Below are 54,488 nucleotides of genomic sequence, written 5' to 3'. Positions count from 1 at the left end.
GACCCTCCTGCCGGCCGGGCCGGCAGAGCCACGGGCACCCGTGCGTACGACGTGACCGACGAGAGGCCGGGGACACCCCGGCGAAGGTGTGGTGGCACCGCGACCTTGCCCCCGCCCACACCTCCAGGGCTGCCATGCCGAACTGGAGGTGACCATGACATCGAACGACCCAGGACTCGAGACGCTCGCTGACGCTCGCTCCTCGACCACCGGGCTGCCACGCACCCTGTGCGCCGCGCTCCCCGAGACCCCGCCCGGCCGGCAGGTCCGGATCCAGGGCTGGGTGCACCGCCGCCGCGAGCTCGCGGCGCTGACCTTCCTGGTGGTCCGCGACCGCAGCGGGCTGGCGCAGGTGGTGGTCAAGGACCCGGCCGTGCAGGTGCCGTCGGAGGAGACCACCGTCGACGTGGTCGGCACGCTGACCGCCGACCCGTCCGCGCCCGGCGGGGTCGAGGTGACCGCACCGACGATCCGGTCGCTGACCGAGCCGGCGGCGACCCCGCCGGTCGAGCTGTGGCGGCCGGCGCTCAACACCTCGCTGCCCACGCTGCTCGACCACGCCCCGGTGGCCTGGCGGCACCCGGCCCAGCGGGCCCGCTGGGAGCTGGCGGCGGCGACGCTGCGCGGCTTCCGCGCGACCCTCGACGGGCTCGGGTTCACCGAGGTGCAGACCCCGAAGTTCGTGGCCTCCGCGACCGAGTCCGGCGCGAACGTGTTCGAGGTCGACTACTTCGGCCGGCCGGCCTACCTCGCCCAGAGCCCGCAGTTCTACAAGCAGCAGCTGGTCGGCGTCTTCGAGCGGGTCTACGAGGTCGGGCCGGTCTTCCGGGCCGAGCCCCACGACACGGTGCGGCACCTCGCGGAGTACGTCTCGCTCGACGTCGAGCTCGGCTTCGTCGAGGACCACCGCGACGTGCTGGCGGTGCTGCGCGAGGTGGTGGCCGGCATGGTCGCCGGGATCCACACGTACGCCGGCCCGGCGGTCGAGCGGCTCGGGGCCACGGTCCCGGAGGTCTCCGAGGAGATCCCGGTGCTGCACTTCTCCGAGGCGCTGCGGCTGGTCGGGGCGCCCGAGGACGAGCCCGACCTGGCCCCCGAGCACGAGCGGGCGCTGGGCGCCTGGGCGCGCGAGGAGCACGGCAGCGACTTCCTCGCGGTCGAGGGGTACCCGATGCGCAAGCGACCCTTCTACACGCACCCGGAGCCCGGCGACGAGCGCTGGTCCAACAGCTTCGACCTGCTCTTCCGCGGGCTGGAGCTGGTCACCGGCGGCCAGCGGCTGCACCGGATCTCCGACTACGAGGCGGCGATCCGCGCCCGCGGCGAGGACCCGGCGGCGTACGCGGCGTACCTGCAGAGCTTCCGGCACGGCATGCCCCCGCACGGCGGGTTCGCGATCGGCCTGGAGCGCTGGGTGGCCCGGCTGGTCGAGGCGGCCAACATCCGGGAGGTGACCCTGTTCCCCCGGGACCTCAACCGCCTGACCCCCTAGCCCGATCGGTGACCCGGCACATCATGTGCCGGGTCACCACCGTCGGGACACGCTGAGTCGGCACAAGATGTGCCGGGTCACCACCGTCGGGACACGCTGAGTCGGCACAAGATGTGCCGGGTCGGGGTCAGTCGCCGGCGTCCTGGGAGGGCGGCGTGGTCCGTTTCTCGGAGTCGCAGATCACCGTGTCCGACGGGATGTACGTCGTGTGGAGCTTCTCGGTGCGCTCCAGCGCGGACGAGCCGTGCTTGCGGAAGTAGCGCCACACGTTGATGTCGAAGCCGCCGTACCCGTCGTTCGGCTCGCACTCGGGCCCGGACAGGTGGCGGGTCTTCTCCTGGGTGAAGTTGTAGCGGTTGCCGGTCCTGGTGGTGATGTCCCAGTACTTCGTGGAGTACATCGACACGGTCACCACGCCCTGCGACGACGGGGTGGACGGGGTGACCTTTGCGGTGATCAGCACGCCGTACGGCGTGTCGTTGGTGAACCGCAGGTCCACGGCTCCCCAGGCCACGGTCGCCTCCCGACCGACCGGGTAGCGGTCGATGTAGAACGAGTGCGGCTTGTGCTCGACGTCCTTCAGGCCGGCGAAGAACATCGCGTTGAACGTCGTCGTCGCCATCTGCGAGACGCCGCCGCCGAAGTCCTCCTTGAAGACCCCGTTGCTGATGATGAAGCCCTTGGTGAAGCCGTTCTCGGCGGTCCTCTCGCCGACGGCGTCGTTGAGCGAGAAGGTGTCGCCCGGCTTCAGCACGGTGCCGTTGACCAGCTCGGCGGCGCGGCCGATGTTGGTGTTGCGGTATTCCGCGTAGGGGTAGTACGTCGTGAACGTCGACACCTGCTCCGTGATCTTCAGGGCGCGCGCGTCCCTGGTGGTGAACCCGGCGTCCTTCACGGTCGCCTTGACGTTCATCTGCCGCTCCCCCGGTGCCTTGACCACCAGCGCCAGGAACGCCGAGCTGATGTCCTTCGGGTCGTAGTCGACGCCGGGCTTGGACGGCACCACCGCGGGCTTGCCGTTCACCAGCCGGACGGTCGCGTCGACCGGCGCGCCCTCGGTCCTCGCGAACCGGGAGCGGACCAGCGCGGTGAGCTTCGTCTCGTCGAGGTCCGGCGCGAGCGCGCCGTCCTCGGCCTTCATCCCGAGCGCCGCGCTGTAGTCGGCCGGGCGGAGCTTCACCCGGGTCCTGTCGAAGACCAGCGTCACCGGCCCGGAGACCGCCGGGTTCGCGAACTCGTTGAGTGCGTCCTGCACGTCGTCGCGGCTGATCTCGGGCTCCGCGGTCACCAGCTCCAGCTCGGCGGTCCCGTCGTCGACGTACGCCGACTGCAGGGCACGCTCGGCGAGGTCGCGGTCGACCTCCTCGCCGTCCTGCCCGAACACCGGCCGCGCAGCGCCGTCGACGAACCGGACGTCGCCCTCCTTCGCGGGGGTGCCGTGCTCCTCGTCGATCCGGTCGAGGGTCGCGGACAGGGTGTCCTCGTCGACGGACACGACCGGGTCCAGCTCGCCGCCACCGGTGTAGTAGTCCCACAGCCGGCCCGGCGACCAGCTGCGCTCCGCACCCGCCTCGTCGACGGTCGCCCGGTAGTCCACCGACAGCCCGGCCGCCTCGGCGGTCATCGGCACGTTCTCCCCGTCGACGGTGACGTCGATCGCGTCCCGGTCGGCGAACCCGTCCTGCAGCGCCTGCACGGCGTCGTCCTGGCTCTTGCCGCCGATGTCGATCCCGGCGACGCTCGTGCCGCGCGGCACCTTCTCGCCGGCGAAGGCGTACGCCGCGACCCACAGCAGCCCGACCAGGAAGGCCAGGCCGAGCACGGTCAGCAGGACGACGCGGCCGCCGCTGCTCTCGTCGCGGTCGCGCGGCGGCTTCGTCTTCGGCTGGGTCTGGGACGACACGCGGGCCATCCTAGGAAACCTGCGGGGACGATCCCGATTCGTCGGCGGCGCGGCGACCCACCGGAAGGGTCACGATCGCGAACACCGCGAGCACCAGGGCGGCCAGCAGCAGGGCGTACCCGCGGGCCGTCGCGGTGACGACGTAGTCGCCCTCCGGCCGGCCGAGCAGCGCGACCAGGACCGCGCCGGACCAGCCCAGCCCGAACCCGGCCCGGACCCACCCGGGCGGCGCGGCCACGGCGGCGGCGTACGGCGCGCCGACGGCCAGCAGAAACCACCCCCAGGACTTGTCGTGGACGCCGATCGAGGCGACCCCGGTGACCACGCCCACACCCGCGGCGACCAGGAGGAGCAGCCAGCCCAGCCCTCGCGGCAGCCGGCTCACAGCCCCGCGAACAGGTCGGTCTCGAGGCCCTCGGCTCCCAACGGACCCTGCCGACCCTTGACCAGCCGGAAGAACTCGGTGCCCCAGACGCTGTTGCCCTGGTTGTTGGACAGCGCGAAGAACGGGCCGTCGAGGGTGATCTGGGTGCGGTGCGCGGCCAGCGCGGCCATCTTGCGCCCGACGTAGTCGTCGCCGACGACCAGGGCGGAGAGCTGGTCGTCGGGGGTGGTGAACGGCAGCGGGCCGTCGGGGTCCATGCCCTCGAACGTGGTCTCGTCACCGGCATCGCGGATCGCCCGCAGGCTGGCTCGCATCCGCGACTCCGACATGGCGCCCCAGTAGATCTTGGCGATCTCCCACGCCTCCCCCAGCTCGCGCTTGTAGGACTCCGCGCCGGCCAGCAGGGAGGCGTACATCGCGACGCGGTGGGCCTGGATGTGGTCGGGGTGGCCGTAGTTGCCGAACTCGTCGTAGGTGACCAGCACCTGCGGCCGGACCTCCCGGATGACCCGGACCAGGTGGTCGGCGGCCTCGGTGAGGTCGGCGCGCCAGAAGGCGTTCTCGTGGATGTCGTCGGCGGCGATCGCGTGGCCGTCGTCGTGCCACTGCATCCCGGAGTCGCGGTAGGTGCCGAAGCCGCCGAGGAACCGGAAGTCGGTCACCCCGAGCGCCGCCATCGCGTCGTCGAGCTCACCGCGCCGCTGCTCGCCGAGCAGGTCGTCCTTGTCGGCGGCGAGGTGCTCGAGCTCGGGCACCAGGATCTCGCCCATCTCGCCCGCCGTGCAGGTCACGAGCGTCACGCCACGCCCCTCGGCGGCGTACTTCGCCATGGTCGCGCCCTGCATGATCGACTCGTCGTCGGGGTGGGCGTGCACGAGGAGGAGGCGCTGCTCCGGTCCCTGTTCGGTCATGCGCCCCAGCCTAGTGAGCGGTCCCGAGCCCCGGTCCAGCGCTTATCCGAGGGTCGCGACCAGCACGGCCTTGATCGTGTGCACCCGGTTCTCGGCCTGGTCGAACACGATGCTCGCCGGCGACGAGAAGACCTCGTCGGTCACCTCCAGGCCGGAGGTCATGCCGGTGTGCTCCATGATCTCCCGGCCGACCGTGGTCCGTAGGTCGTGGAAGGCCGGCAGGCAGTGCATGAACCGGACTGCGTGGTTGCCCGACCGCGCCAGCAGCGCGGCGTTGACCTGGTACGGCGCGAGCATCCGGACCCGGTCCTCCCACACGTCCTTGGCCTCACCCATCGAGACCCAGACGTCGGTGTGCACGAAGTCCACGCCGTCGACGGCCGCCGCCGGGTCGTCGGTGACCGTGATCCGGGCTCCGGTTCCCCGCGCGATCTCCTCGGCCAGGTCCACCACATCCTTCGGCGGGTGCAGCTCGGCCGGGCCGGCCAGGCGCACGTCGCTGCCCAGGAGCGCCCCCGTGACCAGCAGCGAGCGCCCCATGTTGAAGCTGCAGTCCCCGACGTAGGCGTAGGCGATCTGCTCGTAGGCCTTGCCGCACGCCTCGTGCATGGTGAGGAAATCGGCCAGCATCTGGGTGGGGTGCCACTCGGCGGTCAGACCGTTGTAGACCGGGACGCCGGCGTGCGCCGCGAGCGTCTCCACGTCCGCCTGGAGGTTGCCGCGGTACTCGATCGCGTCGTACATCCGGCCCAGCACGGCGGCGGTGTCCTCGATGGACTCCTTGTGCCCGAGCTGGGAGCCCGACGGGTCGAGGTAGGTCACGTGGGCGCCCTGGTCGTAGGCCGCGACCTCGAACGCCGAGCGGGTACGGGTCGAGGTCTTGCCGAAGATCAGCGCGATCTCCTTGCCGGTGAGGCGCGGCGCCTCCGTGCCGGCGTACTTCGCGAGCTTGAGGGCCTCCGCCAGGCGCAGCAGGAAGCGCATCTCGCCGGGCTCGAAGTCGATCTCCTTGAGGAAGTGACGGTTCTTCAGGTTGTAGGACATGTCGTCTCCCGTGCTGGTCCGGTAGCCCGTCAGAACGCCGGGTCGCGCTCGATCGGGCAGGTCATGCAGTGCGAGCCGCCGCGGCCGCGGCCGAGCTCGAAGCCCTCGATCGTGATGACCTCGATGCCGGCCTTCCGCAGTGCTGTGTTGGTGCCGGTGTTCCGCTCGTACGCCACGACCACACCGGGCTCCAGAGCCACCACGTTGTTGCCGTCGTCCCACTGCTCGCGCTCGGCGCCGAACGCGTCGCCGCCGGTCTCGACGATCCGCATCCGGTCCACCCCCAGCGCGGTGGCCATCAGGTCGGGCAGGGTTCCCTGCTGCTCCTCGACCACGAGGTCGTCCGGTGTCTCTCCGGGACGGATCGCCCAGGTCCGCGCGCCGTAGACGACCTGCGGGAACAGGGTGACGAGGTCGCGGTCGCACATGGTGATCACGGTGTCGAGGTGCATGTAGCTGCGCGACTTCGGCAGGTGCACGGCCAGCACGAGGTTCGCAGCCCCGGCGCGGAAGAGCGAGCGCGCGATCCACAGCACCGCCTGGGCGCTGGTGCGCTCCCCCATGCCGATCATCACCGCACCGTTACCGATCGGCTGGACGTCGCCGCCCTCGACGTGCGCCCGTCCCCAGTCCTCGCCGGTGCCACCGAGCCAGATCGGGAACTCCTCGGCGGCGAACATGGGGTGGAATCGGTAGATCGCCTCCATGATCAGGGTCTCCGGCTTGCGCGCCGGCTTGGTCATCGGGTTGAGGGTGACGCCGCCGTAGATCCAGCACGAGGGGTCGCGCTGGAAGAGGAAGTTCGGCAGCGGCGGGAGCAGCATGTGCGTGGGATCGGCGGACTGCCACACGAGACCCACGTCCTTGACCACGTCGGTCCGCGTGATGCCGCCGATCAGGAAGTCGGCGACCTCGGCGGCTCCGGCGGTCTGGACCCACTCGTTGGCGCGCTGCGCGGCCGTGATCCCGACCTCGCGCTCGTTGAGGATGCGCTCGCCCACCCAGTCCCGGACCTTGGGCTGCTCGAGCGCCTCGGCGAGCAGCGACTCGGCGAGGAACACGTCGATGCCGCGCTCCCGCATCACCTCGCAGAACATGTCGTGCTCGGCCTTGGCACGACTCACCCAGAGCACGTCGTCGAAGAGCAGCTCCTCGACGTTCGACGGCGTCAGCCTGGTGTGTTCGAGCCCGGGACGGTGCACCAGCACCTTCCGCAGCCTGCCCACCTCCGAGTGCACTCCGAACGACATCGCGGTCACCTCGCTCTCGACGCAGCAGGTACGCCGTGCGGCACCTGCCGTGCCGTCCAGTCTCGACCGCGGCCCTGAAGCCTCACGAGGGTCGTCGGACCGGGCCGAAGGGGCCGAACGACCCGGGATCAGGGAGCTGCGCGCTCACTAGCATCCGAGCCAGCCCGTGAGCTCCGCCGCGGCGGAGGGAGAGGAGGCGTGGTGCGCATCGTCATCGCACTCGGAGGCAACGCCCTCCTGCGGCGCAACGAGCCGCTCACCATCGAGGTCCAGCGCCGCAACGTGCGCGTCGCCGCCGAGGCGATCGCGCCGCTCGCCGCCGAGCACAGCATCGTGATCGTGCACGGGAACGGTCCCCAGGTGGGGCTGCTCGCCCTCCAGGCCGACGCCTACGACCCCGACGAGGGCTACCCGCTCGACGTGCTGGATGCGGGCACCCAGGGGATCATCGGCTACCTGGTCCAGCAGGAGCTCCGCAACGTGCTGCCGCCCACGCGCCAGGTCGCGACCCTGCTCACGATGATCGTGGTGGACCCGCACGACCCGGGATTCGCCCACCCCACCAAGTACGTCGGTCCCGTGTACGACGAGGAGACGGCCCGGCGGCTGGCCCGGGAGAAGGGCTGGACGTTCCGCCAGGACGGCCCGGCCTGGCGCCGGGTGGTCCCGTCGCCGGAGCCACAGCAGATCCTGGAGATCGACCCGATCAGCTGGCTGCTGGAGAAGGACGCGGTCGTGATCTGCGCGGGTGGCGGGGGCATCCCCAGCGTGCGTCCCGACGTGGGGCCGGAGCAGCTGGCCGGAGTGGAAGCGGTCATCGACAAGGACCTCGCGGGCGAGCTGGTTGCCGAGCAGGTGGGTGCGGACCTCTTCGTGATGGCCACCGACGTCGACGGCGTCTACCTCGACTGGGGCGGGCCCGACCAGGCCAAGCTGGGGCAGGTCACCCCCGAGGAGCTGGCCGGGCACGACTTCGCGGCCGGATCGATGGGCCCGAAGGTCGAGGCGGCCGGTCGGTTCGCCACCCGGACCGGTGGCCGGGCCGCGATCGGCTCGCTGGCCGACATCGCGCTGATCGTGGCGGGCGACGCCGGCACCAGCGTCGTACGGCGAGCGGCGGTCGCCGTCTGAGGGTCCATCGGCCCGCAGCCCGGGGTCCTGAGACTCGGGTCGCCGGCGCTCCGCGTTCCTAGCGTGAGGAGTGAAACGCGACCAGCCGTGGCCGCCGGCGTCAGGAGGCGTCATGTCCCACCGCATCTCCGATCCCGTCTCGGGTTCCACACCGTCCGAGCCCCCTCCCGGAGCGGAGCCGAGGAAGTTCGGGCTGCCCACGGCGATGGCGCTGATCGTCGGGAGCATCGTCGGCGTCGGCATCTTCAACCTGCCGACGTCGCTGGCGGGCTACGGCCCCATAACGCTGGCGTCGATGGCCCTGACCACGGTCGGTGCCGTCGCTCTTGCCCTGCTCTTCGCCGCGCTGTCGCGGCGCCTGCCGGCCGACGGCGGTCCCTATGCCTACGCGCGTGTGGGCTTCGGCAACGGGCTCGGCTTCGCAAACGCCTGGTCGTACTGGATCACCGCGTGGGCCGGCAACGCCGCCATCGCGGTCGGCTGGGTGCTCTACGTCGAGCACTTCGTCAACACCGGCCACGAGAAGCTGTGGTCGGTCGTGCTGGTCCTCGTCGGGCTGTGGCTGCCGGCCCTGGTCAACCTGTCCGGTGTGAAGAACATGGGAGCGGTCCAGGTGGTGACCACCATCATCAAGTTCGTCGCGCTCGCGTTCATGTCGACCGTCGGGCTGTTCTTCATCTCGACGGCGAACTTCACCCCATGGAACGTCAGCGGCGAGAGCGCGTGGGCCGCGATCGGCGGCGGCATGGCCATCGCCCTGTTCAGCTACCTGGGTGTCGAGACCGCTGCGGTCGCGGCCGGCAAGGTCAGCGACCCGGAGCGGAACATCCCGCGCGCCACGGTGCTCGGCACCCTGGCCACCGCGGTGGTCTACATGCTCTCCCTGGTCGCGGTGTTCGGGATCCTGCCCACGTCGACGCTCGCGAACGCGAACGCCCCGTTCTCCGACGCCGCCAACGAGATCTTCGGCGGCACCTGGGCCGGCGACGCGATGGCGATCGCGGTGATCATCTCCGGCCTCGGGGCGCTCAACGGCTGGACCATGATCTGCGCCGAGATGCCGCTCGCGGCCGCCGAGGACGGCCTGTTCCCCGAGCAGTTCAAGCGGATCTCGTCGCGCGGCGTTCCCGCCTGGGGCCTGGTGGCGTCCACGGTGCTCGCGTCCGTGGCCACGGTCGTCAACTACCTGGGGGCCAACGGCGCGCAGGTGTTCACGGTCCTGGTGCTGATGACCGGCATCACCGCCGCGATCCCCTACGCCTTCTCCGCGCTCGCACAGCTCAAGTGGCGCTGGGCGGACCACCGGGCGATGCAGACCCCGCGGTTCGTCCGCGACATGACGGTCGCCGGGCTGTCGCTGGTGTTCTCGGTGCTGTTCATCTGGTACTCGCGGTACACCGGTGAGGGGTTCTGGCTCTACTGGAGTCCGTTCATCCTGGCGGGTGGGTCGCTGCTGCTCGGCATCCCGGTCTACCTGGCCCAGCGTCGGCACATGACCGAGCCGCCTGAGGTCCCGGCCTACACCGAGCCGACGGGCTAGCACGCCTGCTGCGCGACAGAGGTGTCCCGTCGTCCGCGGCGGGACACCTCCATGCGGTCAGGGTCTCTTCAGCCGCTTCGGTCCGGTGGGCAGGTCCGGCGGCGCGAGGGACGACCCCGCCGGACCTGGCACGCCGGCGTCATCGGCGTCGGTGTCCAGCCACCCGTCGTACTCGTCGACCAGCAGCTCGAAGACCAGCGCGGGCGCGTCGCTGAGCACCGCCCAGGGCTGGTCCTCGTCGTCGTCCTCCCCCGCCAGGCGCTCGCGGGCAACCGACGCCTCCCAGCCCTCGCGGAGCAGGCGCTCCTCGACGGCCCGGGCGTCGTCCTCCTCGAAGAAGATCCCTCGCACGGGACCATCCTGCCCCGTCCGGACGGCCGGTGCCCGCGCGCCCCGGCAGCGGATAGCGTGCTGACGGTGCCCACCCACGCCCCGACTCCCGTCCGCGGCCTGCCGCTGCTCCCGGCGGCCGGCTTCGTGCTGGTGTGGTCGTCGGGCTACATCGCCGGTCCGTACGGCGTGCAGGGGATGTCCCCGCTGATGCTGGTGGCCCTGCGCTTCGCGCTGGCGACGGTGCTGGTCGCGATCCTGGCGCGGGTGCTGCGGGGCCCGCTGCGGGTCAGCCGGCCCGACGCGGTGCGGATCGCGCTCACCGGCCTCGTCATGAACGGCGTGCAGTTCGGCGCGATGTACCTCGCGTTCGACGCCGGGCTCGGCGCCACCCTCGGCGCCCTGCTGCACTCCCTGTCCCCCGTTCTCACCGCGATCCTGGCCTGGCTGCTGCTGCACGAGCGGCTGTCGCTGCGCCAGGCGGTCGGATTCCTGGTGGGGGTGGCCGGCGTGCTGCTGGTGCTCGGACCGGACGTCGACGAGGCCGGCGGCGCGCTCGGCCTCACCTTCGCCGTCATCGGCGTGCTGGGGCTCAGCTTCGGGACGCTCGGACAGCGCTGGATCGGCCACGCCCCCGACCCGCTCTGGTCGGCGACCATCCAGTTCGGGGTCTCCGCCCCGCCGGTCTTCGTGCTGGCCCTGGTCGTCGAGGGCACCGACGTGGTCCGCGACCCGCAGATCGCAGTGGTCTCGGTGTTCTACCTGGCGGTCGTGAACTCGATCATCGGCCTGCTCCTGCTCGGGATCCTGGCCCGCGAGGGCGGTGCCAGCGCGGCGTCGAGCGTCTTCTTCCTGATGCCGCCGGTGACCGCGCTGCTGGCCTGGCTGGTGCTCGGCGACACCCTGTCCGCGCGGGAGCTGGTCGGCCTCGCCGTGGCGGTGGTCGGAGTCGCCGTGGCCACCGCGATCGGCCGCCCGTCCGCGGTCGCGCCGACGGAGGCACCGGTGCCGGCCGACCGGGCCCGCGGGCGCTGAGCCGGTCGGACGTCGGCCGGTCAGGGCAGGTCGGGCCGCCGGACGCCGCCCCCTGCGAGCGCCCGCTCGACCGCCGCCTCCACGTGCAGCCGGGTGGTGGGGAACGTCGGCACCGGGCTGTCCTCGGGCCCGACCAGCAGCTCGATCTCGGTGCAGCCGTAGATCACGCCCTCGGAGCCGTCGTCGACCAGTCGACGGATCACGTCGCGGTAGGCATCCCGCGACTCGTCCTTCACCACGCCGAGGCAGAGCTCGTCGTAGATGATCCGGTGCACGGTCTCCTGGTCCTCCGCCGAGGGCAGCACCACCTCGAGGCCGCTGTTGCGCAGCCGGTCCGCGTAGAACGGCTGCGCCATCGTGAACCCGGTGCCGAGCAGCCCCACCCGCCGTACGCCGGCGCCCGCGACCGCGGTCGCGGTGGTGTCGCCGATGTGCAGCAGCGGCAGGTCGACGCCGTTCTCGAGGGCGTCCGCGACCTTGTGCATGGTGTTCGTGCACAGCACGAGGAGGTCCGCGCCTGCGGCCTCGAGGGAGCGTCCGGCCGCGACCAGGGCGGTGGCGGCATCCTCCCAGCGGCCCTCGACCTGCATCCGCTCGATCGCGGCGAAGTCGACCGAGTAGGTCACGCACCGTGCGGAGTGCAGGCCGCCGCGACGGTCCCGCACCAGCTCGTTGGCGATCCGGTAGTACTCCGCCGTCGACTCCCAGCTCATCCCGCCCAGGAACCCGATCAGCTGCATCTCACGCCTCCGTCCGCTCCTCACTCAAGGTACGCCGCGAGCTCGGCGAGGAACGGCCGGTCCGGCTCCAGCCAGTCCACGTCGTCCAGCTCGCCGACCCCGAGCCAGCGGGTGGCGTCGTGCTCGACCGGGTCGGGTTCGGCACCGTCGACAACAGTCGCCAGGGCCACCCGCAGCTGGTGGGTCTCCCCGATCGCGGCCACCCCGTCCAGCCAGCCGGTGACCGTGACCGGCACCCGGAGCTCCTCGGCGAGCTCGCGCACGAGCGCCTGCTCGGGCGACTCGCCCGCCTCCACCTTGCCTCCCGGGAACTCCCAGCGCCCCGCGGCCTCCGGGGGCGACGTACGCCGGCACGCCAGCACGCGTCCGTCCCGTACCACCGCCGCGCCGACCACGAGCCTCACGCCAGCCGAGGCTAGCGGCCTTCGGTGGTCGAGGAGGGCCGCACCTCCCGGTGGTTGAGGAGGGCCGAGGGAACGAGCCCGTCTCGAAGCCACCCACAGGACCTCGGTTTCGAGACGCTCGCTGGCGCTCGCTCCTCAACCAGCGGTGGCTGGCGCTCGCTCCTCAACCAGCGGTGGCTGGCGCTCGCTCCTCGACCAGCGGTGGACCTGGCGCGACCCCGGTGGTTGAGGAGGTCGCTCTGCGACCGTCTCGAAACCACCACCCCGCAACCCACCTCGGCTTCGAGACGCTCGCCGGCGCTCGCTCCTCGACCAGCGGTGGCCGTCGCTCGCTCCTCGATCGGCAGTGCGCAGGGCGTCGCTACGGTGGCGGCATGGCGTTCCAGTTCGTGCAGGGCGTCCACCTGCGGCGCACCGGCGAGGCGGTGTCGGAGATCGACGCGCTCGCGGAGCGGCTCGGCGGCCGGGTCGGCCTCGACGGGCTGCTCGCGGACCTGCCGCACCGGATGCGGCGGTGGCCGGTGCCGGCGCTCGAGGCACGCACCGGCCTGCGCTGGCGGAGCCGGGACGGCTGGGACCGGCGCTGGTGGCCGCAGGGCATCACCACCTCGGCCGACGCCTCCGACACCGAGGACATCGCTGGGCGGAAGGTGCTCGCGGTCAGCTGGTACGCCAAGGAGAAGGACGGGGTCGGCAAGGGCAGCCGGATCTCCTTCATCGATCTCGAGCGGCGCCGCTACCGGCACGTGCTCCTGGTGGTGCCGACGTACGGCGCGGACGGCTCGCTGCGGCTGGAGCGGCTCGACGTGCACGCCGGGGGCATCGCGTGGGCGGGGCCGTACCTCCACGTCGCGGCCACCCGGAAGGGGTTGTTCACCGCCCGGCTCGACGACATCCTGCGGGTCCCCGACCAGCTCCGCGACCCCGACCGCGAGCGGATCGGGTGCCAGGAGTCGCTGGTGTCGACGTACGGCTACCGCTACGTCCTGCCGGTCCGGTTCGCCTATCGGTCAGCCTCCGACGACGGGTTCGAGCAGGTCCGCTACTCGTTCCTGTCGCTCAACCGCTCCGGGGACCACCCCGAGCTGGTGGCCGGCGAGTACGGCCGCGGCGGCGCCACCACCCGGCTGCTCTCCTATCCGCTCGACCCGGAGACCATGCACCTCGTCCCGGGCGAGGACGGCCTGGCCCGGCCGGTGCTGCTCGAGCAGGGCGGGGTCGGCAACATGCAGGGGGCGGCGGTGGTGGGGGGCACGTGGTACGTCACCCGCTCGCGCGGCCCCTGGGGCCTCGGCAGCCTGTACGTCGGGCGGCCCGGGCAGTGGCGCCGGCACCGCTGGGCGCTGCCGATGGGGCCGGAGGACATCAGCTTCTGGCCGTCGACCGACCTGTTGTGGTCGGTCTCGGAGTGGCCGGGACGGCGGTGGGTCTTCGGAGTGCGCCGGTCACGCCTCTCCGGTGGTTGAGGAGGGCGCTCGCTCCTCAACCACCCTCGACCGACCGCGGCTGGCGGGCCAGCTGCCGGCTCTGCGCGACCAGGCGGCCCGTGGAGTCCCAGACCTCGCAGTCCTCCTCGAACATCCCGCCGGCCAGGTTGCGGGTGGCGTGCCGCACCTTGAGCCAGCCCGGCGCGGGCACGGCGCGGACGTGCGCGGTCAGCTCCAGGGTCGGCGCCCAGCCGGGCATGCCGAGGTCGAAGGTGACCGGGGGCAGCGCGTCGAGCGTCATCAGCAGCGAGATCGGGTCGGGCTCGCGGCCGTCGGCCAGCCGGAACCAGGCCTGGATGACGCCGCTGCCGCTGGGCTTCCCGACCGCCCACCCGGCGTACGCGGGGTCCATCCGGAAGTCGAAGCGCTGCATCAGCGGCGCGATCCGCAGCACCTCCTCGGGTGCCATCGACGAGGGCAGGCACTCCTCCAGCGGTGGCAGGTCCGGCTCGGTCGCGGTGGTGCGGACGTCGTCGGGCAGCCCGTCGAGGGCGCCGTACGTCGCGAGCGCGGTGATCCGCTGCTGCCCGTCCTGGGCGAGGTCGGCGGCGAGCGTCGTGACCGAACCGCCCTCCCGGAGCGTGCGGGTGGCGACGGTGGCCGGCCCGGGCGTGGTCGCGCTCAGGTAGTAGGCGCTGACCGCGATCGGGTCGGGCCTGGAGCCGGCCGTGGACCGCAGCGCGTTGCCGATGACCGCCAGCGCGTACCCGCCGTTGATGCCGCCGCCGACCACCCATCCGGGCGCCAGGTCGGCGGCGTAGGTGCCGTCAGCGGCATGGTCGATCTCGATGTCACGGTCGAACTCGTGGCCCATGCAACCAAGCGTAGGCGGGGCCGGTCAGCCGCCGTCCAGGTGGGCGAGCACGGCACGGAACTGCGCGGCGGCCCCGGCGGAGTTCGGGTGCGCGGGGACGCCGAGCGCCGGACCGTTGACCGAGGGGCCGTACACCTCGGCGTACCGCACGGTCGGGTCCCGGCACACGTCGTGCCCGAGCGTCGGGGTGAAGGTGTCCACGAGCTCGACTCCCCCGGCGGCAGCGGCCCGCTCCACCATCGCGTTCAGCTTCAGGAACGTCGCGTGCAGGTAGACCATGTCCTCCTCGGTGACCGGCACCAGCGGGTAGCAGGCGTGCTCCGGCACCGCGGCCAGGTAGTCGACGACCAGCACCCGGGCCTCGGGGCTGCGCCGGTGGATCTCCTCCAGCAGTCCATCGCCGCGCCGGCGATGCCCGCGTCGTTGCCGCCGACGCCGACCGTGACCAGGTCGGTGCTCGCCGTGAGCGGTCGAGCTGCGCGGGGTGGGTGCCGCCGAGCGGCAGGTCCTCCTGCGGGGCGTAGAACTCGTCGGTCGTGGCCGAGCCACAGGTGGCGTCCCGGAACGTCGTCACCCCAGCTCCTTCGCGAGCAGCTTCGGGTAGTTGGTGTGCGACTGCGCGCAGTCGATCGGCGCGTACGTCGCGTCCGGCCCGCCGGGTCACGACGGGTCGTCCGACTCACGGGGGTCCATCCACCCTCCTGAGGCGGACGACTGACAGGATGTCGCCATGACAGAGGCCAAGGCCCTTGTCGTTGTGGTGGGGGGAGCCAATGTCGACGTCAAGGCACGCAGCAGCGTGCGCGCGGTGGCGCGCACCAGCAACCCGGGCAGTGCCCGCCTGAGCTCGGGAGGCGTGGGCCGCAACATCGCGGAGAACCTCGCCCGCCTGGGCATCGCCACCCACCTGGTCTCGGCGGTGGGGAACGACCCGCTGGGCGACCAGCTGGTCCGCAGCACGGCCGAGGCCGGCGTGGGCGTCGAGCACGTCGCGCGGCTGGACCGGCCGACCGGCTCCTACACCGCGGTGCTCGACGCGGACGGCGAGCTGCTGGTCGCGGTCGCCGACATGGCCGCGGTCGACGCCATCGACGAGAGCCACGTGCAGGCCGCCGGCGACCTGCTGTCGCGGGCCGACCTGGTCGTGCTCGACGGCAACCTGGCCCCCGAGACGATGGCCGCTGCGGCGCGCGCCGCCGGGGACCGGCCGCTGGTCCTGGACCCGGTGAGCGTGCCCAAGGCCGAACGGTGCCGAGCCCTCCTCGGCGGCCGGCAGCCCTGGCACCTGGTCACCCCCGACCACCTCGAGCTCGCCGCGTTGACCGGGCTGCCCACGACGTACGAGCGGCAGGTCGCGACCGCCTGCGCCCGCCTGCACGAGCAGGGCGTGACCTGGGTGTGGGTGCGCGAGGGCGAGCGCGGCTCCCTGCTGTCCGGCCCGGACGGCGCCACCCACCTGCCCGCGATCCCGACCCGGGTGGTCGACGTGACCGGCGCCGGCGATGCGATGCTGGCTGCCTGGTGCCACGGCGTCCTGACCGGCAGGTCCCCCCTCGAGGCGGCCCGGCTCGGCCACGCGGCCGCCGCGCTCACCATCGCCAGCGACGACACGGTGCGCACCGACCTGACGCCGGCGCTGCTCGAGAAGACCTCCGGAGGCTTCGCATGACGACCCCCCATCCATCGCTCCGGCTCACCGACGACGTCGCCGAGGCGCTGCGGGCCGGGGCGCCGGTGGTCGCGCTGGAGTCGACGATCATCAGTCACGGCATGCCGTACCCGCGCAACGTCGAGATGGCGCGCGAGGTCGAGGGCATCATCCGGACGGCCGGCGCCGTCCCGGCGACCATCGCCGTGCTCGACGGCACCCCCCGGGTCGGCCTGGGCGACGACGACCTCGAGCTCCTGGCCAGCAGCGGCGAGGTCGACAAGGTGAGCATCCGGGACCTGCCGTACGTCGTGGCGCGCGGCGGCCACGGCGCCACCACGGTCGCCTCGACGATGCGGCTGGCCGCGCTGGCCGGCATCAAGGTGTTCGTGACCGGCGGGCTCGGGGGCGTGCACCGCGGCGCCCAGCAGTCCTTCGACGTCAGCGCCGACCTGACCGAGCTGTCGACCACCGACGTCGCGGTGGTCTCTGCCGGCGTGAAGAGCATCCTGGACATCGGCCTGACCCTCGAGACGCTCGAGACGCTCGGGGTCCCGGTGCTGGCGGTCGGGACCGACGAGTTCCCGTCGTTCTACTCGCGCAGCAGCGGCTTCCGCGCCCCGATGCGGGTGGAGACGGCCGACGAGGTGGCCGCGATCATGCGCGCGAAGTGGGACCTCGGCCTCGCGGGCGGCCTGGTGGTGGCGAACCCTATCCCCGCCAAGGAGGAGATCCCCGCGGAGCGGATCGGCAGCATCATCGACCAGGCGCTCGCGGACATGGACGCGCGCGGGATCCACGGCAAGGAGGCCACGCCGTACCTCCTCGGGCGGATCGTCGAGATCACCGGCGGCGAGAGCCTCGAGGCGAACATCGCGCTGGTCCGCAACAACGCGACGTTCGGCGCCGCCGTCGCACGCGCGTACGCCGGGTAGGCCGGGACGGCGCGACCGGTCAGGCGGTCGGCCACTCCGCGCGGAGCACCGCGTAGGAGTGGCCGTCCCGGAACGCGCCGTTGCGCCACTGGGCGCCCCGGGTCGTGCCCTCGCGGGTCATCCCGACCTTCTCCAGCGCCCGCTGCTCGGCGATGTTCTCGACGTCGGTGTGCGCCTCGACCCGGTTGACCGGGGTGTGCCGGAAGAACAGGTCGACGAGCTGTCGCTGCGCCTCGGTGCCGTGGCCGCGGCCCCGGTGCCCGGCCTGCACCCACACGCCGATCATCGGGTTCCGCGATCCGGCGTTCGGTCCCCAGCGCTGCCACACCCAGCTGACCACGCCCACCAGCTCCCCGTCGGCCTCGATGCCGAGCACGCCCTGCTCGTCGAGCGAGCACGGCGGTGGCGTGAGGTAGCCGCCGCGCGGTCCGAAGTCGTCGTGCTCGGCGTCGTGGTCCCAGGGCTCGCCGAGCTCCCCCTGCTCCAGCGGCCGCAGCCGCACCCGTTGGCTCATGCGCGTCACCGTAGACCGACCGGACCCCGCACGTGGTCACCTCCGGCTACCGGCCGGTCCGATCGCCGCGGTCTAGTCATGTCGGCCAACCGATCGGTCGGGAGTGGTTGGCGCCATTGCACTAGCGCAAGATCAGCCTTCGGCGTCTGTCGGGATGCCCGGTCGGAAGGAAACCATGCGCCCATGAACGAGGACACGAGCGACGCGACCGTCGCCCACGCCCTCCCGATGCACGCGTTTGTCGCCGACTCGGGCATGGCGCCGATCACCGTCGAGCTCCAGTACGACCCTGCCGACCCCTATGCGGTCGCCGCCGTCTTCCACGGCGACGACGACCCGGTGCGCTGGCTGCTCGGCCGGGACCTGCTGCACGACGGCACCCGGGTGGCCGTCGGCCACGGCGACGTCCACGTGTGGCCGTCGGTCGGCCCGGGCGGCTCGTGGGTCGTGGTCGTCGAGCTCATCTCGCCCGACGGCAGGGTGATGGTGCAGGCCGAGCGGGACGACGTCGACGCGTTCCTCGAGGCGTCCGCCCGGCTCGTGCCGTACGGCGCGGAGTCGGCGTACTGCGACGTCGACACGCTCATCGCCGACCTGCTGACGAGCTCTCCGGGCGACCCGACGACGCGTCGGGGTCGCTGACCTCCTCCGACCCGGCCAGGTCGTCCCGGTCGGCCCGGTCCTCCCTGCCGTCGGCGCTCCGGCCGGCGAGCAGGCTGGCGGCCACGGTCACGGCCAGGATGCCGACGACGACGCCGAGCGAGGCGAGGGTCGGGATCTCCGGCACCGACGGCCAGGTCAGGTGCGCCCAGTGCAGCACGAGCTTGGTGCCGATGAAGGCCAGGATCGCGGCCAGCCCGTGGCCGAGGTAGGTCAGCGTGCTGAGCGCACCCTCGAGCACGAAGTAGAGCGCGCGCAGGCCCAGCAGCGCGAACGCGTTGGTCACGAACACCAGGAACGGGTCGGCGGTGATGCCGTAGACCGCCGGCACCGAGTCCACCGCGAACACGATGTCGGTGGCCAGCACCGCGAGCACCACCAGCGCGAGCGGCGTCAGCGCGCGGCGGCCGTCGAGGCGTGCGGTCATGCGCGGGCCGTCGTACGCGTCGGTGACCGGGAAGAAGCGACGGGCCACCCGGACGCTGCGCAGCCGGCCGACCTCGACGGCGTGGTCCTTGCCGGAGAGCGCGTCGCGCAGGATCTTGACCGCGGTGACCACGAGGATCGCGCCGAAGACCAGGAACGCGGCCTCGAACGCCGACAGGGCGGCCGCGCCGAGCGCGATGAAGATGCCGCGGAGCACCAGCGCCCCGACGATGCCGTAGAGCAGCACCCGCTGCTGGAGCTCGCGGGGCACCGCGAACGCCGCCAGCAGCAGCATGAAGACGAAGAGGTTGTCGACGCTGAGCGACTTCTCGACCAGGTAGCCGGTGAGGTACTCCACGCCGCGGTCGGAGCCGTACTGCGCCCATACGAAGCCACCGAAGGCGAGTGGCAGGGCGATGTAGAACGCCGACCAGCCGAGTGCCTCCTTCATGGAGACGTCGTGCGGGCGGCGGGTGAGTGCGAAGTCGAGGGCCAGCAGGCCGATGACGACGGCGATGGACGCCGTCCAGAGGGCAGGGGTGCCGATGCTGTCCATGGGTCTCCTCGGAGCGGTGACGTTCCGAGGTCTCCTTCACCCGGTCCGCGGTGCGGCCGGGCCCCCAGCCGGGGCGCCGCACGGGACGCCGTACTGACCGGCCTGGGGCGGTGGAAGTACTCCCCTCGCAGGAAAAGGTAGCGGACCGGTCAAGAATCCTTCGACTCGTGACCGGTCCGCTCGCCCGGGCGACGCTGCCCGTGCGGGTGCTTCTCGAGCGGGGTCAGGCGGCGCGGCCGGCGCTGAGCCGGCGCACCAGCCGCCGCAGCGGGGTGTCAGGCTCCGCCGGACGGCGGATCGGCAGCAGGTGGGTCTTGCCCTCGCGCTCGGCGATGAGCGCGATGGCCTCGGCGTCGTACTCCGCGGCCAGGCGGTCGGCGCGGGCCAGGTCGTCGTCGGCGACCGCTTCGTTGACGGCGGCGACGTACGACGCGTGCAGGTCGTTCAGCTCATGGACGAGGCTGCGCGGCTCGGACATTTCTTCTCCTTGCGACTGGATGTCGAGTCACCAGTCTCAACGAGGTCTGTGAACGCATTGTTTCCATTCCGGGTGTGTTGTGTGTCGCAATGACACAAAACAGGTGCTCCCGCTCACAGCGAGCCTCACGCGAGCGAGAGGAAGAGCTTCTCCATCTTCTTCACGTCGAGGCTGTCCATGTCGTCGCCGGCGGTCAGGCACTGCTGCAGCCCGCTCGCGACGATGGCGAACCCGGCCCGGTCCAGTGCCCGCGAGACCGCGGCCAGCTGGGTGACCACGTCCTCGCACTCGCGGCCCTCCTCGAGCATGCGCAGCACGCCGGCGAGCTGGCCCTGGGCGCGCTTGATCCGGTTGATCACCGGGGTCATCTCGGTCGGGTCGAGCTCCATCAGCGGTTTCCGTCCTGGTCGGCGGTGGACTGGTCGACAGCCTCGTCCTCGTCGGGCAGCTCGAGCTCGCGCACCGCCTGGATGAGCTGGTCGAGCGCCGGTGCCGGCAGCGCGCCGGGCTGGGCGAAGACCAGCTGGCCGGACTTGAACGCCATCAGGGTCGGGATCGAGGTGATCCGGGCGGCCGCCGAGAGCTCGCGCTCCTCCTCGGTGTTCACACTGCCGAAGACGAAGTCGGTGTTGACCTGGGATGCAGCCTCGTAGATCGGGGCGAACTGGCGGCACGGGCCGCACCACGACGCCCAGAAGTCGACGAGGACGACCTCGTTCTCCTTGATGGTGTCCTCGAAGTTGGCGGCGCCGAGCTGGATGGTGCTCACGATGTCTCCTGCGGTACGTCTGCGGTTTCGTCGGATCTGGGGCTCGTCCGGTTTGACGATACCCCGGGGGGTGTTATCGTGACAACGTAACCATACCCCCCTAGGTATTCCCGAAGGAGCAGCTCCCGATGTCACAGTCGACGCCCACGATCACGGTGGACCGCCTGGCCGAACGGCAGGCCGACGGCACCCTGATCGACGTCCGTGAGGGGAACGAGTACGTCCAGGCCCACATTCCCGGCGCCCGGCTGGTCCCGATGGGGGAGCTGCCCGCCCGCGTCGACGAGCTCGACCGTACCCGCCCGGTCTGGGTGGTCTGCGCCAGCGGCAACCGCTCCCAGGCGATGACCGACCTGCTCTGCGCCCGCGGGTTCGAGGCCTACTCCGTGGCCGACGGCACCCGGGACTGGATGACGTCCGGCCGGCCGGTCGAGCGGGGGCTCTGATGGCCACCGCCCCCGTCGTCCTCACCCTCGACACGCCGACGCTGGGCGACCGCAGCTACCTGGTCCACGACGGCGAGGTGGCGTTCGTGGTCGACCCGCAGCGCGACATCGACAGGGTGCTCGCGCTGCTCGACGAGCACGGCGTGCGGCTCACCCACGTCTTCGAGACCCACATCCACAACGACTACGTGACCGGCGGCCTCGCGCTCGCCGAGGCCACCGGCGCGGCGTACGTCGTCAACGGCGCCGACGAGGTCTCCTTCGACCGGGTGCCGGTCGCCGACGGCGACACCCTCGAGGTCGGCACGCGCATGGCGGTGACCGCGCTCAGCACCCCCGGCCACACGTTCACCCACCTGTCCTACGCGCTGCGCGACACCCCCACCGGCGCGTCCGTCGCCGTGTTCTCCGGCGGCTCCCTGCTGTACGGCGCCACCGGGCGCCCCGACCTGCTCGGGCCGGACCACACCCACGACCTGGTCCGCCACCAGCACGCGTCCGTACGCCGGCTGGCCGACGCCCTGCCCGACGAGGCGGCGGTCTTCCCGACCCACGGCTTCGGCTCGTTCTGCTCGACCAGCGTCGACGCCGAGACCGACGCCACGTCGACGATCGGACACGAGAAGCGGGTCAACCCGGCGCTGACCCAGGACGAGGAGACCTGGGTGGCCGCGCTGCTCGACGGCCTCGGCGCCTGGCCCGCCTACTACGCCCACATGGCGCCGGCCAACGCCGCCGGCCCGGGCGCCCCGGACCTGAGCCCGCCCGCGCTCGCCGACGCCACCGAGCTGCGCCGGCGGATCGAGGCCGGCGAGTGGGTGGTCGACCTGCGGCACCGCACCGCCTTCGCGGCCGGCCACGCGCCGGGCACGCTGAGCTTCGGCCTCGACGGCAGCTTCGCGACGTACCTCGGCTGGCTGATCCCCTGGGGCACCCCGCTCACCCTGCTCGGCGAGACGCCGGCGCAGGTCGCCGACGCGCAGCGCGAGCTGGTCCGGATCGGGATCGACCGGCCGGTGGCGCACGCCACCGGCCGCCCGCAGGACTGGAGCGACCGCCCGCTCGCGTCGTACCCCACCGCCACGTTCGCCGACCTCGCCCAGGTCCGGCACCACCGCGAGGTCGTGGTGCTCGACGTACGGCGCAGCGAGGAGCACGAGGCCGGCCACATCGCCGGCGCGCTCACCGTCCCCCTCCACGAGCTCCCCGCCCGGGTCACCGAGGTGCCGGAGGGCGAGGTGTGGGTGCACTGCGCCGGCGGGTACCGCGCGTCGATCGCCGCGTCCCTGCTCGCCGCGGCCGGGCGTCGCCCGGTCGCGGTCGACGACGACTTCGGCCGGGCCGCCCCGGCCGGGCTTCCGATCACCGGCCTCATGGCGGAGGTCGCCGGGTGACCCTGTCCCTGCTCGCGGTCGCGGTCGTCGCCGGGGTGGCCCTCGGCGTCGGCCTCGGCGCGCTGGGCGGGGGCGGCTCGATCCTGGCCGTGCCGGTCCTCGTCTACGCGCTCGGCCAGACGCCGACGCAGGCCACCACCGGGTCCCTGGTGGTGGTCGGGCTCGGCGCCGTCGCCGGCGCGGTCGCGGCTCGGCGCGAGGGACGCGTGCTGCTGGCCCGCGGGCTCGCCTTCGGCGGGGTCGCGACTTGCGGCGCGGTGCTCGGCGCCCGGCTCTCGACCCACGTCGGCGACACCGTGCTGATGGCCGCGTTCTCGGTGCTGCTGCTGGTGGTCGGCACGATGATGGCGGTGCGTCTCGTGCGTCGCAGCGCGCCCACCCACCGCACCTCCCCGGAGGAGCCGATCGTGGCCTTCCGGCCGGCCTTCGTCTGCCGCTGCCCGCGTGCCCTGCGGGTGCTGGTCACCGCCACCGGCGTCGGCCTGCTCACCGGGTTCCTCGGCGTCGGCGGCGGCTTCCTGGTCGTGCCCGCCCTGGTGCTGGCGCTCGGCATCCCGGTCGCCGAGGCGGCCGGCACCTCCCTGGTGGTGATCGCGGTCACCAGCACCGCCGCCCTGCTGGTCCGTACCGGCTCCGGCGTCAGCCCCAACTGGAGCGCGGTGGCCGTCCTCACCGCCACCGCCGTGGTCGGCTCGCTGGCCGGCTCCCGGCTGGCCTCGCGCTCCGACCCCCGCCGGCTCGCCGCCGCGTTCACCGGACTGGTGCTCGCGGTGGCGGCGGCGACCGCCGTCCACACCCTTCCCGCGCTCGTCTGACCCGCTACCCATCAGCTCAACCCCGAGGAGAACCCGAACCATGTGCCGACCCGTCCTCTGCAAGCAGTGCGGCAAGACCACCTGGGCCGGCTGCGGCATGCACGTCGACCAGGTGCTCGCCGGAGTCGCCGCGTCCGACCGCTGCGCCGGCCACCCCAGGCCTGAGGGCGGCGGGTTCTTCTCCCGCCTGTTCGGCCGCGGCTGATCCCGCGACCCGGCCTCCACCTGGGTGGTTCCAGCGCCGGCGAGTACGACCGCCCGAGGGCTCACACCGGGACGGAGTCGTATCGCGCCGAGATGGCCGCGCGCGCGACCGGGTCGCGAATGGCGTTCGGCGGCAAGGTACCGAGCTCGAAGAACATCTCCTCCAACCCGCCGGGCACCATCAGGGTCAGGAACCGCCCGCCCCCGTCGGACGCGGTGATGGCATGCCTCGTGTCACGAGGCACGAGCAGGTACATGCCAGGGGTGGCCTCGGTGACCTGCTCTCCGATGGTGACGGAGAAGGAGCCGTCGAGGATGAAGAACGACTCCTCGAACCCGCGATGGAGATGTGGCACCGTCCACGGACCCGCTCCGACACCGGAGAACTCCGCCAGCGTGAAGGACCTGTCGGTGGCCGCCTCGCCGGCAGCGAGCACCCGCATGGACACCACGCCGAGATCGACCGAACGCCCTTCACCTGGCCGAACGACGCGTCCTTCTCCCGCCACCAACATCACCCACCACTCCCTTCGCCGTCTCTCCAGCGTCGGCCACCACCCGGCGACGATCAACATCAGGATCTGAAGTTGCTGCCCGGGGTGCTCGCACGAGACAGTGGCTGGGTGGGTGACTACGGTCAGTTCTGTCCGATCGCCCGCAGCTCCGAGCTGCTGGCAGAACGCTGGACGCCGGTCATCGTGCGAAACCTGCTCAACGGCTGTCATACCTTCAACGAGATCCGTCAGGGGGCACCGGGCATTCCGCCCGCGCTGCTGACCCAACGGCTTCAGCTGCTCGAGCGTCACGGCATCCTGACCCGGAACGCGAAGGCGAGCGGACGTGGCGCCACCTACGAGCTGACCGAGATGGGGCGCGCCCTGGGCCCGGTCTGCGACGCGCTCGGACAATGGGGTGCCCGATGGCTGGAGATGGAGCCGCGTCACCTGGAACCGGCCTACATCCTGTGGGCAACGGTCAAGCTGGTGGACGTCGATGCTCTCCCGTCAGGTACCACGACTGTTCGGGTCCGGCTGGACGACCATCCAGCCAAGGACTACTGGATGCTGCTTCGCCGGCCACAGGCTGAGCTGTGCACGCGGAGCGTCGGCCTCACGGAAGACCTGCTGTGCGAGACCGACTCCCGGACCCTGGTCGACCTGCACCTGCGCCGGACCACCTACCCGCAAGCCCTGCGCGCCGGCAGCTTGCGGCTGGAGGGATCCCCGGCCTTGCGGCGCCGCTTCGTCCACTGGTTCCGGACCAGTCCCTTCGCCGACTACCTGCCCGGGGCCGGTGCAGGCCTGGAAACGCGACAAGGCGCCGACAGCTGACCCGCCGTCGTCTCCTGACAACGACGGCATCGCCGTGCCGCGTGCCGCGTGCCGGGCACGGGTCGCGGGCCTGGCGGGAGGCTGGCCGCCGCGGCTCAACCGGTGGGGTCGTCCCTGTCCTCCCGGGCCACGAAGTCGCTCGGCTCGCTCTCGACCATGTAGTTGGGATCCGACTCGATCCCGGCGACCACGCGCCGCAGCCAGTCCTCGTCGGCGGTCTCGATATCGCGCTCCGCGAGCTGCTCGCGGAGGTACTGCACGAGGTCCACCTCGCCAGCGTCCTTGGCGACGGACGTCGCGTCGACCGCGCGCTGCAGGTCGGCGTCGTACTCGGCCATGCCTTCTCCTCCTGGTCCTCCCGGGTCGTCAGGCGGCCCGTACCCAGGATCACTGTGCCACCATGCAGCATGGCCCGCCGACCCGTGCTCGCGATCATCCAGGCCGGTGGTGCCGGCAGCCGCATGGACGTGCTGACCGGTGAGCGCGCCAAGCCCGCGCTTCCGTTCGCGGGCACCTACCAGCTCGTCGACTTCCCGCTGTCCAACCTGACCAACAGCGGGATCACCGACGTGTGGCTCTCGGTGCAGTACCACGGCTCGACCCTCGAGCAGGAGGTCGCCAACGGCCGCCCGTGGGACCTGGACCGCAACCGCGGTGGACTCCGCCTGCTGATGCCGCAGGAGGGCACGGGCTCGACCGACGAGGAGGGGTTCGCGCGTGGCAACGCCGACGAGCTCTACCGTCTGCGCGACCAGGTCCGGGCGTTCGGTCCCGACGCGTTGCTGGTGATGAGCGCCGACCACGTCTACCGATTCGACTACGGCGAGGCCCTGGCGACGTACGACGCCTCGGGTGCGGATTGCGTGGTGGTGACCTCGCAGCGTCCGCTGGACGAGGCGGGCGACCACGCGTGCGTCGAGGTCGACGACGGCTGCCGCGTGACCGGTTTCTGGTACAAGCCCGACGACCCGCCCGGCACGACGGTGGCCGCGGAGATCATGGTCTACCGGCCCGAGGTCCTCGTCGCCGTGCTCGAGGACCTGCACCGGGAACTGGCGGCCGAAGCTCCGCAGGGAGACACCGGGCTCGGCGACTTCGGGGAGCACCTGCTCCCCCGGCTCGTGGCCCGCCACCACGTGGTCGCACACCCGCTCGAGGGGTACTGGCGCGACGTGGGCGAGCCGCACAAGTACCTCGCCGCCCACCACGACCTGCTCACCGACGACGTGGGCATCTTCGACGACCCGGCCTGGCCGATCCTCACCCGCCATCCGCAGCGCGTCCCGGCGCGCGTGCTGGCCGGCGGCGAGGTCGTGGACAGCCTGCTCTCCCCCGGGTGCCGGGTGACCGGTCGGGTGGAGCGATCGGTGCTCGGACCCGGTGTGGTGGTGGCGAAGGGGGCCGTCGTGCGCGACAGCGTGCTGTTCGCGGACACGGTGGTCGAGGCCGGCGCGATGGTGGACCACGCCGTGGTCGACGAGCGCTGCCGGGTCGAGGCGGGCGCGGCGGTCGGGGAGCCGGGTCGACCGGAGGAGCCCGACGCCGTGACGGTCATCGGGCGCGACAGCCTCGTGGTCGCGGGCGCCTCCCTGGCGCGAGGGAGCAGGTTGGAACCCGGCTCGACCGCGGACTGACGCTCACTCAGTCAGTCAGGCAGGCTCGGCGGCCGGCCCGGCCTCGCCGCCGGGCTCCACCACCTCGGTGTCCCACTCGGTGGCCATCCAGCCGTCGCCGTGGGCCCGGAGCCGGACCAGGCCGGTGTTGCCCAGCGGCCGGTCCCGGACCAGCTCGACCGGAACGTTCGCGACCCGCAGGCCGCACCACGCCCGCAGCATCGCGCCGTGGCTGACCACGGCCACCCGGTCGTGCCCGGCCGCCCGGATCCGGTCGACGGCGCCGTCGAAGCGCGCGATCGCCTGGGCGGCCGACTCGCCGCCGGGCACGATCGGGCCCTGGCGGCCCTCCAGCCCGGCAACCACGCCGTCCCGGTAGGCGTCGGCGTGCGCGTCGTCGGAGGACATCTCCCAGTCACCGGCGGAGATCTCCACCAGGCCCGGGTGCTCGCGGGGCTCGAGTCCGCGCGGCTCCGCCAGCCCCATCGCCGTACGCCGGGCCCGGAGCGCCGGCGAGCACCACACGGCGTCGATCTCCTCGTCGGCGAGGTGGCCGGCCAGGTCGGCGACCTGACGCTCCCCGAGCTCGGTCAGGTCGGCGCCGGGGAGGGCGGTGTCGAGGGCCCGACTCACGTTGGAGTGGGTCTGGGCGTGCCGGATCAGCAGCAGGTCCATGCCCGCAGCCTAGGTGGGCGCCCCCGCCCGACCCGAGGGCCTCCCGGATCGGCTCGTGGCCCGGACGGGCCAACCCCAAGTCGGCATGGCCGACCGGGAGCCGACGGTCGCACACTGGGTCCTTTCAGGGGGTCTCGGGAGGTGCGGCGGCGGTGGCACGGCCGTCGGGCCACGGGGACACGGGGAACGGCGAGATGACGGGGACTGCGATGGCTGCTACGCCGACGCTGTGCACGCCCTGCCGGCTCGGGATCCACTCGTGCTGCACCTCCCGCTTGCGCCGGTGCGCCTGCGTCGCCGAGGGCCATCCCGACGGCGCCTCGGGCGCACCGGCGGGCCCCCGCCAACGGGCGTCGTGACCTCCGCTCCGGTGACGCGTCAGGAGACCGCGACCACGACCTTGCCGCGGGCGTGCCCGTCCTGGACGTGCGCGACCGCCTTGGCGGCGTCGGCCAGCGGGAAGGTGCGGTCGACCACCGGCCGGTAGGCGCCCTCGTCGGCGAGCCGGGCCAGCTCCTCGACGTGCTCGGCCTTCTCCCGCGAGGCCAGCATCACCAGCCGGTGGTGCGTGAACGGCGCCCGCAGCGCCATCGCGAGCGGCCGCCCCATGCCGCCGAGCACGCGCCCGCCACCCTCACCGCCGACGATCACCAGCGCCCCGGTCGGGGTGAGCCAGCTGCGCATCAGCGTCACCGGGCGGTTGCCGCCGATGTCGAGGATCGCGTCGTACGGCGCCCCGCGGCCGAGGTCGTCGCGGGTGTGGTCGAGCACCTCGGCAGCACCGAGCTCGCGGACCAGGTCGAGCTTGGTCGGACCTGCGACGCCGACCACCTCGGCCCCGGCCGCCGCGGCCAGCTGCACGGCGTACGACCCGACGCCGCCGGAGGCACCGATCACCAGCACCCGCTGGCCGGCCCGCACCCTCGCGTCCCGGACGGCCTGGAGAGCGGTCATGCCGGAGATCGGGACCGCCGCCGCCTGGGTGAAGTCGAGCGACGCCGGCTTGTGCGCGAGGTGGTCCTCCCGGGCGACGGTGAGCTCGGCGAACGAGCCGCCGGTCGAGCCGAAGACCTCGTCGCCGACCGCGAACCGGGTGACCCCCTCCCCGACCGCCTCGACCACACCGGCCAGGTCGCGGCCGATCGTGGGCGTCCGCGGGCCGCGGAACCCGAGGAACGGGCGCATCAGCAGCGGCAGCCCGGTCATCAGGTGCACCGTGCCCTGGTCGACGGCCGCCGCCCGGACCCGAACCAGCACCTCACCCTTGCCCGGCACCGGTGCCGGCACCTCCCGCAGCTCGAGCCGCTCGGGGCCGCCGTACCGGTCCTGTCGGATCGCCTTCATGCCGTTCCACCTGCCTTACATCGTAAGTTCGAGGTGCTAGGCTAGCCTTACGCCGTAAGTCCACGCAAGGAGGTCCGCCCGAATGTCTGGACGCGTCCGCCCCGGGCTCACCCGGGAGGCTGTGCTCGCGGCCGCCGTGGAGCTGGCCGACCGCGACGGCCTGGCGGCGCTCTCGATGCGGTCGCTGGCCCGCCACCTGGGGGTCGAGGCGATGTCGCTCTACCACCACGTGGCCAACAAGGAGGCGCTGCTCGACGGCATGGTCGACGCGGTGTTCGCCGAGATCCACGCACCGACGGCCGCGGGGGACTGGCGCGTCGAGATGGCCGCGCGGCACCACTCCGCCCGGGCGGCGCTCACGGGGCACCGGTGGGCGGTCGGGCTGATGGACTCGCGCAGCTCCCCCGGGCCGGCGACGCTGCGCCACCACGACGCGGTGATCGGCTGCCTGCGTGCCGGCGGCTTCTCGATCGCGATGTCCGCGCACGCGTTCGCGGTCCTCGACTCACACCTCTACGGCTTCCTCGTGCAGGAGGTCAGCCTGCCGTTCGACGAAGGCGACGACATGGGCGCGGTGGCCGAGGACATCCTCGGCGACGTGCCGATGGACGGGCTCCCCCACCTCACCGAGATGGCGGTCGAGCACGTCATGCAGCCGGGGTACGCCTTTGCCGACGAGTTCGACTGGGGCCTCGAGCTGATCCTCGACGGCCTCGAGCGGCGGCGTACGACGGACGGCTGAAGCAGTGCGACGCGGCCGTCAGCCTCGCGCCCGGAGCATCCTGCGCACCTCGTCGGACCGCTCGGCCAGGGTCTTGGCAACCACCGGCTGCACCCCGTCCGCGGCGGCATCGGCGGCCCGGTCCAGGAACGCGGCGTCGATGCCGTAGAGCGGGAACAGCCGGCGGGTGAACGCCATCGCCGGGATCATCCCGCCACGGTGCAGCTCGGGCAGCAGCGCCAGGAAGCGGTCGGCGTACGGCGCGAGCACGTCGTCCTGGCCGGGCCGCCAGAACGGCACCATCACCGACGACGTCGAGCCGATCGGCACCGAACGCTCGACGGCCACCCGGCGCCAGGCCTCGGCCTTCGCGTCCGCGTCCGGCCGGGCGGCGGTGACGCCGAGGGCGCGGACCCAGGCCTCCGGGTCGGGGTCCTTCTCCAGCAGCACCTCGACCTCGCCGTCGGTCTCCCCACCGAGCTCGGCCTTGCGGGTCATGATCCGCCAGTGCAGGTCGATGTCGTGCCCGGCCTCCTCCTGCAGCCGGGCGACCTCGTCCAGGTCGGCGGCCGTGCGGGCCCGCGTGCGCAGCGCGACCACCCGCCGGCCCGGTCGGCCCTCGAGCTCGCGGCAGACGGCGTCGACCTGCCCCAGCAGGGCGGGCCGCTCCGCGTCGCCCGACCACGACTCCGCGACGTCGCCAGCGAGCTTGAGGTACGGCTCGACCACGGACCCGGACGTCTCTGCCGCGAGCACCCCCGTCAGGCAGCCCACCATCTCGGCCGGAGTCGCCTCGCCCGACGCGAGCATGTCGTACACCGTGGCCACCGCGACCGCCCGGGAGAGCGGCGACGGCAGCAGACCCGCATGGGCGACGAGGGCGTCGCGGGTGGCGGCGTCGGGGCGCGAGGTGGCGAAGGTCAGGTCGTCGTCGTTGACCAGGTGCACGTCCGCCGACGGCAGGTCGACCCCGGTCCGCGCGGCCCCGACCTCGACCCGCGTCGTCCCGACCGGGACCAGCCCGTCGCCCTCGCGCCGGTAGGACCCGATGTCCACCACGTGCGGCCGGGGGCCGTCCCCGCCCGGACCGGTGGCGACGAGGACGTGGGCGTCTCCGTCGTGCTCCAGCACGAGCCGGTCCACGCCGGCGGTCTCCAGCCAGCCGGTGCGCCAGGCGTCGAGGTCGCGGCCGCTGCTCTCGGCGAGCGCGTCGACCAGGTCCTGGAGGGTGGTGTTCTGCCAGGCGTGCTTCGCGAAGTACGCCGCCATGCCGGCCCGGAAGCGCTCCTCCCCCACGTACGTCACGAGCTGGGTCAGTGCGGACGCGCCCTTGGGGTAGGTGATCGAGTCGAAGATCGAGGCGGCCTCGGCGACGTCGCGCACCGGCATGCTGATCGGGTGGGAGGTCGGCCCCTGGTCGGCGAGGTAGGCCTGCAGCTTGTAGACCAGCAGGAAGCCGGCACCTGCGTCGACGTACTCGGTGGCCTCCGCGGCCGCCCACGTGCAGGCGAAGTCCGCGAACGCCTCGTTCAGCCAGAGGTCTTCCCACCAGCGCATCGTGACGATGTTGCCGAACCACATGTGCGCCATCTCGTGCAGCAGGTACGTCGCGAGCAGCTCGCGCTCGGCGTACGTCGGCGGCGCGCTGCGCAGGAACCAGTCCGACCAGGTGACGCAGCCGAAGTTCTCCATCGCCCCTCCGAGCTCCGGGACGAAGACCTGGTCGTAGCGCCGCTGCGGGAACGGCATCGAGAACGCCTCGCCGAAGAACGCCAGCCCCTGTTCGGTGAGCCGGAAGATCTCGTCGGCGTCGCGCTCGAGCCGGTCGGCGTACGACGCACGGGCGTAGATGCCGAGGTCGTGGCCGCCGGCCTCGCGCCGGATCCCGTGGAACGGACCGGCGTTGACGACCGTGTTGTAGACCGACAGCGGTGGGGTGTCGGGGAACGTCCAGGTCCGGTGCTCGCCGTCCCCGGTCACCTCCGCGTCACCGGCGTTGCTGAGCACCGTCCACGCCGCCGGCGCGGTCACGGTGAACGCGTGCGGCGCCTTCAGGTCGGGCTGGTCGAAGCAGGCCCACACGTGCCGGGCCTCGTCGGGCTCGAACGACATCCAGAGGTAGACCTCGCCGTCGGACGGGTCGACCGCCCGGTGCACGCCCTCGCCCTGGGTGGTGTTCGCCTGCACGGACTCCACGACCAGGACGTTCTCCGCCTGCAGGTCGGTGAGTGCGATCCGCCCGTGCTCCGGCGGCGCCAGCGGCGTCCCGTTCAGCGTCGCCGCCACCACGTCGGCCGCGCAGTCGACGAACGTGCTGGCCCCCGGCTGCCGGCACGTGAAGGTCGTCGTCGACGTGCACCGCACCTCCGGCCCCGACGGCACGCCGCTCAGGTCGACGGCGATGTCGTAGCGCCGTACGTCGAGCAGCGCCGCGCGCTCCCGGGCCTCACCACGGGTCAGGCTGCGGATCTCCATCAGTCCCTCCTCGACTCACCCAGCATCCCCCTGCGGCACAGCCTGCACCACGGGACGCCGCCGAGCGGGGAGGTGCGACTCGGGGACGAACAGGCGTCTGGTCCTCCTGTCGGACCTGTCGCGTGGCTCGCGCTCGCGGCGCGCCAACCGCTTTCCCGCGCGCGACGACCCCGGGTGGGCGTACTCTCGGCGTGCGGTCGAGAAGATGACGGCGGACGTCGGGCGCCGGGGTCTCGGGTCTCTCGTATGGGGTGAAGCAGCGTGGACGAGTCGGTGGAGCTGTACGAGCTGCTGCCGCCCGAGGCGTCGAGCGCGTCACGGGCACGGGCGCTGGTCCGCCGGGCGCTGGACTCCGCTGGACCCGACCCGGACGAGTGGGCCGAGGAGGCGCAGCTCGCGGTCAGCGAGGTGGTCACGAATGCCCTCGTGCACAGCGGTACGCCGATCGGCGTGCGCGTGCGGGTCACGGACGGCGGGCTCCGGGTCGAGGTGACCGACGGCAACCCGCACCACCCGTCGGCGCGGGAGTACGCCACGCTTGCCGGCACGGGACGGGGGCTGACCCTGCTCGAGGAGTCGGTCGACGGGTGGGGCGTCGAGCCGATGCCGGGCGGCAAGACCGTCTGGTTCGAGCTCCGCAGCGCCGGCAGCGCGCCGTACGCCCACGCGCCGGCCGGAGCCGCGGCCGGTGCCGGCCCCGTGGGGGACGCCGGACCGCTGGCGGTGGACGCGCTCGTCGAGCTGCGCAACGTGCCGCTGCTCATGCACGCGGCCTGGCAGGAGCACGCCGCGGCGCTGCTGCGCGACTTCCTGCTGGTCCAGCTCGACGAGGATCCGGACGCCATCGAACGGCACGCGCAGGCCAGCGACGCGCTCCACGTGCTGTTCGAGCAGATCCCCTCACCGGACCTCGGCGACGACCCGGAGGCGCTGATGGCGGCGGCCGTCGAGCCGGCCGTGTCGCTGCCCGTGGCGACGCTGACCGTGCCGCACCGCTCGATCCCCCACTTCGCGGCGCTCGACCAGCTGCTCGACCGTGCGGTCGCGGCCGCGGACCGTGGCCACCTGCTGGTGCCGCCGACCCAGCCCGAGGTGCAGGAGATGCGGACCTGGCTGTGCGGCCAGGTACGCGGGCAGGTCCTCTCCGGGCGGGCACCCCAGCCGTGGCAGGCGCGCACCGACCCGCGCGAGCCGGTCGACCTGGTCGAGTACGCCGACTGGGACCCGGCCGAGGTGAGCGGCTCGGCCCGGTCGCTGATCGCGACCGACGAGCGCAGCGTCGTGGTCGCGGCCAGCCCGTCCGCGCTGGCCTTCCTCGGGTACGCCGACGCGTCGGCACTGGTCGGCCGCCGGGTGATCACGATCATTCCGCCGCGGTTCCGGCAGGCGCACATCGCCGGCACCACGCTGCACGTCGTCAACGGCCGCGACCCGCTGCTCGGCGTGCGCCTGCGGGTGCCGGTCCTCCGCGCCGACGGCACCGAGGCGCTCGCGGAGCTGCTGGTCGAGAAGCGGCAGCGGACGGCCGGACGCCGGGTGTACGTCGGTGAGCTGTCGGTGGCCGCGCACCCCCGGGTCGCGGCCGAGGTCCCCTAGGGTCGGGAGATGGCTCTCGCACTCTTCGCGGGCATCCGGGTCTCCGACCTCGAGCGGGCGCAGGAGTGGTACGCCCGGCTGCTCGGGAAGGACCCGGCGTTCTTCCCCAACGACGTCGAGGCGGTCTGGGAGCTCGACGAGAACCGCTTCCTCTACGTCGAGGTCTCCCCCGAGCTGGCCGGCGGCGGGCTGGTCACGCTGTTCCTCGACGACCTCGACGCGTTCGTCGACGCCGCGTCCGGACGCGGGATCGAGCCGAGCAAGCAGGAGACCTACGAGAACGGCGTGCGCAAGGCGACGTACCACGACCCCGACGGCAACGAGGTCGGCTGCGGCGGGCCACCGACGGGCTGAACCCGGATCAGGCGACCGGCCCGTCCCAGGTCCAGCGCGGCATCGGCAGCCCCTCCGGTACGGCGCCGGGGTCGTGCGGGTGCGTGTTCATCTCGTCGATCGACCAGCGGAACCAGCGCTGCATGGTCGTCCGCAGCCGCTCCTCGTCCGCCAGCCCGGCATCCGCGAGCGCGCCCTCGAAGCAGGCGATCGCGCGCCGGTCGAGCTCCTCGTGCTCGCCGTTGCCGGAGTGCATGCGCAGCACGTGGCTGTGGTCGCCCATCGTGCGCGTGTAGTCGTCGGGGCCGCCGAGCGCCTCGCCCCAGTACGCCGCCAGACGGTCGAGGTGCTGCGGGTGACCGGGGTGCTCGAACGGGTGGGCGGCCACCGGGTCGGCGAGACAGCGCCGGTGCCAGGCCTCCGCCAGCGCCCGCATCCCCGCCGCTCCTCCGGCCGCCTGGTACACCGTGGCGTCCACGGGAGTCTGCTCCATGGCCCGATCCTCCGCCCCGGCCCGCTGCGTCACAAGAACGGGGTCACAAGAACGGGGTCACAAGAACGGGGCCACAAGAACGGGGCCACAAGAACGGGGTCACATGAGCGGGGTCACGAGCAGGGGGTCACAAGGATGGGGCCTGCAAGGACCACTCGCCCGGGTGATTGCCGCCGGGCCCGGCCGTTGCTGTGATGGTCGGGTGAGCGCCCGTGTGCAGCACGTCGTCCCGATCCTCAACGTGCGCGACGTCGCGGCCAGCCTCGCCTACTACGTCGACGTGCTCGGCTTCCAGCTCTCGTGGGCCTGGGGCGAGCCCCCGACGTACGGCGGCGTGGTCTCGGGCCGGGCCGAGATCCAGTTCTGCCAGGACGGGCAGGGCAGCACCGGCACCTGGGTCGCGGTCTGGGTCGACGACGTCGACGACCTCTACGAGGTGCTGCTCGACCGCGACGTCGACATCCGCCAGCCCCCGACCACGTTCGAGTGGGGCGTGCGCGAGATGAACGTCGCCGACCCCGACGGCCACCGGATCCGGTTCAGCACCGGCACCGAGGCGCCTCCCGACGGGCCGGACCTCGTGGACTGAACGGGCGTAGCGTGGGGGCATGACCGGTGCGGTCACAGCGAGAGCGGCGGACGTGGTGATCTACGTCGACCACTCCGACATCCTCCCGGACCGTCTGGATGAGCTGAAGGAAGGGATCCGGCGGGTGGTCGCCGTCATCGAGGAGCGCGAGCCGCAGCTCATCGCGTACGGCTTCCACCTCGACGAGGAGCGGGGTCGCATGACCGTCACCGCCGTTCATCCGGACAGCGCGTCGCTCGAGCTCCACCTCGGGGTCGGACGCGAGGAGTTCAGGAAGCTGGGAGGCATGATCACGCTGCGGCGGATCGAGGTCTACGGGTCGATCGACGAGCGGGTGCGGGACCTGCTCGAGCAGAAGGTGGAGATGCTGGGCGTCGGCGAGGTCGTCGTGACCCCACGCCTGGCAGGCTTTGCCCGCACGACCGCTGCACGTTGAAGCGGAGCTCCACCACGTGTGGTGATGGCAGTCCATGGAATCTCGCGCTGGAGGCACCGATGGCAGTCCGGGTCGACCTCAACATCTCGCTCGACGGATTCGCGACCACGACGGACCAGACCCCCGAGAACCCCTTCGGCGAGGACTGGTCGCGCCTGGTCGGCGCGTACGCCGCGACCCGGACCTTCCGTGAACGCGTCCTGCACGACACCTCGGGTGAGGGCACCACCGGCGTGGACGACAAGTACGCCGAGGCCTACTTCGCCGAGGTCGGCGCGGAGATCATGGGCGCGGGGATGTTCGGCCTGCACAGCTTCCCGGACGACCCGGACTGGCGGGGCTGGTGGGGCGACGAGCCCCCGTTCCGGGTCCCGGTGCTCGTCCTCACGCACAGCGCCCCGAGGGCATCGATCGAGATGGCCGGCGGCACGACGTTCCACTTCCTGTCCGCGACACCGCAGGAGGCGCTCGACCGGGCCCTGGAAGCCGCCGGGGGCAAGGACGTCCGCGTCGGCGGCGGAGCGACCGTCGTGCGCGACTTCCTCGCGGCACGGCTGGTCGACCGGCTCCACGTCGCGATCGCACCGATGCTCCTCGGCCGCGGCATCCGCCTCTGGGACGACCTGCGCGGCCTGGAGTCCGGCTACGATGTCATCGCCGAGACGGCCGAGAGCGGCACCATCCACCTGACCTTCCGGCGGTAGGACCCAGCCGGGAGTCGGCTACACGTTGAACCGGAACTCGACCACGTCGCCGCCGGACAGCGCCCCGGGTCCAACACACTCACATAGCCGATGAGAGTGCGATGGACCTCGTGCCGAACGGAGTGTCGTCCCTACTCGTCCGCCGGCGGACCGACGTCTCCCGGCTGTGTACCGCAATTCTTGGCGATCGTGTCGAGGATGTCCTTCGCGGGTGCGGGCAGCGGCTTTGTCACGTCTGCCGGTCCGGAGACGGGGCGCAACTCGTCGGCGATGCTCGGCAGGTCCCGGCCGGCACCATCGTCGAAGATGGTGACAGTGGAGTCCTGCGTGAACAAGACGAGCCCACCGCCGAAGTAGACTGCCGGGACGCCGCGTATGTCGGCGAGGCGGCTGCAACCTACAGCGCCCGTTAGGCTCTTCGAGCCGTTCTGCACCTGTATCGGGGGGGTGCATCCGCCCTCGTCCTCGATCTGGATCTCGCACGTGCCGTAGGCGAAGTAGCCACCACCCTCGACCCACGTGAGGTCGAGACCGTCGTGGGACCGGCCAAGGAAGTACAACGGTCGCCCTTTGGCTGTGGCCATCGTCTCGAGCTGTTCGGAGAGCTCACTCCGAGTCTGTGTCTGGCTCCGTTGCGCCGACGAGCATGCGGTGCTGGTCAGGCACAGGACTACGACCACGCTCAGGGCGAACCAACCAGCGGCCCTCACACGAACAGATTACGCCCCGGCGAAGTCGCGCTCACCGACCGAGAATGCCGCGCTGCAGCCGATGCACTCACATGCCGCGTTGCGAGCGTCTTGAAGTGCGTCAGGACTTGGATCGAGATGTTGCGCCATGACGGAACTCGACCACGTCGCCGTCCTGCATGACGTAGTCCTTGCCCTCCATGCGGACCTTGCCGGCCTCCCGCGCCTTCTGCATCGAGCCGAGCCCGACGAGCTCGTCGTACGACACGACCTCGGCCTTGATGAAGCCGCGCTGGAAGTCGGTGTGGATGACGCCGGCCGCCTCGGGTGCGGTCGCGCCCTTGGGGATGGTCCAGGCGCGGGTCTCCTTGGGACCGGCGGTGAGGTAGGTCTGCAGGCCGAGGGTGTCGAAACCGACCCGGGCGAGCACGTCGAGGCCGGGCTCGTCGACGCCCATCTCGGCGAGCATCGCCCGTGCCTCGTCGTCGTCACCGAGCTCGACCAGCTCGGCCTCGAACTTCGCGTCGAGGAAGATCGCCTCGGCCGGCGCGACAAGGTCGCGCATCTTCGCCTTGAGGTCCTCGTCGCCGAGCTCGTCGGCGTCGCAGTTGAAGACGTAGATGTAGGGCTTCGCGGTCAGCAGGGACAGCTCCCGGATCAGGAAGCGGTCGATCGTCGTCGCGATGATCGGCGTACCGGCCTCCAGCGCCGCCTGTGCCTCCTTCGCCGCCTCGAGGTTCGCGACCAGGTCCTTCTTGCCGCGCGCCTCCTTCTCCAGCCGCGGGACCGCCTTCTCGACGGTCTGGAGGTCGGCCAGGATCATCTCGGTCTGGATCGTCGAGATGTCGCTGGCGGGGTTGACCTCACCGTCGACGTGCGTGACGTCCTCGTCCCGGAACACGCGCGTCACCTGGCAGATCGCCGCCGACTCGCGGATGTGGGACAGGAACTTGTTGCCCAGGCCCTCCCCCTCGGACGCACCGCGCACGATGCCCGCGATGTCGACGAACTCCACGGTCGCCGGCAGGATCCGGGCGCTGCCGAAGATCTCGGAGAGCCGCGCGAGCCGGCCGTCGGGCACGCCGACCACGCCGACGTTGGGCTCGATCGTCGCGAACGGGTAGTTCGCCGCCAGGACGTCGTTCTTGGTCAGTGCGTTGAAGAGCGTCGACTTGCCTGCGTTGGGGAGGCCGACGATGCCGATGGTGAGTGCCACGGGCCGCGAGTCTACGGCGCGTGGCAGCGCCCGCCGAATCCGTCGAGGAGCGATCGACGGGGCCTGAGCAGGAAAGCTCAGGACGGGAGGGGGACGCGGCGCTCACCATGTGGAGCATGCGAGCGTTCTTCACACCCAGTGCCTACCGGAACGGAGTCGTGGCCGGCGTCCTGGCCGGCTTCTACCTGACGATGGCAGCGCTGGTGATCCTCGCGGCGGCCGCCGAGGAGTGGGGCGCCGGCGGGACGGACGGGGGCTTCCTGTGGGGGTTCGCGCTCCTGGTCACCCTGCCCGTGAGCATCGGCGTCATGGCCGCTACTCAGCCATCGAGACAGCCCACGGCGTCACCGTCGCAGACCAGGACGGAGGTGGGTGGACCCTCGCCGCCTTCCTCGCCTGCGCACTCGTCAACGCGTTCGTGCTCTGGGTGATCGTCCGCGGGCGCCGTGTCCGCGCGGAGGAGCCCGAAGCCGCCTAGGGTCAAGGCGTGACCGACACCTACCTCGACGCGACGTTCACCGACCGGGTCCGGACGCAGTTCCCGGCGCTCGACCTCGGCGTTGCCTACTTCGACGGACCCGGCGGCTCCCAGGTGCCGACCGCGGTCGCGGAGGCGGTGGCCGGGGCGATGACCGCGGGCGTCTCCAACCGCGGGACCGTGACCGACTCGGAGCAGCGGGCGGAGCGGATCGTGGCCGAGGCCCGGGCTGCGGTCGGCGACCTGCTGGGCAGCGACCCGGCCGGGGTGGTGTTCGGTCGCTCGATGACCCAGCTGACCTTCGACCTCGCCCGCACGCTCAGCGCCGCCTGGGGACCGGGCGACGAGGTCGTGGTCACCAGGCTCGACCACGACGCGAACATCCGGCCCTGGGTCACCTGGGCGGAGCGCGCCGGTGCCACGGTCCGATGGGTGGGCTTCGACCCGGCCACCGCCGAGCTCGACGACGTGGAGCCGCTGCTCACCGATCGCACCCGACTGGTCGCGGTCACGGGCGCGTCCAACCTCTTCGGCACCCGCCCGGACGTACGCCGGGTCGCCGACGCGGCACACCGGGTCGGGGCGCTGCTGCACGTCGACGCGGTGCACCTCACGCCGCACGCCCCGGTCGACCGCACCGCGCTGGGCGCGGACCTGCTGGTGTGCTCGCCGTACAAGTTCTTCGGGCCGCACCTCGGCGCGCTCGCCGCGGACCCCGCCCTCCTGGAGACCCTGCGGCCCGACAAGCTGCTGCCCTCGACCGACGACGTGCCCGAGCGGTTCGAGCTCGGCACCCTCCCCTACGAGCTGCTCGCGGGCGTCACCGCGACCGTCGACTTCATCGCCGGCCTCGCCCCGGGCGAGGCGACCGGCCGCAGTCGCCGCGAGCGGGTGGTCGCCAGCATGGCCGCGGTCGAGCACCAGGAGGACCTGCTGCTCGAGCGGCTGCTGGCCGGGCTCCGCGGCATCGACGGCGTCACCCTGCACGGCCGTCCCCGCCACCGCACCCCGACCCTGCTGTTCGGCGTCAGCGGCCACACCGGCCGCGCGGTCCACGAGGCGCTCGCGGCACGGGGGGTGAACGCGCCAGCCGGCAGCTTCTACGCCCTCGAGGCCTCACGGCACGCCGGCCTCGGCGACGACGGAGCGGTTCGCGCCGGCCTCGCGCCGTACACCTCGACCGACGACGTCGACCGGCTCCTCGCCGTGGTCCGGGAGCTCGCGACCGGCACCTGACCTCCGGTCGTCGACCCGAGGATGTGGGACCTGTGGTCGTGAAGGGATGTCCCGCGGGCGCTGCGTCCCTACGCTTCGTCCATGGCGGAGATGAGCATGAACAAGGCGATCCACGGCGCCGTACGCCGTGACCTGACGCGCTTCATCGGCGCGCTGGAGGCGTTCCCCGCGGGGAACAAGGCCCGGGCCGAGCAGCTGGCGACGGCGTGGGCGAACTTCCACTTCGAGCTGACCTACCACCACGAGGGCGAGCACGAGATCGCCTGGCCCGGGCTGATGGCGGTCGGCGTGAGCCCGGACCTGCTCGCCGAGCTGGACACCGAGCACGAGGCGATGGCCACGGCCCTGGCCGACGCCGGCGCGGCGATGACGAAGCTGCGGGCGACGGCGTCGAAGGAGGACGCCGCGGGTGCGCTGGCGGCGTTCCGCAGCCTGCAGGAGGTGACGATCGCGCACCTCGAGCACGAGGAAGCCGAGCTGGAGGACGTCTACCAGGCGAACCGGGAGGCCCCGGCGATCAAGGAGATGGGCCGCAAGTTCGGCAAGGTCTCCCCGGCCCGCGGCGGGCACTTCTTCGCCTGGGTGAGCGACGGCGCCGGACCCGGCGAGCTGGCCGCGATCAAGGGGAACGTGCCGGGGCCGGTGTACGCCGTGCTCACCACGGTCTTCGGACGTCGCTACCGCAAGGAGGTCGCCCCGGTCTGGCGGGCCTGACCGGGAGGGCCCGACCCGGGGACGGTGACCTGCGCCGCTGCGGCGCCGAGGATCGTGAGCCTGTTCATGGGACTGCCTTTCGTCGGATGTCCCGACGGTCCCCTCTTCCCGGGGCAGGTCACCAGTGGCCCATGCTCCTGGGACCCCGGTACGACGACGGGCCCCCGGGTGGTCCCGGGAGCCCGCCGTCACCTGCCGGGGGTCGTCAGCTGCCGTACAGCGCGCGCACGCCCTGCCCGTCGTACGAGCTGAACTGCAGGTTGCTGGAGCCGCCGTTGCACTGCGGGTAGTGCATGATCGACACCGAGTCGTACGGCGTCAGCGGACGCCAGTTGTTGTCCTCGAAGCAGGTGCCGGCCTCGGGCCGGGTGTGCTCGTGCCGGAAGCCCAGGGTGTGGCCGAGCTCGTGGCCGAGGATGTTGCCCGGGGTCCAGGAGCCGGAGTTCTGCAGCGACTTCGCGTTGACCAGGATGTTGCGGCTGCTCTTGGGGCTGCTGGGGAAGAACGCCCGGGCGATGTACTGCTGGGTGTTGGTCGGCTCGACCGAGAACAGCACCGAGCTGTTGCGGGTGGTGCAGCTGGCGTCCTGGGCGGGGACGTAGACGAAGTTCACCTTCGAGGACGCGTTCTCCCACAGCGAGGCGCCCTGGTTCATGGCGTTGACGACGGCCGCGTAGTTGGTGCCGAACTTGGTGCTCACGCAGTAGGTCAGGTTGAGCGCCTGGGAGGCGGACCACTTGTCGTCCTGGCCGTTGACCGTGTTGACGATGAGCCCGTCCTCCCGGATGGACTTCTGCTTCGTCGCGGTCATCCGGTCGTAGTACTGGCGCAGCTCGCCGGTGTTCGGCAGGGCCTCGTCACCGTTGACGATGTACTGCCCGTCGGTGTCGACGTAGGCCTGGTGGGTGTACTCCTGGAACGTCGGGACGTCCGAGTCGGCGGCTCCGGCGGAGGCCGCGCCGAGACAGGCGGCGACGAGGCCGGAGGCCGCGACGCCGACCTGGAGGAGGCGACTGCGCTTCATGGTGACTCCTTTGGTGGGGGGACGCACGGGCGGTCGGCCCGCGCGACGGACCGGCGGCGCGGTGGACGCGGCCGGGGATCGGGGGTTCAGCGGGCGAAGGTGGCGACGCGCCCGCCGGAGCCGGAGGCCCAGCAGCCGCCGTCGGGAGTGCACTGCACCGAGTCGAAGCCCGTGTCGCTGAACGTCGTCCACGTGCGGCCGCCGTCCCGCGTGATGTCGCTGCCGGTGGGGCCGACGGCGAGCGCGGTGCGCGGCGCGCCGTACACCCACTCCACGGCGGACCGGTAGCCGCCGGGGTCGCCGGCCGGCAGCCAGGTCTGGCCGTCGCGGGTGTACGCCGCCATGTCGGCGCCGACGGTCGGCGTACCGAGGTTGCCGCCGACGGCGAGTCCCTGGCGGGGGTTGCGGAACGCGAGGGAGAAGACGCCGCCGCCGTTCGCGGCGTCGGGCGGGATGGTGGTGTCGCTGACGGTCCAGGTGTGGCCGCGGTCGTGGGAGTGGAACACCCGGGACGCGGCGCCACCGGAGGCCAGCCACACGTCGCGACCACCGGCGGTGACCAGGCAGGTGCCGCTCGCGGCGAACCCGAACTCGCCGTCGACGGCCGGCGGCATCCCAGCCGGGTCGACGACCGACCACGAGGACCCGCCGTCGGTGGTCTCGATGATCCGGAACCTCCCGTCGACGGGGTCGCTCATCGCGAGGCCGCGCCGGCCGCCCGGGAAGAACGCCATGCAGTCGTAGAACGCGCGCGGGTCGTCGTTGACGAACGTGGTCTCCCAGGTGGCGCCACCGTCGGAGGTTCGCAGGATCCGGGAGTCCTCGCCCTCCCCGATCGCGAGGACCTGCGCGTGCCGGGCGTCGCGGGCCTCGACGTCACGCAGCAGCAGCCCCGCGGCGTCGGGCGGGCCGACGTCCTGCCAGGTGCTGCCACCGTCGGTGGTGCGCCAGACCCCGCCGGCGCTGCCGCTCACCCAGGCGGTGTCGCGGTCCACCGCGTCGAGGCCGCGCAGCCCCTGGGTGGTGCCGACGTCGACGCGGTGCCACGACGGGTCGGGCACCGGCGCGGCGTCCGCGGGCAGGGTCGCGCACACGACGACGGACAACAGGATCCCGGGCAGGAGACGCATTCCCCCACCCAACTCACCGCCACCCCCACCGACTAGAGGGTTTTCCCTTGCATCCCCACGCCGACCCGGCACATCTTGTGCCGGGTCACCACCCCGGGACCACGGTGAGTCGGCACATCTTGTGCCGGGTCACCACCCCGGGACCACGGTGAGTCGGCACATCTTGTGCCGGGTCAGCGGACGAGGAGGACGTGCAGGGTGCGCGGGCCGTGGACGCCCTCGACCCGGTCGAGCTCGATGTCGCTGGTGGCAGACGGGCCGCTGATCCAGGTGAGGGGCCGGGCGGGGTCGAGCAGTGCCACGGCATCGGGGACGTCGGCGACCACCTGGTCGCGGCGTACGACGCACACGTGCAGGTCCGGCACCAGGGAGATCGCCCGGCGGCCCTGGTCGTCGCCGTGGTCGAGCACGATGGTGCCGGTCTCGGCGATCCCGATCCGGGCCGCGGTCACCACGGCGTCGCAGGCGTCGAGGTCGGCGGCGGTGAGGCCGTCGTCGACCACCGCACCCGGCACGTCGATGCCGAGTCGGGCGGGCACCACCACCCGGGCACCCTCGGGGAGCGCGTCCCGCACCGCCTTCGCCAGCCCGCGGGCGGTGCAGGTCTTGACGACCGCACGGTAGTCGGCCACCCGCTCGAGGAACCGGTCCACCAGGTCGTCGCCGGCCGGCCGCCCGGCGGGCACCGGCACCTCCTCGGGGGCGACGGAGTCGTCGACGTTGGCCAGCGCCGCGCGGACCCGGGCCAGGATCTCCTCGCGCGCGCTCACGGCGTACCTCCGGACCGGCCGCCGGACGTGCCCCCTGATGTCCGGCGCCACCAGGCGCGGAAGGACTCGCGCGGCGGGGCGGGCAGGTCGCGGGCGCCGGTCCACGCCGCACCCGGGCCGGGCAGCCGGCCCGCGGCGGCCCGACCGCCGGGCAGCCGGGTCCGGCCGAACCGCTCGAGGACCCGGCCGGCCAGGCTGGAGGCCTTCTCGGCCCGCTCGAGGCGGCGGGCGTCGGAGAAGGTGTACGCCGCTCCCTTCATGGCGAGCGACTCCCCCGACGGCCGTCGGTCCCCGCGGTGCGCGTCCACGACCTGCGAGCGCAGGTGCACGAGCACCTCGGGGATGTCGATGCGCACCGGGCAGACCTCGAAGCAGGCACCGCACAGCGAGGAGGCGTAGGGCAGCGAGTCGGTCTGCGGGTCGTTGCCGACGCCCTTGAGCAGCGGGTTGAGGATCGCGCCGATCGGGCCGGGGTAGACCGAGCCGTAGGCGTGGCCGCCGGTGCGCTCGTAGACCGGGCACACGTTGAGGCAGGCCGAGCAGCGGATGCAGCGCAGGGCCTGGCGGCCGACCTGGTCGGCCAGCGCGTTGGTGCGGCCGTTGTCGAGCAGGACGACGTGCACCTCCCGGGGCCCGTCGCCGGGGGTCACCCCGGACCAGGTGGAGGTGTACGGGTTCATCCGCTCGCCGGTCGAGGAGCGCGGCAGCAGCCGGAGCATGGGGTCGAGGGACGCCCAGGTGGGCAGCACCTTCTCGATGCCGACCACGGAGACCAGCACCTCGGGCAGGGTCAGGCACATCCGGCCGTTGCCCTCGGACTCCACCACGACCAGGGTGCCGGTCTCGGCGACAGCGAAGTTGGCGCCGGAGACCGCGACCTTCGCCCGCAGGAACTTCTCGCGCAGGTGGGCGCGGGCGGCACCGGCCAGGGCGGCTGGGTCGTCGGTGAGGTCGTCGGGTGCGGGCCGACCGGCGGCCGCCATCCGGGTCCTGAAGATCTCGCGGATCTCGGCGCGGTTGCGGTGGATCGCCGGCACCAGGATGTGGCTGGGCAGGTCGTCGCCGAGCTGCACGATCAGCTCGGCCAGGTCGGTCTCCCAGGCGGCGATGCCCTCGGCCTCCAGCGCCTCGTTGAGCCCGATCTCCTGGGTGGCCATCGACTTGACCTTGACCACCTCGTCGGCGCCGTGCGAGCGGGCGACCTCGGCGACGATCGCGCACGCCTCGGCGGCGTCCCGCGCCCAGTGCACGGTGGCGCCGTTCGCGGTCAGCTGCTCCTCGAGCCGCAGCAGGTGGGTGTCGAGCGAGCGCAGGGTGGCGTCCTTGACCGCTGCGCCGGCCAGCCGCAGGTCCTCCCACTCGGGGAGCTCGGCGACCACGTTCGACCGCTTGGCCCGGATGGTGCCGGTGGCGTGGGAGAGGTTGTGCCGCAGCTGCGGGTCGAGGAGCGCCTCGCTCGCGGCCTCGGGGAACGCGGGCATGCCGACGAAGGTGCCGCTCGTCTTTTCGGGGTCCCCGCGTCGTTCGGAGCGCAGCGGAGAACGTCGTGGGGTGTTCATGGCGTGCCTTCCGTCGCGGCGAGGATCTCGGCGAGGTGCATGACCCGGACCCCGGAGCGCTGCCGCGAGAGCACGCCGCCGATGTGCATGAGGCACGAGTTGTCGCCGGCGACCAGCACCTCGGCGCCGGTCTCGCGGACGTGGCGGGCCTTGTCGGCGCCCATGGCGACCGAGGTGTCGGCGTTCTTCACTGCGAACGTGCCGCCGAAGCCGCAGCACTCGGTCGCGGCGGGCAGGTCGACCAGCCGGAGCCCGCGCACCGCCTCGAGCAGTCGGCGCGGCCGGTCGCCGACACCGAGCATGCGCAGCGAGTGGCAGGTCGGGTGGTAGGTCACCTGGTGCGGGAAGTAGGCGCCGACGTCGGTCAGCCCGAGCACGTCGACGAGGAACTCGCTGAGCTCGTGGACCTTCGGCGCGGTGTCCGCGACCGCCCGCTCGAGCCCGGGGTCGCCGGACCGGCGGGCCACGATCCCGTGCTGGTGCCGGGCGGACCCCGCGCACGAGCCGGACGGCGTCACGATCGCGTCGTACCCCGTGAACGCGTCGACGAAGGTGCGCACGACCGGAACCGCCTCGTCGAGGTAGCCGGTGTTCACCATCGGCTGGGCGCAGCAGGTCTGGGCCTCGGGGAACTCGACGTCCACGCCGAGCCGGCGCAGCAGCGTCACCACGGCCTGCCCGGTGCCCGGGAACATCGCGTCGTTGACGCAGGTGACCATGAGGGCGACCTTCACGGACTCACCCTCGCAGACCCCGGTCGTGGCGTGAACCGGCGCGGCTGGTGCGTGGTCGCGACCAGGCGCCGGAGCGCCTCCAGGTCGCCGGTCACGGCGCCCGCGGAGCGTCCCTGGACGAGCACGTTGCCCAGTGCCGTGGCCTCGACCGGCCCGGCCAGCACCGGCAGGCCGCACCGGTCCGCGGTGAGCTGGCAGAGCAGCGCGTTGAGCGCGCCACCGCCCACGACGTGCACGACGTCGACGGACCGTCCCGACAGCTCGGCGGCGCGGGCGACGCTGGTGGCGAAGGCCGCGGCAAGACTCTCGAGGATGCTCCGCACGGTGGCCGCCCGGTCTGCCGGCGGCAGTACGTCGTGCTCCGCGCACCAGGCCGCGATCCGGGCCGGCATGTCACCGGGCGGGAGGAACCGCGGGTCCTGCACGTCGAAGACCGGCACCGGCCCGGTGACGTCGGCGGCCTCGGCCAGCAGCGCTTCGAGGGACGGCGTGCCTCCGGCCCGCTCCCAGCCGCGGATGGTCTCGCTGAGCAACCACAGCCCCATCACGTTGGTGAGGAACCGGACCCGCCCGTCGACGCCGCCCTCGTTGGTGAAGTTGGCCTCGCGGGCGGCGTCGGTGAGCACCGGGCCGTCGAGCTCGACGCCGACCAGGCCCCACGTCCCGCACGAGATGTACGCCGCGCGGTCGCTGAAGAGCGGCACGCCGACCACCGCGGAGGCGGTGTCGTGGGTAGCCACGGCGTTGACCACCAGACGGGAGACGCCCAGCCGCGAAGCGATCTCGGGTCTCACCGGTCCGAGAGTCGCGCCCGCATCCACGAGCTCGCCGAAGAGCTCCTGCGGGAGACCCAGTCTGTCGATCAGGTCGCGATCCCATTGGCGGGTCCTGACGTCGAGCAACCCGGTGGTGGAGGCGTTCGTGCGCTCGTTCACGCCCACACCGGTCAGCCGCCACGCGACCAGGTCGGGGACCAGCAGCATCTGGTCCGCCTTCTCGACCAGCGGGTCGGCAGCCAGCTGGTAGACGGTGTTGAACGGCAGGAACTGCAGCCCGTTGCGGCCGTAGAGCTCCGCGTGCGGGACGGTCGCGTGCACCACCTCGACGCCGGCCGCGCGGGCCTCGTCGCGGTAGTGGAACGGCTGCCCGAGCAGCTCGCCGTGGCGCAGCAGCCCGTAGTCCACCGCCCACGAGTCCACCGCTGCCGAGGCCAGCGGGCCGGGGCTCGCGGCCGCGGCGGCGCGCAGCCCGTCCAGCGCGGCGGCGTACAGCGCCTCCAGGTCCCAGTGCAGCCCGTCGTCGGTGCGCACCGGGTCGTTGGGGAACCGGGCCACCTGCTGGAGCCGCAGCCGGTCCGGGCCGACCTCGCCGAGGACGACCCGGCCGCTGGACGCCCCGAGGTCGACCGCGGCCACGTGCACCACCGGGCTACCTCAGGAACGCGGCCGCCACCCCGGCGTCGACCGGGATGTGCAGGCCGGTGGTCTGGGTCAGGTCCGGACCGACGAGCGCGTACGCCGCGTTGGCGACGTGGTCGGGCAGCACCTCGCGCTTGAGCAGGGTGCGCTGGGCGTAGAACTTGCCGAGGTCCTTCTCCTCGACGCCGTACACCGCGGCCCGGTTGGCGCCCCAACCGCTGCTGAAGATGCCGGATCCCTGCACTACGCCGTCGGGGTTGATGCCGTTGACGCGGATGCCGTGCTCGCCGAGCTCGGCCGCCAGCAGCCGCACCTGGTGGGCCTGGTCCGCCTTGGTCGCCGAGTAGGCGATGTTGTTCGGGCCGGCGAAGACCGAGTTCTTGCTGGAGATGTAGACGATGTCGCCGCCCAGCCGCTGCTCGATCATCGCCTTCGCGGCGGTGCGGGAGACCAGGAACGAGCCCTTGGCCATCACGTTGTGCTGCAGGTCCCAGTCGGCGACGGTGGTCTCGAGCAGCGCCTTGGACAGCGAGAGCCCGGCGTTGTTGACGACCAGATCGAGGCCGCCGAACGCGAGCAGCGCCTCGTCGACCGCGGCCTGCACCTTCGCCTCGTCGGAGACGTCGACCTGCACGCCGACGGCGACGTCGGCCCCCTCGTCACCGGCGATCTCGGCGGCCGCGGCCTGTGCCTTCTCCAGCGAGAGGTCGGCGATGACCACGCAGGCGCCCTCGGCTGCGTACTTGGCGGCGATCGCCTTCCCGATGCCGGAGGCGGCGCCGGTGACCAGCGCGATCCGCGTGGCGAGCGGCTTGGGCTTCGGCATCCGCTGGAGCTTGGCCTCCTCCAGCGCCCAGTACTCGATCCGGAACTTCTCGGACTCGTCGATCGGGGCGTACGTCGAGAGCCCCTCGGCGCCGCGCATCACGTTGATCGCGTTGACGTAGAACTCACCGGCCACGCGGGCGGTCTGCTTGTCCTTGCCGAAGCTGAACATGCCGACCCCGGGCACCAGCACGATCAGCGGGTCGGCCCCGCGGATCGCCGGGCTGTCCGGGGTGGCGTGCCGGTCGTAGTAGGCCTGGTAGTCCTCGCGGTACGCCGTGTGCAGCTCGCGCAGCCGGGCGGCGGACTCCTCCACCGAGGCGGTGGCGGGCAGGTCCAGCACCAGCGGCTTGACCTTGGTGCGCAGGAAGTGGTCGGGGCAGGAGGTGCCGAGCCCGGCCAGCCGCGGGTGTTCCGCGGCGGCGAGGAAGTCGAGCACCTCGTCGGAGTCGGTGAAGTGGCCGACCATCGGCCTGTCCTGGCTGGCGATCGAGCGGATCGTCGGCACCAGCGCGGCCGCCTTCGCCCGGCGCTCGGCCTCCGGCAGCGCGGCGTACCCGCCGAGGGCGGGGCCGAACGGCTCGGGCCGCGAGTGCCCCTCGATGTACGTCGCCGCCGTCTGGATGATCCACAGCGAGCTGGCCTCGGCCTCCTCGGAGGTGTCGCCCCACGCGGTGATGCCGTGCCCGCCGAGGACGCAGCCGATGGCCTCGGGGTTCTTCGCCTTGATCTCCGCGATGTCCAGGCCGAGCTGGAAGCCGGGACGGCGCCACGGCACCCAGACGACCTTGCCGTCGAAGACCACCTCGGTCAGCTTCTCGCCGTCCGCGGCGGTCGCGATCGCGATGCCGGAGTCCGGGTGCAGGTGGTCGACGTGCGCGGCGTCGACCAGGCCGTGCATGGCGGTGTCGATCGACGGTGCGGCGCCGCCCTTGCCGTGCAGGCAGTAGTCGAAGGCCGCCACCATCTCGTCCTCGCGGTCCACGCCGGGGTAGACGTCGACCAGGGCGCGCATCCGGTCCAGCCGGAGCACCGCGAGGCCGGCCCCGGTGAGGGTGCCGAGGTCGCCGCCGGAGCCCTTCACCCAGACCAGCTCGACGTCCTCGCCGGTGACCGGGTCGCGCTCCACGCCCTTGGCGGAGGTGTTGCCCCCGGCGTAGTTGGTGTTGCGCGGGTCCGCGCCGAGCCGGTTCGACCGCTCGACCAGGGCCGCGACGGTGGGGTTGACGGTGGGGTTCGTCATGGGGGTCAGTTCCATCCTGCCTGGTTGCCGCCGACTCGGTCGGCCTCGATCTGCTGCTGGTAGCCGCTGGCGTCGTACGCCGCCATCGGGTCCGCCGGGAGGCCGCGCTCCTCGCGCCAGCCGGCCAGGTCGCGTCGTACGTCGGTGTAGAACGCGTCCATGAAGATCTCGTTCGCCGCCAGCACGTCGCCCGCGGTGCGCGCCTCGGCCAGGGCGTCGGTGTCGAGGAGCAGCGCCCGCGCGGTCATCTCCTGCACGTTGAGCACGGAGCGGATCTGACCGGGGATCTTGTGCTCGATGTTGTGGCACTGGTCGAGCATCAGCGCGACCTCGCTGCCCGGGCCGTAGCCACCACCGCGGATCACCTCGACGATGATCCGGAACAGCTGGAACGGGTCGGCCGCGCCGACGATCAGGTCGTCGTCGGCGTAGAACCGGCTGTTGAAGTCGAACGAGCCGAGCTTCCCGAGCCGGAGCAGCTGGGCGACGATGAACTCGATATTGGTCCCCGGCGCGTGGTGGCCGGTGTCGAGGCAGACCATCGCCTTCTCGCCGAGCGCGGCCACGTGGGCGTACGACGTGCCCCAGTCCGGGACGTCGGTGTGGTAGAACGCCGGCTCGAAGAACTTGTACTCGAGCACCAGCCGCTGGTCGTCACCGAGCTGGTCGTAGATCCGCTGCAGCGCCTCGGCCAGCCAGTCCTGGCGGGCGCGGATGTCTCCCTGGCCGGGGTAGTTGGTGCCGTCGGCGAGCCAGATCTTCAGGTCGCGGGAGCCGGTGGCGTTCATGACCTCGATGCAGTCGAGGTTGTGCTGCACGGCCTTCTCGCGCACCTTCGGGTCGGCGTGGGTGAGGCTGCCGAGCTTGTAGTCGTCGTCCTGGAAGGTGTTGGAGTTGATGGTGCCGAGCGCGACGCCCTGGTCCGCGGCGTACCGCCTGAGGGCGCCGAAGTCGTCGACCAGGTCCCACGGGATGTGCAGGGCCACGGTCGGGGCCAGCCCGGTGAACCGGTGCACCGTCGCGGCGTCGGCGATCTTCTCCTCGACGGTCCGCGGGGTGCCGGGCGTGCCGAACACCTTGAACCGGGTGCCGGAGTTCCCGTAGGCCCAGCTCGGCACCTCGATGGCGAGCGCCGCGAGGCGGTCGGTGATGTCTGCGAACGTCGTCATGTCTCTCTCACTTGCCTGTCGTCGTGCCGTCGAGGCGCCCGAGCTGGTCCTCGAGGTGGAAGACCTCCCGCAGCTGCACGAAGCCGGTGTCGGGGCGCGCGTCGCCGAGGTCCTCGAAGAGCTCCGCCATCTCGGCCTGCCAGCGGGCGTTGACGTCCGTGGCGGCCATGCCCGCGACCGCGTCCTCGATCGAGGGCGTCTCGACGTACCCGATGAGCAGGCCGTCGTCGCGGAGGAAGAGCGAGTAATTGTGCCAGCCGTGCTCGGCGAGGGACCGGAGCATGTCGGGCCACACGGCGGCGTGGCGCTCGACGTACTCCTCGATCCGGTCGGGCCGGACCTGGAGCTGGAAGCAGACGCGGTGCACGGCAGCCTCCTTCGGCTGGGTGGAACGGAGGGGTGGGCGGAGGTGGGGTCAGGAGCGGGTGGTGTGGGGTGCCGGCCGGCACAACCGGTGACCGGCCGGCACCCCGGACTGGGGACGACTCCCTGATCGGGTGGGATCAGAAGTCGAAGTCGTCGATGTTGTCCTTGTTGAACTTGAACGGGTCGCCGAGCAGGACCTCGCCGTCGGCGCCGACGGTGTACTCGCCGAGCTTCCCGGCCTTGAAGGTGTCGCCCTCGTCGCCCTTGATGTCGCCGTCGACCAGCGCCTTCGCGGTCCACGCGGCCAGGTAGCCGAGGTCCTCGGGGTTCCACAGCGCGAACTCGGTCACGGTGCCGTTCTTGACGTACTCCCGCATCTGGTTCGGGGTGCCCAGGCCGGTCAGCGCGACCTTGCCCTGCTTGTCCGAGTCGGACAGGTAGCGGGCGGCCGCCGCGATGCCGACCGTGGTCGGGGAGATGATGCCCTTCAGGTTCGGGTGCGACTGCAGCAGCGCCGCGGTCTTGTCGAACGAGGTCTGGTCGTCGTCGTCGCCGTAGACGGTGTCGACGAGCTTGATGTTCGGGTGGCTCGCGGCCAGCTCCTTCTTCATCGTCTCGATCCAGGCGTTCTGGTTGGTCGCGTTCGCCGAGGCGGACAGGATCGCGATCTCGCCCGCGTCACCGATCTGGTCGGCGATCATGTCGACCTGGACCTTGGCGATGCCCTCGGCGCTGGCCTGGTTCACGAACACGTCGCGGCAATCGGCCTCGGTGTCGGAGTCGAAGGTCACCACGTTGGTGCCGGCGTCCCGAGCCTCGTTCAGCGCGTCGCAGATCGCCTTCGGGTCGTTGGCCGAGACCACCAGCGCGCTCACCTGCTGCTGCGCGGCGGTGTTGATGTACTCGACCTGGGCGTCGGGGCTGGCCTCCTGCGGGCCGACCTCCTCGAACGTCCCGCCGAACTCCTCGACCGCGGCCTTGCCGCCGGCGTCAGAGGTGTCGAAGTAGGGGTTGCCGAGGTTCTTCGGGAGGAACGTCACGCGGATGTCGCCGCCGTCCCCACCGCCGCTGCCGGAGGCGTCGTCGCCACCGCAGGCGGTGAGCATCATGGCGCTCGCCAGCACCAGCGACGCGACCGCGGTTGTCCGCTTCGAGAAGAGCTTCATGGTCAGTGCCTTCCTTGAGTTGCCACGCCCGCGGGCGCGTCCGTGGGGCTCGAGCCCCGGGTGTTCCGCCTGGCCGCGGTCGTCTTCATGACCCAATCCAGGACGCTGGTGGACACCACCGAGACCACGAGGAGCAGCCCGATGATGATGTTGATGACGTTGACGGTCTGGCCCTCGAGCCGCAGGGCCGCGGCCAGGACGCCGATCAACAGGACGCCGGCGATCACGCCGTGCAGGCGGCCCCGGCCGCCGAAGATCGACACGCCTCCGAGGAGGACGGCGGCGATCACGCGGAGCTCCAGGCCGGTGGCGTTGTCACCACGGGCGCTGCCGAACCGCAGGGTGTAGTAGATGCCGGCCAGGGCCGAGACGACGCCGGCGAGCATGAACAGGACCAGCTTGGTGCGCTGGACGTCCACGCCGGTGAAGCGCGCGGCCTCGGTGTTGAGGCCGATGTCGTAGATGCCGCGGCCGAACGCCGTGAAGTGCAGCAGGAAAGCGAACACCACGGCCAGGACCGCGACCAGCACGATCACCTGCGGGTATGGCGTCTCGCCGATCTTCTCGGTGGCACGGTCGGTCCACTTCTCGGGGAAGTCGGTGACCGCCTTGGTGCCGAGCAGGCCGACCGCGAGCCCGCGGTAGAGCGCGAGCGTGCCGATGGTGACCGCGAGCGACGGGAGCCCGACGTACGCCACAAGGAAGCCGTTGAGGGCGCCGCAGAGGAGGCCGACGACCAGGGCGAGCAGGCCCGCCGCCGGGATCGACCAGCCAGCCTCGTGGAGGACGCCGACCAGGACGCTGGAGAGCCCCACCACGCTGGCCACCGAGAGGTCGATCTCGCCGGTGACGATGATCAGCGTCATCGGCAGCGCGATCAGCAGGATCGGCGTCATGTCGAGCAGCAGGTAGGTGATCGTGAGCGGTCCGTCGAAGAACTGCACGTTGTTCACGGAGTAGAACCAGACCGCCAGCAGCAGGGCGATCACCGCGGTCTCGCGAGTGAACAGCCAGCGCTGCCACAGGGGCCGGGAGTACGCCGGGTAGGCGCGCGTGCTGCTCATGACTCTTCCCTCGCTTCGACGAGCTTGCGGGCCTGCCGGGCGGAGAGCACCCGGTCGAGGACGATCGCGCTGAGGATCAGGCCACCCACGACGGCGCGCTGCCAGAAGTCGGGGATGCCGAGGATCGGCAGGGCCCGGTCGATGGTGACCAGGAGGATCGCGCCGAGCGCGGCGCCCCAGACGGTGCCGCTGCCGCCGAAGATCGCCACGCCGCCGATGACCACGGCGGCCACGGCCTCGAGCTCGATGCCGGCGCCGGCGCCCGCCGAGACGGTGCCGTAGCGGGCGGCGTACACGACGCCGGCCAGGCCGGCCAGGCTGCCGCTGAGGACGAACGCGGCGATCACCCGGCGGCGCACCTGCAGGCCGTAGAGGACCGCGGCGTCTGGGTCGGAGCCGATCGCGTAGAGCTCGCGGCCGCCCCGGTGGCTGTGCAGGTAGTAGCCGACCACGCCGACCACGACCGCAGCGATGAGGAACAGCACCGGGAAGCCGAGCACCGACTTGGTGCCGAGGCTGAGGAAGCCCTCCGGCATGTCGCTGGCGTTGATCCGGTCGCTACCGGCCCACGACAGCACGAGCCCGCGGTAGATGTAGAGCGTGCCCAGCGTGATCACCAGCGCCGGCACCTTCGCCAGCCCGACCAGCAGGCCGTTGACCAGGCCCAGCACCGCACCGAAGGCGATCCCGGCGAGGAACACCACGACGATCGGGATGCCCGGGTTGTCGACGAACAGGCGGCCGGTGAGGTACGCCGTGAGCGCGAGCACCGAGCCGACCGACAGGTCGACGTTGCGGGTGATGATCACGACCGCCTGGCCGGCCGCGAGCAGCAGCAGGATCGACGGGGTGAGCAGCAGGTCGCGCCACGAGTTGGCGCTGAACAGGAAGCTCGGGGTCTTGATCGTCGCGGCCGCGACCACCAGGACCAGGACCAGGAAGATCGACATCTCGCGCGAGCGGACGATCGTGTTGAACCAGAGCAGCGCGCGCGGCTGACGGCTCGGCTCGACCAGCCGCTCGACCTCGGCGGTCGAGAGGTGCGGCTCGTCGGGCCTGATGGTCACGTCACTCATGCCGAGGCCTCCTGGTGGGTCTGGGTGGCGGCGCGCATGACGTTCTCCGGGGTGGCCTGGTCGCGCGGGATGTCGGCGGTCAGGCGGCCCTCGCAGAGCACGAGCACCCGGTCGGCCATGCCGAGAACCTCGGGCAGCTCGGAGGAGATCATCAGGATCGCCATCCCCTGGCCGGCCAGCTCGGAGAGCAGGCGGTGCACCTCGGCCTTGGTGCCGACGTCGATGCCGCGGGTGGGCTCGTCGATGATCAGCAGCCTCGGGTCGGTCGCGAGCCACTTGGCGATGACGACCTTCTGCTGGTTGCCGCCGCTCATGGTCGCGGCGGTCATGTCCAGCGCGCTGGTCTTCACCTCGAGCTTCTCGGCCCACGGCCGGGCGGCCCTGCCCTCGTCGCTGCCGGTGAGCAGGCCGAACCGGCTGAGCCCGCCGCGGATCACGCCCGCGATGTTGCGGGCCACGGAGGCGTCGGTGACCAGGCCCTGCTTGCGGCGGTCCTCGGGGATGAACGCGATGCCGCGGTGGATGGCGGCGCGCGGATTGTGCTTCGGGACGGACGTCCCGTCGAGGGTGACCGTGCCGGCGTCGTAGCGGTCGACGCCGAAGACGGCGCGGGCCACCTCGCTGCGGCCGGCACCGACCAGCCCGGCCAGGCCGACGATCTCGCCGGCCCGGACCTCGAAGGACACGTCGTGGAAGAGGCCGGCGGAGCTGAGGCCCTCGACCTTCAGCACCGGCTCGCCGAGCTCGGCGGGCGTCTTGGGGAAGAGGTCGCCCACCTCGCGGCCGACCATCATCGAGACGATGCCGTCGACGGAGGTCCCGGCGGCGGCCACCGTGTCGACGTACGAGCCGTCGCGCATCACGGTGATCGTGTCGCAGAGACCGAAGACCTCGTCGAAGCGGTGGGAGATGAAGATCAGGGCGCGGCCCTCGTCCCGGAGGCTGCGGGCGACCGCGAAGAGGCGGTCCACCTCGACGCCGCTCAGGGCG

At 72.2% G+C, this 54,488-nt stretch carries 59 protein-coding genes (1 of these 59 cut by a window edge); 23 read left to right on the top strand and 36 right to left on the bottom strand.

The annotated features are described in order from the left end of the window. Nucleotides 1-154 precede the first annotated feature (154 nt). A complete protein-coding gene (gene aspS, locus EKO23_RS03340) occupies nt 155-1,492 on the top strand; it encodes an aspartate--tRNA(Asn) ligase (protein ID WP_134714053.1) in 1,338 nt (445 codons plus the stop codon). A 127-nt stretch (nt 1,493-1,619) separates the two neighbouring features. On the opposite strand, the gene EKO23_RS03335 is transcribed toward aspS, so the two are convergent. From EKO23_RS03335 to EKO23_RS03315, 5 genes are read right to left on the bottom strand one after another with little or no spacing between them, the layout of a single operon-like run. Continuing rightward, complete coding sequence (locus tag EKO23_RS03335; protein ID WP_167880306.1) at nt 1,620-3,395, bottom strand: VanW family protein; 1,776 nt, start codon at nt 3,393-3,395, stop codon at nt 1,620-1,622. Nucleotides 3,396-3,405: 10 nt separating this feature from the next. Beyond that, complete coding sequence (locus EKO23_RS03330; protein ID WP_134714049.1) at nt 3,406-3,780, bottom strand: hypothetical protein; 375 nt, start codon at nt 3,778-3,780, stop codon at nt 3,406-3,408. Then, nucleotides 3,777-4,691 (bottom strand): N-acetyl-1-D-myo-inositol-2-amino-2-deoxy-alpha-D-glucopyranoside deacetylase, encoded by a 915-nt coding sequence (gene mshB / locus EKO23_RS03325; RefSeq protein ID WP_134714047.1) that lies wholly within the window; start codon nt 4,689-4,691, stop codon nt 3,777-3,779. The genes EKO23_RS03330 and mshB overlap by 4 nt, the downstream gene beginning before the upstream one ends. Before the next feature lie 42 nt (nt 4,692-4,733). After that, on the bottom strand, nt 4,734-5,735 hold the full coding sequence (gene argF, locus EKO23_RS03320; RefSeq protein ID WP_134714045.1) for an ornithine carbamoyltransferase: 1,002 nt from the start codon (nt 5,733-5,735) through the stop codon (nt 4,734-4,736). 29 nt (nt 5,736-5,764) lie between these two features. Continuing rightward, nucleotides 5,765-6,985, bottom strand: a complete 1,221-nt coding sequence (locus tag EKO23_RS03315) for an arginine deiminase (protein WP_134714044.1) — start codon at nt 6,983-6,985, stop codon at nt 5,765-5,767. Between the two features lie 201 nt (nt 6,986-7,186). On the opposite strand from EKO23_RS03315, the gene arcC reads away from it, so the two are divergent. Together arcC and EKO23_RS03305 are read left to right on the top strand one after the other, a co-directional pair. After that, complete coding sequence (gene arcC / locus EKO23_RS03310; protein ID WP_134714042.1) at nt 7,187-8,116, top strand: carbamate kinase; 930 nt, start codon at nt 7,187-7,189, stop codon at nt 8,114-8,116. 112 nt (nt 8,117-8,228) lie between these two features. After that, the gene (locus tag EKO23_RS03305; protein ID WP_134714040.1) at nt 8,229-9,656 is read left to right on the top strand and encodes an APC family permease; all 1,428 of its coding nucleotides are present in this window, start codon (nt 8,229-8,231) and stop codon (nt 9,654-9,656) included. Nucleotides 9,657-9,713: 57 nt separating this feature from the next. Here the strand turns inward: EKO23_RS03305 and EKO23_RS25035 are convergent, their stop codons facing one another. Then, nucleotides 9,714-10,007: a hypothetical protein gene (locus EKO23_RS25035; RefSeq protein WP_167880305.1), complete on the bottom strand. Its 294-nt coding sequence runs from the start codon at nt 10,005-10,007 to the stop codon at nt 9,714-9,716. A gap of 66 nt (nt 10,008-10,073) precedes the next feature. Here EKO23_RS25035 and EKO23_RS03300 point away from each other — a divergent pair, with 66 nt between their 5' ends. After that, nucleotides 10,074-11,021, top strand: coding sequence for a DMT family transporter (locus EKO23_RS03300; protein WP_167880304.1), 948 nt, complete (start codon nt 10,074-10,076; stop codon nt 11,019-11,021). A gap of 20 nt (nt 11,022-11,041) precedes the next feature. On the opposite strand, the gene EKO23_RS03295 is transcribed toward EKO23_RS03300, so the two are convergent. After that, on the bottom strand, nt 11,042-11,761 hold the full coding sequence (locus EKO23_RS03295) for an aspartate/glutamate racemase family protein (protein ID WP_134714036.1): 720 nt from the start codon (nt 11,759-11,761) through the stop codon (nt 11,042-11,044). Nucleotides 11,762-11,781: 20 nt separating this feature from the next. After that, a complete protein-coding gene (locus EKO23_RS03290; RefSeq protein ID WP_167880303.1) occupies nt 11,782-12,165 on the bottom strand; it encodes a (deoxy)nucleoside triphosphate pyrophosphohydrolase in 384 nt (127 codons plus the stop codon). A gap of 374 nt (nt 12,166-12,539) precedes the next feature. On the opposite strand from EKO23_RS03290, the gene EKO23_RS03285 reads away from it, so the two are divergent. Then, nucleotides 12,540-13,631 (top strand): hypothetical protein, encoded by a 1,092-nt coding sequence (locus tag EKO23_RS03285; protein ID WP_134714034.1) that lies wholly within the window; start codon nt 12,540-12,542, stop codon nt 13,629-13,631. Nucleotides 13,632-13,647: 16 nt separating this feature from the next. Here the strand turns inward: EKO23_RS03285 and EKO23_RS03280 are convergent, their stop codons facing one another. After that, on the bottom strand, nt 13,648-14,466 hold the full coding sequence (locus EKO23_RS03280; RefSeq protein WP_134714032.1) for a thioesterase family protein: 819 nt from the start codon (nt 14,464-14,466) through the stop codon (nt 13,648-13,650). 24 nt (nt 14,467-14,490) lie between these two features. Beyond that, the gene (locus EKO23_RS26390) at nt 14,491-15,015 is read right to left on the bottom strand and encodes a GDSL-type esterase/lipase family protein (protein WP_134714030.1); all 525 of its coding nucleotides are present in this window, start codon (nt 15,013-15,015) and stop codon (nt 14,491-14,493) included. Between the two features lie 181 nt (nt 15,016-15,196). Here EKO23_RS26390 and EKO23_RS03270 point away from each other — a divergent pair, with 181 nt between their 5' ends. Beyond that, the gene (locus tag EKO23_RS03270) at nt 15,197-16,135 is read left to right on the top strand and encodes a carbohydrate kinase family protein (RefSeq protein ID WP_134714028.1); all 939 of its coding nucleotides are present in this window, start codon (nt 15,197-15,199) and stop codon (nt 16,133-16,135) included. Beyond that, nucleotides 16,132-17,049, top strand: a complete 918-nt coding sequence (locus EKO23_RS03265) for a pseudouridine-5'-phosphate glycosidase (RefSeq protein ID WP_134714026.1) — start codon at nt 16,132-16,134, stop codon at nt 17,047-17,049. The genes EKO23_RS03270 and EKO23_RS03265 overlap by 4 nt, the downstream gene beginning before the upstream one ends. 19 nt (nt 17,050-17,068) lie before the next feature. Here EKO23_RS03265 and EKO23_RS03260 read toward each other — a convergent pair whose 3' ends face one another. Further along, nucleotides 17,069-17,563 (bottom strand): GNAT family N-acetyltransferase, encoded by a 495-nt coding sequence (locus EKO23_RS03260; RefSeq protein ID WP_134714024.1) that lies wholly within the window; start codon nt 17,561-17,563, stop codon nt 17,069-17,071. A 183-nt stretch (nt 17,564-17,746) separates the two neighbouring features. Here EKO23_RS03260 and EKO23_RS03255 point away from each other — a divergent pair, with 183 nt between their 5' ends. Beyond that, a complete protein-coding gene (locus EKO23_RS03255; RefSeq protein WP_167880302.1) occupies nt 17,747-18,205 on the top strand; it encodes an SsgA family sporulation/cell division regulator in 459 nt (152 codons plus the stop codon). Here EKO23_RS03255 and EKO23_RS03250 read toward each other — a convergent pair. The 4 genes from EKO23_RS03250 to trxA form a co-directional block, all read right to left on the bottom strand. Next, nucleotides 18,147-19,205, bottom strand: coding sequence for a TerC family protein (locus tag EKO23_RS03250; RefSeq protein ID WP_134714019.1), 1,059 nt, complete (start codon nt 19,203-19,205; stop codon nt 18,147-18,149). The genes EKO23_RS03255 and EKO23_RS03250 overlap by 59 nt on opposite strands. Nucleotides 19,206-19,428: 223 nt before the next feature. Further along, nucleotides 19,429-19,683, bottom strand: coding sequence for a hypothetical protein (locus EKO23_RS03245; protein WP_134714017.1), 255 nt, complete (start codon nt 19,681-19,683; stop codon nt 19,429-19,431). 125 nt (nt 19,684-19,808) lie between these two features. Beyond that, nucleotides 19,809-20,072, bottom strand: a complete 264-nt coding sequence (locus EKO23_RS03240) for a metal-sensitive transcriptional regulator (protein WP_134714015.1) — start codon at nt 20,070-20,072, stop codon at nt 19,809-19,811. Then, complete coding sequence (trxA, locus tag EKO23_RS03235; RefSeq protein WP_134714013.1) at nt 20,072-20,452, bottom strand: thioredoxin; 381 nt, start codon at nt 20,450-20,452, stop codon at nt 20,072-20,074. Before trxA ends, EKO23_RS03240 begins: the two co-directional genes overlap by 1 nt. A 128-nt stretch (nt 20,453-20,580) precedes the next feature. Between trxA and EKO23_RS03230 the strand changes: the two genes are divergently transcribed. From EKO23_RS03230 to EKO23_RS25030, 4 genes are read left to right on the top strand one after another with little or no spacing between them, the layout of a single operon-like run. Next, a complete protein-coding gene (locus tag EKO23_RS03230; RefSeq protein WP_134714011.1) occupies nt 20,581-20,898 on the top strand; it encodes a rhodanese-like domain-containing protein in 318 nt (105 codons plus the stop codon). Next, entirely contained in the window at nt 20,898-22,292 is a 1,395-nt protein-coding gene (locus tag EKO23_RS03225; RefSeq protein WP_134714009.1) for an MBL fold metallo-hydrolase, read from the top strand. The genes EKO23_RS03230 and EKO23_RS03225 overlap by 1 nt, the downstream gene beginning before the upstream one ends. Next, complete coding sequence (locus EKO23_RS03220; protein ID WP_134714007.1) at nt 22,289-23,107, top strand: sulfite exporter TauE/SafE family protein; 819 nt, start codon at nt 22,289-22,291, stop codon at nt 23,105-23,107. Before EKO23_RS03225 ends, EKO23_RS03220 begins: the two co-directional genes overlap by 4 nt. A gap of 40 nt (nt 23,108-23,147) precedes the next feature. Continuing rightward, the gene (locus tag EKO23_RS25030; protein WP_167880301.1) at nt 23,148-23,312 is read left to right on the top strand and encodes a hypothetical protein; all 165 of its coding nucleotides are present in this window, start codon (nt 23,148-23,150) and stop codon (nt 23,310-23,312) included. A gap of 61 nt (nt 23,313-23,373) precedes the next feature. Here EKO23_RS25030 and EKO23_RS25025 read toward each other — a convergent pair whose 3' ends face one another. Further along, nucleotides 23,374-23,754, bottom strand: a complete 381-nt coding sequence (locus tag EKO23_RS25025) for a cupin domain-containing protein (protein ID WP_246050879.1) — start codon at nt 23,752-23,754, stop codon at nt 23,374-23,376. Between the two features lie 180 nt (nt 23,755-23,934). On the opposite strand from EKO23_RS25025, the gene EKO23_RS25020 reads away from it, so the two are divergent. Continuing rightward, nucleotides 23,935-24,642, top strand: coding sequence for a winged helix-turn-helix transcriptional regulator (locus EKO23_RS25020; RefSeq protein WP_167880299.1), 708 nt, complete (start codon nt 23,935-23,937; stop codon nt 24,640-24,642). Nucleotides 24,643-24,737: 95 nt separating this feature from the next. Here the strand turns inward: EKO23_RS25020 and EKO23_RS03210 are convergent, their stop codons facing one another. Continuing rightward, entirely contained in the window at nt 24,738-24,980 is a 243-nt protein-coding gene (locus EKO23_RS03210) for a hypothetical protein (protein ID WP_134714003.1), read from the bottom strand. A gap of 69 nt (nt 24,981-25,049) precedes the next feature. On the opposite strand from EKO23_RS03210, the gene EKO23_RS03205 reads away from it, so the two are divergent. Then, a complete protein-coding gene (locus tag EKO23_RS03205) occupies nt 25,050-26,276 on the top strand; it encodes a glucose-1-phosphate adenylyltransferase family protein (protein ID WP_134714001.1) in 1,227 nt (408 codons plus the stop codon). A 15-nt stretch (nt 26,277-26,291) separates the two neighbouring features. Here EKO23_RS03205 and EKO23_RS03200 read toward each other — a convergent pair whose 3' ends face one another. Beyond that, a complete protein-coding gene (locus EKO23_RS03200) occupies nt 26,292-26,930 on the bottom strand; it encodes a histidine phosphatase family protein (protein WP_134713999.1) in 639 nt (212 codons plus the stop codon). 378 nt (nt 26,931-27,308) lie between these two features. Further along, nucleotides 27,309-28,274: an NAD(P)-dependent alcohol dehydrogenase gene (locus tag EKO23_RS03195; RefSeq protein ID WP_134713997.1), complete on the bottom strand. Its 966-nt coding sequence runs from the start codon at nt 28,272-28,274 to the stop codon at nt 27,309-27,311. Nucleotides 28,275-28,356: 82 nt separating this feature from the next. Here EKO23_RS03195 and EKO23_RS03190 point away from each other — a divergent pair, with 82 nt between their 5' ends. Next, on the top strand, nt 28,357-29,016 hold the full coding sequence (locus EKO23_RS03190; RefSeq protein WP_134713995.1) for a TetR/AcrR family transcriptional regulator C-terminal domain-containing protein: 660 nt from the start codon (nt 28,357-28,359) through the stop codon (nt 29,014-29,016). Between the two features lie 18 nt (nt 29,017-29,034). Here EKO23_RS03190 and pepN read toward each other — a convergent pair whose 3' ends face one another. Continuing rightward, a complete protein-coding gene (gene pepN / locus EKO23_RS03185; RefSeq protein WP_134713993.1) occupies nt 29,035-31,470 on the bottom strand; it encodes an aminopeptidase N in 2,436 nt (811 codons plus the stop codon). A gap of 261 nt (nt 31,471-31,731) precedes the next feature. Here pepN and EKO23_RS03180 point away from each other — a divergent pair, with 261 nt between their 5' ends. Both EKO23_RS03180 and EKO23_RS03175 read left to right on the top strand, forming a co-directional pair. Continuing rightward, nucleotides 31,732-33,066 carry an ATP-binding protein gene (locus EKO23_RS03180; RefSeq protein ID WP_134713991.1) on the top strand — a complete coding sequence of 445 codons (1,335 nt, stop codon included), beginning with the start codon at nt 31,732-31,734 and terminating at the stop codon, nt 33,064-33,066. Between the two features lie 9 nt (nt 33,067-33,075). After that, nucleotides 33,076-33,420 carry a VOC family protein gene (locus EKO23_RS03175; RefSeq protein ID WP_134713989.1) on the top strand — a complete coding sequence of 115 codons (345 nt, stop codon included), beginning with the start codon at nt 33,076-33,078 and terminating at the stop codon, nt 33,418-33,420. Nucleotides 33,421-33,427: 7 nt separating this feature from the next. Here EKO23_RS03175 and EKO23_RS03170 read toward each other — a convergent pair whose 3' ends face one another. Then, on the bottom strand, nt 33,428-33,892 hold the full coding sequence (locus tag EKO23_RS03170; protein WP_217702430.1) for a globin domain-containing protein: 465 nt from the start codon (nt 33,890-33,892) through the stop codon (nt 33,428-33,430). A gap of 202 nt (nt 33,893-34,094) precedes the next feature. On the opposite strand from EKO23_RS03170, the gene EKO23_RS03165 reads away from it, so the two are divergent. The 3 genes from EKO23_RS03165 to EKO23_RS03155 are packed head-to-tail and all read left to right on the top strand — an operon-like array spanning nt 34,095 to nt 35,621. After that, on the top strand, nt 34,095-34,481 hold the full coding sequence (locus tag EKO23_RS03165) for a glyoxalase superfamily protein (protein ID WP_217702429.1): 387 nt from the start codon (nt 34,095-34,097) through the stop codon (nt 34,479-34,481). Between the two features lie 19 nt (nt 34,482-34,500). Beyond that, entirely contained in the window at nt 34,501-34,917 is a 417-nt protein-coding gene (locus tag EKO23_RS03160; protein WP_134713985.1) for a hypothetical protein, read from the top strand. A 59-nt stretch (nt 34,918-34,976) separates the two neighbouring features. Continuing rightward, on the top strand, nt 34,977-35,621 hold the full coding sequence (locus tag EKO23_RS03155) for a dihydrofolate reductase family protein (protein ID WP_134713982.1): 645 nt from the start codon (nt 34,977-34,979) through the stop codon (nt 35,619-35,621). 131 nt (nt 35,622-35,752) lie between these two features. On the opposite strand, the gene EKO23_RS03150 is transcribed toward EKO23_RS03155, so the two are convergent. Further along, nucleotides 35,753-36,205 (bottom strand): hypothetical protein, encoded by a 453-nt coding sequence (locus EKO23_RS03150; RefSeq protein ID WP_134713980.1) that lies wholly within the window; start codon nt 36,203-36,205, stop codon nt 35,753-35,755. A gap of 226 nt (nt 36,206-36,431) precedes the next feature. After that, on the bottom strand, nt 36,432-37,526 hold the full coding sequence (gene ychF / locus EKO23_RS03145; protein WP_134713978.1) for a redox-regulated ATPase YchF: 1,095 nt from the start codon (nt 37,524-37,526) through the stop codon (nt 36,432-36,434). Nucleotides 37,527-37,642: 116 nt separating this feature from the next. Between ychF and EKO23_RS03140 the strand changes: the two genes are divergently transcribed. The 3 genes from EKO23_RS03140 to EKO23_RS03130 all read left to right on the top strand — a co-directional run bounded on the left by EKO23_RS03140 (nt 37,643) and on the right by EKO23_RS03130 (nt 39,954). Continuing rightward, complete coding sequence (locus EKO23_RS03140) at nt 37,643-37,957, top strand: SCO4225 family membrane protein (protein ID WP_134713976.1); 315 nt, start codon at nt 37,643-37,645, stop codon at nt 37,955-37,957. Between the two features lie 56 nt (nt 37,958-38,013). After that, complete coding sequence (locus tag EKO23_RS03135; RefSeq protein ID WP_134713974.1) at nt 38,014-39,240, top strand: cysteine desulfurase-like protein; 1,227 nt, start codon at nt 38,014-38,016, stop codon at nt 39,238-39,240. Between the two features lie 81 nt (nt 39,241-39,321). Beyond that, the gene (locus EKO23_RS03130; protein WP_134713972.1) at nt 39,322-39,954 is read left to right on the top strand and encodes a hemerythrin domain-containing protein; all 633 of its coding nucleotides are present in this window, start codon (nt 39,322-39,324) and stop codon (nt 39,952-39,954) included. 205 nt (nt 39,955-40,159) lie between these two features. Here the strand turns inward: EKO23_RS03130 and EKO23_RS03125 are convergent, their stop codons facing one another. The 13 genes from EKO23_RS03125 to EKO23_RS03065 form a co-directional block, all read right to left on the bottom strand. Further along, nucleotides 40,160-40,978: a M57 family metalloprotease gene (locus tag EKO23_RS03125; protein WP_134713970.1), complete on the bottom strand. Its 819-nt coding sequence runs from the start codon at nt 40,976-40,978 to the stop codon at nt 40,160-40,162. Between the two features lie 86 nt (nt 40,979-41,064). Beyond that, complete coding sequence (locus tag EKO23_RS03120; protein WP_134713968.1) at nt 41,065-42,108, bottom strand: beta propeller repeat protein; 1,044 nt, start codon at nt 42,106-42,108, stop codon at nt 41,065-41,067. 173 nt (nt 42,109-42,281) lie between these two features. Beyond that, complete coding sequence (locus EKO23_RS03115; RefSeq protein WP_134713966.1) at nt 42,282-42,878, bottom strand: LutC/YkgG family protein; 597 nt, start codon at nt 42,876-42,878, stop codon at nt 42,282-42,284. Further along, a complete protein-coding gene (locus tag EKO23_RS03110; RefSeq protein WP_134713964.1) occupies nt 42,875-44,437 on the bottom strand; it encodes a lactate utilization protein B in 1,563 nt (520 codons plus the stop codon). The genes EKO23_RS03115 and EKO23_RS03110 overlap by 4 nt, the downstream gene beginning before the upstream one ends. Further along, nucleotides 44,434-45,156 (bottom strand): (Fe-S)-binding protein, encoded by a 723-nt coding sequence (locus EKO23_RS03105; RefSeq protein ID WP_134714198.1) that lies wholly within the window; start codon nt 45,154-45,156, stop codon nt 44,434-44,436. The genes EKO23_RS03110 and EKO23_RS03105 overlap by 4 nt, the downstream gene beginning before the upstream one ends. An 11-nt stretch (nt 45,157-45,167) precedes the next feature. Further along, nucleotides 45,168-46,595, bottom strand: a complete 1,428-nt coding sequence (locus EKO23_RS03100) for a rhamnulokinase (protein ID WP_134713962.1) — start codon at nt 46,593-46,595, stop codon at nt 45,168-45,170. A 4-nt stretch (nt 46,596-46,599) separates the two neighbouring features. After that, complete coding sequence (locus EKO23_RS03095) at nt 46,600-48,657, bottom strand: bifunctional aldolase/short-chain dehydrogenase (protein WP_134713960.1); 2,058 nt, start codon at nt 48,655-48,657, stop codon at nt 46,600-46,602. A gap of 5 nt (nt 48,658-48,662) precedes the next feature. Further along, nucleotides 48,663-49,826: an L-rhamnose isomerase gene (rhaI, locus tag EKO23_RS03090; protein WP_134713958.1), complete on the bottom strand. Its 1,164-nt coding sequence runs from the start codon at nt 49,824-49,826 to the stop codon at nt 48,663-48,665. A 7-nt stretch (nt 49,827-49,833) separates the two neighbouring features. Continuing rightward, a complete protein-coding gene (locus EKO23_RS03085; protein ID WP_134713956.1) occupies nt 49,834-50,193 on the bottom strand; it encodes an L-rhamnose mutarotase in 360 nt (119 codons plus the stop codon). Nucleotides 50,194-50,329: 136 nt separating this feature from the next. Continuing rightward, nucleotides 50,330-51,358, bottom strand: a complete 1,029-nt coding sequence (gene rhaS, locus EKO23_RS03080; protein ID WP_134713954.1) for a rhamnose ABC transporter substrate-binding protein — start codon at nt 51,356-51,358, stop codon at nt 50,330-50,332. 2 nt (nt 51,359-51,360) lie between these two features. Beyond that, nucleotides 51,361-52,422 (bottom strand): ABC transporter permease, encoded by a 1,062-nt coding sequence (locus EKO23_RS03075; protein WP_134713952.1) that lies wholly within the window; start codon nt 52,420-52,422, stop codon nt 51,361-51,363. Further along, on the bottom strand, nt 52,419-53,498 hold the full coding sequence (locus tag EKO23_RS03070; protein ID WP_134713950.1) for an ABC transporter permease: 1,080 nt from the start codon (nt 53,496-53,498) through the stop codon (nt 52,419-52,421). The genes EKO23_RS03075 and EKO23_RS03070 overlap by 4 nt, the downstream gene beginning before the upstream one ends. Next, nucleotides 53,495-54,488, bottom strand: partial view of a sugar ABC transporter ATP-binding protein gene (locus EKO23_RS03065; protein WP_134713948.1) — the 3' portion only. The gene runs 524 nt beyond the window's last position; the window shows 994 of its 1,518 coding nt (coding positions 525-1,518); its start codon lies beyond the right edge, outside the window; it ends in the stop codon at nt 53,495-53,497. Before EKO23_RS03065 ends, EKO23_RS03070 begins: the two co-directional genes overlap by 4 nt.

It is taken from the genome of Nocardioides guangzhouensis (assembly GCF_004519545.1).
Lineage (GTDB): Bacteria > Actinomycetota > Actinomycetes > Propionibacteriales > Nocardioidaceae > Nocardioides > Nocardioides guangzhouensis.
Note: the sequence above shows the minus strand (reverse complement) of the source record. Positions and strands in the feature narration are given on the sequence as shown.

Excerpts from the sequence above, each read along its gene's own strand:
- EKO23_RS03160 (WP_134713985.1), top strand. The coding sequence starts at position 34,501 with ATGACCGGTGCGGTCACAGCGAGAGCGGCGGACGTGGTGATCTACGTC.
- EKO23_RS03105 (WP_134714198.1), bottom strand. The coding sequence starts at position 45,156 with ATGGTCACCTGCGTCAACGACGCGATGTTCCCGGGCACCGGGCAGGCC.
- EKO23_RS03210 (WP_134714003.1), bottom strand. The coding sequence starts at position 24,980 with ATGGCCGAGTACGACGCCGACCTGCAGCGCGCGGTCGACGCGACGTCC.
- rhaS (WP_134713954.1), bottom strand. The coding sequence starts at position 51,358 with ATGAAGCTCTTCTCGAAGCGGACAACCGCGGTCGCGTCGCTGGTGCTG.
- argF (WP_134714045.1), bottom strand. The coding sequence starts at position 5,735 with ATGTCCTACAACCTGAAGAACCGTCACTTCCTCAAGGAGATCGACTTC.
- EKO23_RS03070 (WP_134713950.1), bottom strand. The coding sequence starts at position 53,498 with ATGAGTGACGTGACCATCAGGCCCGACGAGCCGCACCTCTCGACCGCC.
- EKO23_RS03230 (WP_134714011.1), top strand. The coding sequence starts at position 20,581 with ATGTCACAGTCGACGCCCACGATCACGGTGGACCGCCTGGCCGAACGG.
- EKO23_RS03205 (WP_134714001.1), top strand. The coding sequence starts at position 25,050 with ATGGCCCGCCGACCCGTGCTCGCGATCATCCAGGCCGGTGGTGCCGGC.
- EKO23_RS03195 (WP_134713997.1), bottom strand. The coding sequence starts at position 28,274 with ATGAAGGCGATCCGACAGGACCGGTACGGCGGCCCCGAGCGGCTCGAG.
- EKO23_RS03255 (WP_167880302.1), top strand. The coding sequence starts at position 17,747 with ATGAACGAGGACACGAGCGACGCGACCGTCGCCCACGCCCTCCCGATG.
- EKO23_RS03270 (WP_134714028.1), top strand. The coding sequence starts at position 15,197 with ATGACAGAGGCCAAGGCCCTTGTCGTTGTGGTGGGGGGAGCCAATGTC.
- pepN (WP_134713993.1), bottom strand. The coding sequence starts at position 31,470 with ATGGAGATCCGCAGCCTGACCCGTGGTGAGGCCCGGGAGCGCGCGGCG.
- EKO23_RS03240 (WP_134714015.1), bottom strand. The coding sequence starts at position 20,072 with ATGGAGCTCGACCCGACCGAGATGACCCCGGTGATCAACCGGATCAAG.
- aspS (WP_134714053.1), top strand. The coding sequence starts at position 155 with ATGACATCGAACGACCCAGGACTCGAGACGCTCGCTGACGCTCGCTCC.
- EKO23_RS03280 (WP_134714032.1), bottom strand. The coding sequence starts at position 14,466 with ATGGGCCACGAGTTCGACCGTGACATCGAGATCGACCATGCCGCTGAC.
- EKO23_RS03175 (WP_134713989.1), top strand. The coding sequence starts at position 33,076 with ATGGCTCTCGCACTCTTCGCGGGCATCCGGGTCTCCGACCTCGAGCGG.
- EKO23_RS03245 (WP_134714017.1), bottom strand. The coding sequence starts at position 19,683 with ATGTCCGAGCCGCGCAGCCTCGTCCATGAGCTGAACGACCTGCACGCG.
- mshB (WP_134714047.1), bottom strand. The coding sequence starts at position 4,691 with ATGACCGAACAGGGACCGGAGCAGCGCCTCCTCCTCGTGCACGCCCAC.
- EKO23_RS03260 (WP_134714024.1), bottom strand. The coding sequence starts at position 17,563 with ATGAGCCAACGGGTGCGGCTGCGGCCGCTGGAGCAGGGGGAGCTCGGC.
- EKO23_RS03150 (WP_134713980.1), bottom strand. The coding sequence starts at position 36,205 with ATGGCCACAGCCAAAGGGCGACCGTTGTACTTCCTTGGCCGGTCCCAC.
- EKO23_RS03120 (WP_134713968.1), bottom strand. The coding sequence starts at position 42,108 with ATGCGTCTCCTGCCCGGGATCCTGTTGTCCGTCGTCGTGTGCGCGACC.
- EKO23_RS03125 (WP_134713970.1), bottom strand. The coding sequence starts at position 40,978 with ATGAAGCGCAGTCGCCTCCTCCAGGTCGGCGTCGCGGCCTCCGGCCTC.
- EKO23_RS03075 (WP_134713952.1), bottom strand. The coding sequence starts at position 52,422 with ATGAGCAGCACGCGCGCCTACCCGGCGTACTCCCGGCCCCTGTGGCAG.
- EKO23_RS03295 (WP_134714036.1), bottom strand. The coding sequence starts at position 11,761 with ATGCAGCTGATCGGGTTCCTGGGCGGGATGAGCTGGGAGTCGACGGCG.
- EKO23_RS03095 (WP_134713960.1), bottom strand. The coding sequence starts at position 48,657 with ATGACGAACCCCACCGTCAACCCCACCGTCGCGGCCCTGGTCGAGCGG.
- EKO23_RS03265 (WP_134714026.1), top strand. The coding sequence starts at position 16,132 with ATGACGACCCCCCATCCATCGCTCCGGCTCACCGACGACGTCGCCGAG.
- EKO23_RS03110 (WP_134713964.1), bottom strand. The coding sequence starts at position 44,437 with ATGAACACCCCACGACGTTCTCCGCTGCGCTCCGAACGACGCGGGGAC.
- EKO23_RS25030 (WP_167880301.1), top strand. The coding sequence starts at position 23,148 with ATGTGCCGACCCGTCCTCTGCAAGCAGTGCGGCAAGACCACCTGGGCC.
- EKO23_RS03200 (WP_134713999.1), bottom strand. The coding sequence starts at position 26,930 with ATGGACCTGCTGCTGATCCGGCACGCCCAGACCCACTCCAACGTGAGT.
- EKO23_RS03250 (WP_134714019.1), bottom strand. The coding sequence starts at position 19,205 with ATGGACAGCATCGGCACCCCTGCCCTCTGGACGGCGTCCATCGCCGTC.
- EKO23_RS25025 (WP_246050879.1), bottom strand. The coding sequence starts at position 23,754 with ATGCGGGTGCTCGCTGCCGGCGAGGCGGCCACCGACAGGTCCTTCACG.
- EKO23_RS03190 (WP_134713995.1), top strand. The coding sequence starts at position 28,357 with ATGTCTGGACGCGTCCGCCCCGGGCTCACCCGGGAGGCTGTGCTCGCG.
- rhaI (WP_134713958.1), bottom strand. The coding sequence starts at position 49,826 with ATGACGACGTTCGCAGACATCACCGACCGCCTCGCGGCGCTCGCCATC.
- EKO23_RS03170 (WP_217702430.1), bottom strand. The coding sequence starts at position 33,892 with ATGGAGCAGACTCCCGTGGACGCCACGGTGTACCAGGCGGCCGGAGGA.
- EKO23_RS03155 (WP_134713982.1), top strand. The coding sequence starts at position 34,977 with ATGGCAGTCCGGGTCGACCTCAACATCTCGCTCGACGGATTCGCGACC.
- EKO23_RS03130 (WP_134713972.1), top strand. The coding sequence starts at position 39,322 with ATGGCGGAGATGAGCATGAACAAGGCGATCCACGGCGCCGTACGCCGT.
- EKO23_RS03140 (WP_134713976.1), top strand. The coding sequence starts at position 37,643 with ATGCGAGCGTTCTTCACACCCAGTGCCTACCGGAACGGAGTCGTGGCC.
- EKO23_RS03315 (WP_134714044.1), bottom strand. The coding sequence starts at position 6,985 with ATGTCGTTCGGAGTGCACTCGGAGGTGGGCAGGCTGCGGAAGGTGCTG.
- EKO23_RS03305 (WP_134714040.1), top strand. The coding sequence starts at position 8,229 with ATGTCCCACCGCATCTCCGATCCCGTCTCGGGTTCCACACCGTCCGAG.
- EKO23_RS03225 (WP_134714009.1), top strand. The coding sequence starts at position 20,898 with ATGGCCACCGCCCCCGTCGTCCTCACCCTCGACACGCCGACGCTGGGC.
- EKO23_RS03285 (WP_134714034.1), top strand. The coding sequence starts at position 12,540 with ATGGCGTTCCAGTTCGTGCAGGGCGTCCACCTGCGGCGCACCGGCGAG.